A 55923-nucleotide genomic window follows, 5' to 3' on the forward strand; every position below is an offset into this window, starting at 1 on the left:
CGCGCCAGCACCGGGGTGACGTCCGCCAGGTGCGCCCCGTCGTCCTCGTGCACGAAGAGGAAGAGGCCGCGCGGCATGGTGCGGCAGGTGAAGGGCAGGAGCAGCGCCGAGCCGGGCGCCAGCGCGGGCAGCAGGGCGGCGTCCAGGCCGGCCTCGGCGCACTGGGCGCCGCGCAGCAGCAGCGCGCCGGAGCGCAGCGCCTCCACCACCCGCGGCGCGAGGCGCAGGACGCGGCCGTCCAGGCGGGCGTCGCTGCGGGCGTGGTAGGCGTGGCGCACCACCACGTCGGCCGGCCCCAGGTCGCCCACCGCGCAGAGCGGCACGTCCTTCAGGATGGAGACCTGCTCCAGCCCCACCTGCAGGATGCCGGCGGCGTCCTCCACCAGGTAGACGTGCTCGGAGACCAGCCCCAGCAGGGCGGTGTCGACCTGGCGCTCGGCCAGCTGCTGGTTCTCCTCCAGCAGCTGGGCGACCCGGGCCTCCAGGTCGCGCAGGCGCTGGACGGCCCCCTCACCCGCGGGCGGCATCGAGGTGGACCTGCAGGAGCGCGGCCAGCTGCCCGGGCTGGTCGAGGGGGGTGTAGTGGCCGGCCTCGGGGATCCGCTCCAGGCGCGCGCCCGGGATGTCCTTCACCAGCCGCTCCGCGATGGCGAAGGAGAGGTAGGCGTCGGCCATGCCCCAGGCCACCAGCACCGGCAGGCGCAGCCGCGGCAGGTCGGCCGCGACCTCCATGAGGTTGGCGTTGTCGAGGCAGCGGGCGAAGTGCACGAAGGCCTTGCGCCCCGCGGCGGTCCGGAGCGGCGAGGTGAAGTCGGCCATGAGGGCCGCGTCCACCCGGTCCTTGTGGTACAGGCCGCGCCGCACCAGCACCGCGAAGGCGCCCAGGTCGAGCGCCGCCAGCAGCAGCTGGCGGATGACGGGGGTGCGCAGGGCGATGATGGGCTGGACCGGCCAGAAGTCGTAGCCGACCGGGTTCACCAGGGTCAGGCTGCGCAGGAGGGTGGGCTGGTTCACCGCCAGGATCTGGGCGATGCCGCCGCCCAGGTCGTGCCCCACCAGGTGGACGCCGGAGAGGCCGAGCGCCTGGCAGAACGGCCCCAGCCGCTCGGCGTGCGCCTTGAGGGCGTAGGAGGCGTCGAGCGGCAGGTCGGAGGCGCCGCAGCCGAGCAGGTCCACCGCCACCACGTCGTAGCGCCCGGTGGCGGCCAGGCGCTGCAGCACCCCCTCCCAGAGGAAGGAGTGGGTGGTGATGCCGTGCACCAGCAGGACCGGCTGGCCGGCCCCGGCGCGCCGGTAGGCCAGCCGGTGCGGCCCGACCTGGACCGTCTGGACCGGAGTCCGGGGCGCCGCCGGTGGCGGCTCGAGGTGCGGTGCGGGCATGCGGATGGGAGCCTCCCCTCCAGGACAGCTCGTACCACGGTTCCGCCGGGCGCGGCCGCGTCGCCTTACCGGACCACCAGCCCGAGGCGCGCCGCGTCCTCGGGCGTGTTGACGTTCTCGAAGGCCCGCCCGTCCGGATCGATCAGGCGCCACTCGCTCTCCTCGATCACCCGCGCCCCCACCACCTCGGCCAGCTCCTGCAGCGAGGGGTCGCCGCGCCGCAGCGCCCCGTCGAGCAGGGGGAGGCAGGCCCTGGACCAGAGGGCGAAGAGCGGCTCCAGCCGCCCTCCCCACCGCGGCATCACCGCGGCCGCGCCGGCGCGCCGCTCCACCAGGTGGGCCACCGAGGTGCGCGACAGGAACGGCATGTCGCAGGCGGCCGTGAAGACCCACTCGGAGGTGGAGGCCGTCAGGGCCGCGTGGACGCCGCCTGGGGCGCCCTTGCCGGGCAGGACGTCGGCCACCAGCGACGCGCCCAGGACGGCGTAGGGGCGCGGGTCGTTGGTCACCACCAGCGAGGCGGCGAACAGCTCCTTGAAGAGCCGCAGCGAGCGCCCCGCGATGGGCGTGCCGTCCAGGCGGAGCAGCCCCTTCACCGCGCCGCCGAGCCGGGTGGCGCGGCCGCCGGCGATGAGGGCGCCCGTGACGTCGGGGTAGCGCGGAGGCACGGCGGCACTCTAGCAGCGCGCCCGGTGTCCGTGGACCCCCCCGGGCGATTCGTGTACAAGGACCGGTTCCATGACCCCGGACGAGCGGCTGGCGGCGTTCCAGAAGTTCGCGGCCGCCAGGCCAGACGACCCCTTCACGCGCTACTCGCTGGCCATGCAGCTCCGGTCCATGGGGCGGCTCGACGACGCGGTGGGCGAGTTCCAGGAGCTGGCGCGGCGCACCCCGGACTACCTGCCGACCTGGCTGATGCTGGGGCAGGCCCTGGAGACCCTGGCGCGGGGCGCCGAGGCGGCCCAGGCCTACCGGGACGGGATCGCCGTGGCGGTGCGGCGGGGCGACAACCACGCGCGGGGCGAGCTCGAGGATGCGCTCGGGCAGCTCGGCGACAGGGCCGGCTGACGGCCACGAGGACCAGATGAGCGAAGCCACCACCACCCCTCCGTCGCCGGGCCGGCTGCTCGAGGGCAAGCGGGCCCTGATCACCGGCGTGGCCAACGACCGGTCCATCGCCTGGGCCATCGCCGAGGCCTTCCACGCCCAGGGGGCCGAGCTGGCCTTCACCTACCCGGGGGCGGCCATGGGCGAGCGGGTCATCCCGCTGGTGAAGGGGCTGGGCCCCGCCGCGGTCCTCGACATGGACGTCTCGGAGGACGCCAGCATCGACCAGGCGTTCGCCGCCCTGCGCGAGGTCTGGCCGCGCTTCGACATCCTGGTCCACTCCATCGGCTACGCGCCGCGAGGGGCGCTGGCCGGGCGCTTCACCGAGGTGACCACCCGCGAGGCCTGGCGCATCACCCTGGACGTGTCGGCCTACTCGCTGATCGCCCTGGCCCGGGCGGCGCGGCCCTTCCTGCCGCCCGGCGGCAACCTGGTGACGCTCTCGTACTACGGCGCCGAGAAGGTGGTCTCCAACTACAACGTCATGGGGGTGGCCAAGGCGGCGCTGGAGGCCTCGATGCGCTACCTGGCCGAGGACCTCGGCCAGGACGGCATCCGCGTCAACGCCATCAGCGCCGGCCCGGTCAAGACCCTGGCCGCGGCCGGCATCAAGGGCATGCGGACCATGCTGCAGGAGAACGCCGAGAAGACCCCGCTGCGCCGGAACATCGACCAGGACGACGTGGCGCGGGCCTGCCTCTACCTGTGCTCGGACCTGGCCCGCAGCGTCACCGGCGAGGTGCTGCACGTGGACTGCGGCCAGAACATCCTGGGCGTGGTCTCGATGGCCTGATCAGACGAAGCGGCTGCGCCGCGGCGCCTCGCCCACGAAGGGGTTCTGGCGCCGCTCCTCGCCGAGGGTGCCGGCCGGGCCGTGGCCGGGGTGGAAGGTCACCTCGTCGCCCAGCGGGAAGAGCTTCTCCTTGATGGAGCCGGCCAGCTGGTCGAAGTCGCCGCCCGGCAGGTCGGTGCGCCCCACCGAGCCGAGGAAGAGCGTGTCGCCGGTGAAGAGCACCTGGTCGTCGGCGAACCACAGGCAGGTGGAGCCGGGCGAGTGGCCGGGGGTGTGCAGCACGGTGGCGGCGTGGCGCCCCACCGTCACCACCTCGCCGTCCCGGTGGGTCCGCTCCACCGTCGGCGGCAGGGCGTGCGGCAGGCCGAACACCTCCACCTGGCGCGGCAGCGAGGCCAGGAAGCGCTGGTCGCCCTCGTGGATGGTGACCGGCGCCCCGGTGGCGGCCTGCGCCTCGGCGGCCCCGGCCACGTGGTCGACGTGGCCGTGGGTCAGGAAGATCCGGCCGACGCGCCAGCCGGGCTCGGCCAGCGCCAGCACCCGCGGGATCTCGGCGCCGGGGTCGATCAGCAGCGCCTCCCCGGTCTCGCCGCACGCCACCAGGTAGGCGTTCATGGCGAACGGGCCGACCACCACCGAGCGGACCACCAGCATGTCTTCCTCCGGGAACGGCGCCAGGGAACGGGAAAGGGCCGAAGGGTCGCCCCTCCGGCCCCGCCGGGTCAACTGCCGGGTGCGCCAGGCTGCTAGGTCGAGAAGGACGAGCCGCAGCCGCAGGTGCTCTTGGCGTTCGGGTTGTTGAACTTGAACCCGGCGCCCTGCAGCCCCTGCACGTAGTCGATGGTGACGCCCTGCAGGTACATCGAGCTCATCGAGTCCACGAAGAGCTTGACGCCGCCCTGGTCGAGGGTGATGTCGCCGTCGCGCGGCTTCTCCTCGAAGTCCATGGAGTACTGGAAGCCGGAGCAGCCGCCGCCCTGCACCCCGACGCGGATGCCGTAGCCGGCCAGCCCCTCGCGGGTCATGGCGTCCTTCACCATCTCGATGGCCTTGTCGGTCAGGACGACGAAGTTGTCCATGCCGAGATCGGTCGCCGCGGGAGCAGTCTGGGTCATCGCGTCCATGTGTCGGTGTCTCCGTGTGGGGCCGCGCGGGCCCCGCAGTTGATTCAGGAGGGGAGTCTAACAGGGGGGTGTGGCCGCTTCAACGCGACCTGCCGAGGGGCCTCTCAGGGGGGTGCCGGCTACTCCCGGCCGCGCCCGGAGAGCCGCCGGCCGCCGTCCACCGGCAGGACCACCCCGGTGACGTAGGGCGCCTCGGCCAGGAAGCGGACGGCCGCCGCCACGTCGTCGGGCGTGCCGGCCCGGCCGAGCGGGATGCGCGCCGCCAGCCGCCGCCGCCGCGCCGCCGGGTAGGCCTCGGGCCAGAGCACCGTGCCCGGGGCCACCGCGTTGACCCGCACCCGCGGCGCCAGCTCGAGCGCCAGGCACTCGGTGAGCCGCACCAGCGCCGCCTTGGAGGCGCAGTAGGCGGCGAAGCCCCGCCAGGCCACCAGCCCGCCGCCCACGTCGGCCACGTTGACCACGCTGCCGCCGCAGCGCCGCAGCAGCGGGGCCAGGGCGCGGGTCAGCAGGAGCGGCGCCCGGGCGTTCAGGTCCAGCTGGGCGTCCCAGGCGGCCGCGTCGGTGGCGGCCAGCGACCGCTCGTCGAAGCCGGCGGCGCCGTTCACCAGGAGGTCGAGCCGGTCGAACGCGCCGCGGAAGGCGCGGGCCAGCGCGGCGGGGCCGTCGGGGGTGGAGAGGTCGGCCTGCAGCGCCGCCGCCAGGCCGCGCGGCCGGTGGGTCAGGTAGTGGCCCGCCACCCGGTAGCCGTGGCGGCCGAGGTGGCGCGCGATGGCGGCGCCCACCCGGACGCCGGCGCCGGTGACCAGCGCGACCCTGGGGGCGGGGCTCATGCCGGGCCCGAGCGGTCCGCCTTCGGGTCCCAGTGCACCTCGGCCTGGCCGGCCCGGTGGTTGGCCAGGCGCGCCGCCACGAAGAGGAGGTCGGAGAGCCGGTTCAGGTACACCAGGGCCAGCGGGTCCACCTCCACCCCGGCGGCCAGCGAGACCACCTGCCGCTCGGCCCGCCGGCAGACGGCGCGGGCCAGGTGCAGCGCCGCCGCGGCGCGGGTGCCGCCCGGCAGCACGAACTGGTGCAGCACGGGCAGCTCGGCGTCCCACCGGTCCATGGCCCGCTCCAGCCGCTCGGCCCAGCCGGGCTCCAGGGCCGGCACCACCGAGCGCGCCTTCACGCCGTGCGGCGTGGCGAGCTCCGCGCCCACGCAGAAGAGCTCGTCCTGGATGCGCTTGAGCTCGCCCGTGAGCTCGGGATCAGCCCGCCCGCCCTCGGCCAGGGCGGCGCGCGCCAGCCCGATGGCGGCGCAGGCCTCGTCCACGGCGCCGTAGGCCTCGACCCGTGCGTCGCACTTGCGCACCCGGCCGCCCCCGAAGAGGCCAGTCTCTCCGCCGTCGCCGCTCTTCGTGTAGATCTTCATTCGCGATGTGCCTATCACCGGGCCCCGGCCATCGCAACGCGGGCGACGGGGGCCTGAGGGAGCGGGATGCAGCCGATCTTCGAGGGGGAGCGAGCCACCGAGGTGGGGCGCGCGGCGGCCAGGCTGGCCTGGGCCGGCGGCATGACCGTGCTGCGGCCGGACGGCGTGGTGGTGCCCATCCCGCTGCTGGCCGAGCCGGAGGTGATGCCCCGCGCCGCGCTCGAGGCCGCGGCGCGCGAGGCCGAGCTGATCCTCTCCGGCTCGGTGAAGCTGGCCCGGGCGCTGCTCGCCTCCGGCGACGAGCGCGACCGGGCGGCGCTGGTGGAGCCGTTCGCCGGGCTCGAGGCCGAGGCCATGGCCAGGCTCTTCACCGAGGCGCCGCTGCCGGCGGTGGTGGCCCGGGTGGACTTCCTGGTCCCCGAGGGCGGCGGGCCGCCCCGGGCCCTGGAGCTGAACGCCACCATCCCGGCCATGCCAGCCTACGCCGACCTGGCGGCCCACGCCTGGCTGCGCGCCGCGGCCGCCGCCCGGGGCCGCACGCCGCGGGAGGCGGGCGAGCTGGTGGCCGCCTGCGGCAGCCACATGGAGAGCCTGCGCGAGGCGCTGGTGGCGGCCTACCGGGCCCGCGGCGGCGCCAGGGCCCGGCCCTCCATCGCCATCGTGGCGCGCCAGGGCGACGCCCAGATCGGCGAGCTCAGGTGCCTGGAGGCCCACTTCCGGGCGCAGGGCCACCGGGTGGAGAACCTGCTCCCCACCACCTGCCTGCCGGAGGACTGGGACCTGCTCTACCGCCACGTCTGGGCCCACCGGGTGGCGCCCGACGCCCCCTTCGCCCGCGCGCTGCTGGCGCCGGGGCGCTTCACGCTGCTCAACCCGGTGAACGGCCTGCTGGAGGCCAAGGGGCTCTTCGCCCGGCTCTCCGAGTGCGCCAGCGACGGCGCGCTGGCGGCGCGGGCCGGGCTCGACGAGGCCGAGCGCGGGGCGGCGGCGCGGCTGCCCTGGACGCGGCGGCTCGACGAGGCCACCGCCGGCCGCATCAAGGCCGCGCGGGAGGGGTACGTCATCAAGCGGAGCTGGGACTACGGCGGCAAGTCGGTGCACCTGGGCGCCGAGCTGGCGCAGCCGGCCTGGGAGCGGGTGGTCGACGAGGCGCTGGCCGACGGGCGCGGCGGCGGCTTCATCGCGCAGGAGCGGATCTTCGCCGTGCGAAAGCCGGCCACCCGCATCGCCGGCGACGAGGAGACCCAGGGCGTCCTCTACCGCGACCTCTCGACCTACTGCGGCCTCGGGCCGGTGCGGCCGGGCGGGTCGGTGGTGCGGGCCGCCGCCTCGCCCATCGTCAACATCCTGGGGGGCGGCGGGCTGGCGCCGGTCATCCCGGAGGACGTCTACGAGCGGCTGCGGTAGCCGCGGCGCGGCGGCGCCGCCCTCACCCGTCGGTGAAGTCGGCGATGGACGGCACCTCGGGACGCACCGCGATGGGGCGCGGGCTGTGGTCGGTGTCGAGGTGGACGCAGAGCGCCGCCGGGAAGGCCAGGGCGTAGCCGTTGACGTGGGCCGGCTCGTTGTCGAAGGCGGCCACCAGGGGCCCCAGCCTGGCCACGCGGGCCGACGCCAGCGCCTTCCACTGGTCGTCGTCGAGCGGCGCCTCCGGCTTGAGCAGCAGGTGGACGCGCCGGCCGTCGGGGCGCGGCAGGTCGAAGCGCCGGAAGGTCTCGAGCGTGCCCGCCAGCATGCGCTCCGGTCGGCCGGAGACGTAGGCCAGCTGCGCCCCGGCGGCGCCGAGCGCCCGCACGAAGGCCGGGGCCCCGGGCACCACGCCGTCGTCCCGGCAGTACTGGCTGGTGAAGAAGTGCTGGCCCCAGTAGCGGCGGGCCGGGAGCAGGTGGCGGGCCACCTCGCCGGGGGCCAGGCCGGCGTGGGCCAGGGCCTCGGCCAGGTCCCAGCTGGTCCAGTGCTCGGGGCGCGCGCCCGCCAGGGCCGGCACCCCGGCCAGCGCCCCGTACTCCCGCAGGATCCGGGCCTGGCGGGGCCGGTTGTCCAGCAGGGTGGAGTCGAGGTCGAAGACCACCACCCCGTGGGGCGCGGCCGCCCCCGCCCGGGCCAGGGCCTCCGCCAGGATCCGGGCCCGGTCCTCCGGGTGGGCGCGCCGAGCCATGGCCAGCAGGGTAGCACCGGCCCGCCCGCCCGCACCGTCAGTGGAGGCCCGCGGCGTCTTCAGGCGAAGGCGGCGTGGCGACCGGGCCGGATTCGGTTAAGGTCTCGCCGTGGCCGAGGAACGCCCGAAGATCCTGGTGGTGGACGACTCCCGCACCCAGCTCGACAAGCTGGTGGGGGTGCTGGCGCGCGAGGGCTACGACGTCCGCTCCGCCGCCACCGGCACCGAGGCCATCCTCAAGGTCCGCACCGACCCGCCCGACCTGGTGCTGCTCGACATGATCCTGCCGGACATGGACGGGCTCGAGGTGCTGCGGCACGTCAACCCGCGGCCCGACGAGCACTTCATCCCGGTCATCATCGTCTCGGCCCGCAGCGACCTCGACTCCAAGGTGCGGGGCCTGAAGCTGGGGGCCTCCGACTACCTGGCCAAGCCCTTCGAGCCGGAGGAGATGCTCTGGCGCTGCAAGGCGATGCTGCACATCAAGTCGCTGCAGGACCAGCTGCGGGCCACCCAGCGCAAGCTGGCCGAGCAGTCGGTCACCGACGGGCTGACCGGGCTGAAGAACCGGCGGCTCTTCGACGAGCGGCTGCAGGAGGAGTTCCGCCGGGCGCAGCGCTACAGCGATCCGGTCTCGCTCATCATGGTGGACCTGGACCACTTCAAGCGGGTCAACGACGGCTACGGCCACCAGATGGGCGACGTGGTGCTGCGCGAGGCGGCCGCGTGCATCCGGGCCTCCATCCGCGACCCGGACATCTGCGCGCGCTACGGCGGGGAGGAGTTCGCGGTGATCCTGCCGAAGACCCACCTCTCCGGCGCGCTGGCGGTGGCCGAGCGCATCTGGCGCGAGCTGGGGGCCAAGGTCTACCACCAGGAGGTCCCGGAGGTCGGGCGGGCCAAGCCGGTGGAGGTGAAGGTGACGGCCTCGGTCGGGCTGGCCTTCTTCCCGTCGAAGGACATCACCTCCGCCGAGCTGCTGGTGAAGTTCGCCGACGAGGCGCTCTACCAGGCCAAGCACTCCGGCCGGAACACCATCTGCCTCTACCAGGCGCAGAACTACCTGTACGAGGCGCGCAAGTCCTGAGCCGCCGGGCGCTGCTGGCCTCGCGTCCGCGCGCCGGGGAGTGCTCCCCCGTAGGGGCCAGATGGCCAGCGCCCGGGCCCCACGCGGCAGGGCGCCGCGACCCACCTTGACCCTGTCTGACCCTGGCGGTGAGTCAGGAGCCGGGTATACCCTGACCCGGGGGCGATGGACTACCCGGGACCCACCGCCACCAAGTCGTTGAAATCACGCCTACCTCGCGCCGACCCGGGTGGATCGTCGCGTGCAGCCTGGCTGTGACCCGTGGAGACAACTCTACAAAGCCCCGGCCCCAGCGGCATCCGGGCACCAGACCAGGTGCCGGAGTCCACCTTGCTCATCGTCGACGACGACGAGCACGTCCGCCGCGCGCTGCGCCGGGTGCTGCGCCGCGCCAAGGCCAAGATCCTGGACGCGCCGGACGCGGCCGTGGCGCTGACCCTGCTCGAGCAGGAGCCGGTGCAGGTGGTGGTCTCCGACTACCGCATGCCCGGCATGAGCGGCGTGGAGTTCCTGCGCGCCGTCAAGGAGCGCTGGCCGCGCATCCAGCGGGTGCTCCTGACCGGCCAGGCCGACTCCACCGCCATCGAGGAGGCCGTCAACCAGTCGGAGATCTTCCGCTTCATCTGGAAGCCCTGGGACGACGCCCACCTCATCATCACCATCCAGAGCGCCATCGATCAGTACTGGATGGTGGACGAGAACAGCCGCCTGCAGGGGCTGCTGACGCTGCGCAACGACGAGCTCGAGAAGCTCAACCGCGACCTCGACGGCAAGCTGGCGCAGCGCTCCGCCGCCCTGGTGCGCGCCGCCCAGGAGTGGCGCGCCAGCTTCGACGCCATCGGCGACCCCATGGCCATCGTCCGGGGTGGCGGCTGCGAGGTGGTGCGCGCCAACACCGCCTTCGCCCGCGCCGCCGGCGTCAGCGTGGCCAACCTGGCCGGGCTGCGCTGCGCCGACCACGCCTACGGGCAGCTGCCGTGCCCCACCCGCTGCGCCATGCCGGCCAGCGGCGGCGCCGAGCGCGAGACCGCCTTCGGCGACCGCACCTGGCTGGTGCGCGCCTTCCCCTTCGAGGACGGCGAGTCGCAGGTGCTGGTCTTCAAGGACGTCACCGACGAGCGCGAGGTGTCGCGCCGCCTCTTCCACGCCGAGAAGATGTCGGCGGTGGGCCAGCTGGCCGGCGGCGTGGCCCACGAGATCAACAACCCGCTGGGCGGCATCCTGGCCTTCGCGCAGCTCATGAGCCGGGACGCCAACCGCACCCCCGACGACCAGGAGAGCCTGCGCCTCATCACCGACGCGGCGGTGCGCGCCAAGCGCATCGTCGAGTCGCTGCTGCGCTTCTCGCGCCGCCCGCGCGAGGAGGAGAAGGGGCCGGTGGTCCTCTCGCAGGTGGCCGAAGACGCCCTCTTCCTGCTCCAGTCGCAGCTCAAGGACGGCCGGGTCGAGGTGGTGCGCGAGTTCGACGAGGCGGTGGCCCTGGCCAACGCCAACCAGATCCAGCAGATCGTGGTGAACCTGGTGGTCAACGCCGTGCAGGCGCTGGCCGGGGACGGGCGCATCACCGTCTCCACCGGCTCGGCCGGCGCCGGCCGGGTCCGCCTCTCGGTGGCCGACACCGGCCCGGGCATCAAGCCCGAGGTGGCGCGGCGCATCTTCGAGCCGTTCTTCACCACCAAGCCGGAGGGCCAGGGCACCGGCCTCGGCCTCTCCATCTGCTACCAGATCGCCGAAGAGCACGGCGGCACCATCCGCCTGGAGCCGGGGGACGAGCAGGGAGCCTGCTTCGTCCTCGAGCTTCCCGTCCCGTCCCGGGAACCCTGAAGGGGCACCGCATGAGCGACACCGCTGACCTGAAGCCCGTCCGTGTCCTCGTCGTCGACGACGAGCCGACCCTGCTGCGCGCCCTGGAGTCGCTGCTGCGCAAGAAGGGCTACGAGGTGACCGGCCTGGACTCGCCCATCGTGGCCACCCAGAAGCTGGCCACCGAGGACTTCGACGTCGCCCTGCTCGACATCAAGATGCCGCAGCTCTCCGGGCTCGAGCTCCTCAACGCGGTGAAGCACCGCCGGCCGGAGATCGAGGTCATCATGATGACCGGCCACGCCACGGTGGAGACCGCGCTGCAGGCGGTCCGCAGCGGGGCCTACGACTACCTCACCAAGCCCTTCGACGACGTCGAGCTGGTGGCCCGCTCGGTGGCCAAGGCGGCCGAGCGCAAGGCGCTGTGGGATCGCAACAAGCAGCTGGAGAACCAGCTGCGCGAGCGCGAGGGGCTGCCGCCGGACGGCCTGGTGGGCGCCGCCGCCCCCATCCGCGAGGTGCAGCGGATGATCGACGCGGTGGCCTACTCCGCCACCACCGTCCTGATCACCGGCGAGAGCGGCACCGGCAAGGAGCTGGTGGCCCGCGCGCTGCACACCCGCAGCCCGCGCAAGTCGCACCCCTTCGTGGCCCTCAACTGCGGCGCCCTCACCGAGACCCTGCTGGAGAGCGAGCTCTTCGGCCACGTCAAGGGCGCCTTCACCGGCGCGCAGCGCGACCAGAAGGGGCTCTTCGACGCGGCCGACGGCGGCACCATCTTCCTCGACGAGATCGGCGACATCCCGCTCTCCACCCAGGTCCGCCTGCTGCGGGTGCTGCAGGAGGGCGAGATCAAGCGGGTGGGCGCGGCCGACTCGGTGAAGGTGGACGTGCGGGTGCTGGCGGCGACCCACCGCGACCTGCCCAAGCTGGTGAAGTCCGGCCGGTTCCGCGAGGACCTCTTCTACCGGCTCAACGTCATCAACATCCCGCTGCCGCCGCTGCGCGAGCGCAGCGAGGACATCCCGCTGCTGGCCCACCACTTCCTGCGCCGCTACTCGGACCGCCTGGCCAAGCGGGTCAAGACGCTCTCGCCCGAGGCGCTCGAGCTGCTGTGCGGCTACCGCTGGCCCGGCAACGTGCGCGAGCTGGAGAACGCGGTGGAGCGCGCCGTGGTGCTGTGCCGCAACGACACCGTCTCGCCGGCCGACCTGCCGCCGGCGGTGACCGGCCGGACCGCGCCGCTGGTGCGCGAGGTCCCGGCGGGCGGCGACGAGCAGCAGTGGCTCACGCTGAGCTACGCGGCCGCCAAGGAGCAGGCGCTGCGCCGCTTCGAGAAGAGCTACGTCGAGGCGCTGATGCGGGCCTGCGACAACAACATCTCGGCGGCGGCCCGCAAGGCCGGCATGGACCGCTCCAACTTCAAGCGGGTGCTGCGCAAGTACCGCACCGACGTGGAGCCGGACGAGCCCGGCGACGAGAACAGCCTGATGGCCTAGCCGGCGGCGCCGGCCGCGCTGGCCGCCACCCGAGGCCCGACTTCCCCCGCGCCCCTCTCCCGCCCTACCAGGCTGGAGAGGGGCGCGGTCTTCGTCGGGGGGGGGGGCGGGTGAGGGTCGGCCGGGGGCGGGGCCGCCGGGATGAGGCAGCGTCGGCCCGTGCCCCAGCCGCGCTCACCGCCCGTGGAGCGGCGCCAGGAAGGCCCAGGCCTCCTGGAGGATCAGGTCGAGCGAGGCGCCCAGCTCGTGGCCGTCGTCCACGGTGATCAGCCGCGCCGAGGGCGTCCGCTCCACCCAGGCCGCCACGTCGGCCAGCGGCACGGTCTCGTCGCGCGCCCCGGCGATCACCAGGGTGGGCACCGCCACCACGGGAAAGGCGGGCAGGGTGGAGGCGGCCTCGAAGAAGGGCCAGCCGACGCGCCGCTCGGTCTGCGTCACGTGGTGGTGGGTGGCCAGTCCGCGCGCCCGCCAGTCCTCCAGCTCGGCCGCGGTGAGCCGGCCGCTCCAGCGCTCGAAGAGGCGGAAGGCCGGGGCCAGCAGGACCAGGCGCGAGACGCGGGGATCGCCGGAGGCCAGGAGCGCCGACAGGTACCCGCCCAGGGAGGAGCCGATCAGGGCGTGTGGTCCGGGTGCGTCGCCCATGGCGGCCCGCGCCTCGGCCAGCATGCTGAGCGGGGTGGAGCGCTCGAACCCGTCCGCGCCGGGCGTGAGGTCGGGCGTCGCCACCGCCACCCCGCGGGCGCCGAAGCCCTCCGAGAGGTAGCGGGCCTTGCGTGAGGAGGGGCCGGAGGCGAAGCCGTGCAGGTAGGTGATCACGCACAGGAGACTACCCTGGATGGTGGGGAGCGACCCCGACCGCGACCCCGACCTCGACCTCGACCTCGAAGTTGCGCACTCCCTCTCCCCTCCGGGGAGAGGGCCGGGGTGAGGGGCTCCGCGAGGACCCCAACCCCGACCGCGACCCCCGGCACTCCCCTGGCCCAGTGCGCGTCCACACCTGTCCACATGTCGGTCCGTCGGCATGTTTCGGCCCAACCGGGGTTCCCCTGCTCCAACGGCTCACATTCTCGGTCGGGACCGGTCAACATCACAGGCAGCCGGGGGGCGACGTGTCGAGGATCCTGCGAGGGGACGAGAAGGCTGGAGTGGAGCGGCTCTGCCTGCGCGGCGAGCTGCACCTCGCGGCCTGCGAGTACGGCGAGGCGCTGGCCTTCTTCCTCGAGGCCTGGGAGTTGCTGCCAGAGCCGCGCGAGGAGTACCAGGGCACGGCCCGGGTCATTCGCGGCCTCACGCGCGTCATGCGCGCTCGCGGCGACCTGGCAGAGGGGATCGGGCTGCTCCTCGCGAACCGCGCCTGCTTCACGCCCGCACCGGCGGGTGCGCGGCAGGGGAGCGTGCGGCGCGGAGGGTAGGTCCGGCGCGCCGGGACGGCCACTCGCAGGGGCGGCCACTTGCAGGGACGGCCACTTGCAGGGACGGCCACGCGCAGCGGCTGGAGGCCATGTGGCGGCGCCCGCCCCCGGCTCCGCTCAGCCCTCCTTCTTTCCCCTGAGCGCCCGCCAGCGCTGGCCCAGCTCCCGCTCCAGGCCGCTCTCCGAGAGCTTGACGATGGCCTCCTGCTCGAGCGCCTCTGGCAGGTAGCGCTCCGCCACGTAGTGGCCGTCGAAGTCGTGCGGGTAGCGGTAGCCGCCGCCGTAGCCCATCCCCTCCATCAGCTTGGTGGGGGCGTTGCGCAGCTTGAGCGGCACCGGCAGCGGCCCGTGCTCGCGCACCAGCCGGCGCGCCGCCGCGTAGGCGGTCAGCGCGGTGTTCGACTTGGGCGCCAGCGCCAGGTACACCACCGCCTGGGTCATGGGCAGGACACCCTCCGGCAGGCCGATCAGCTCCACCGCCTGCAGCGCCGCCACCGCCACCTGCAGCGCCTGCGGGTCGGCGTTGCCCACGTCCTCCGAGGCGAAGATGACCATGCGCCGGAGCACGAAGCGGGGCTCCTCGCCGGCCTCCAGCATGCGGGTCAGCCAGTAGACCGCCGCGTCCGGATCGCTGCCCCGCAGCGACTTGATGAAGGCCGAGACGACGTTGTAGTGCTCCTCGCCGGCCTGGTCGTAGAGCAGCGTCTTCTGCTGCAGCGCCTCCTCGGCGTCGGCGCGGTCGATGACCGCGCGCCCGGCCAGGCGCACCGCCGCGGCGGCCACCTCCAGCGCGTTCAGGGCGCGCCGCGCGTCGCCGTAGGCGTAGCGGGAGAGCGCCTCCCTGGCCTCGGCGGTGAGCGTGGGCGCGCCGCCCAGCCCCTCCGCCGCGGTCACCGCCCGGTCCAGCAGCTGCCCCACCTCCTCCTCGGTGAGCGCCCGCAGGGTGACCACCCGGCAGCGCGACAGCAGCGCGGCGTTCACCTCGAAGCTGGGGTTCTCGGTGGTGGCCCCGATGAGCACGATGGTGCCGTCCTCCACGTGCGGCAGGAAGGCGTCCTGCTGGGCGCGCGAGAAGCGGTGGATCTCGTCCACGAAGAGGATGGTCCGCTTCCGCTCCATGCGGCGCCGGTCGCGCGCCGCGGCCACGATCTCGCGGATCTCCTTCACGCCGCCCTGCAGCGCGGAGAAGGGGACGAAGAAGCTGCCGGTGTGCCCGGCCACCAGCCGCGCCAGGGTGGTCTTGCCGGTGCCGGGCGGCCCCCACAGCACCAGCGAGGGCACCTGGTCGGCCTCGATGGCCCGCCGAAGCGCCCGCCCGGGGCCCAGCACGTGCTCCTGGCCGACGAAGTCCTCGAGCCGCCGCGGGCGCAGCCGCTCCGCCAGGGGCTTCCCGGCGATATCGCGGTCGGCGGCGTGATCGAAGAGGTCCATGGAAACCGGGATAACATACGCCGGATGGAAGGCCACCCCTGCCCTGTCCCGCGGCGTGTCGGGATCGTCCCGAAGAACACCAGCGCCGAGGCGGCCGAGACCGCCACCTACGTCGGCCAGTTCCTCACCAACAAGGGGATCGAGGTCCTCACCGACGAGGCCGTCATCGCCCGCGACGCCGACCTGGTGGTGGTGCTGGGCGGTGACGGCACCCTGATCCACGCCGCCCACCTGCTCGACGGCCGCCCGGTGCCCATCCTGGGGGTCAACATGGGCTCGCTGGGCTTCATGACCGAGACCCCGCAGAGCGAGATGTACCCGGCGCTCGACCAGGTGCTGGAAGGGACGGCGCTGGTGACCCAGCGCATGAAGCTGCGCGTCCACCTGCACCGCGGCGGGCGGCCGGAGCGGGCCCTCGACACCGAGGTGCTCAACGACATCGTCATCTCCAAGAGCCCGTTCAGCCGCATGGCCGAGCTCGACACCCGCTGCAGCGGCAAGTACGTCTCGACCCTCAAGGCCGACGGCATGATCGTGGCCTCGCCCACCGGGTCCACCGCCTACGCGCTGGCCGCCAACGGGCCCATCCTCTACCCCACCATGCGCGGCGTGGTGCTGGCCCCCATCTGCCCGCACACCCTGACCCAGCGACCGCTGGTGGTGCCGGACGACGAGACCATCGACATCCTGCTGATGAACGACGCCGAGACCTTCCTGACCCTCGACGGCAAGAAGGGTCCGGCCCTGCAGCGCGGCGACCGGGTGCAGGTGAAGCAGTCGTACAACCGGGTGCTGCTGGTGAAGAACCAGAAGCTCGACTTCTTCGGCGTGCTGCGGGCCAAGCTCCGGTGGGGGGAGCGGTAGGCGGGGTGTCGGTCCCCGCGCTCGAGACCGCGCGGCTCCTGCTGCGGCCGCTCGCGCTGGGTGACGCGCCGGCCATCCAGGCCCACTTTCCGCGCTGGGAGATCGTGCGTCACCTGGCGAGCCGCGTGCCCTGGCCGTACCCGCCCGACGGGGCCCTGGTCTTCGTGCGCGACCAGGCCCTGCCGGCCATGGAGCGCGGGGACGCCTGGCACTGGTCGCTGCGGCTGCGGGAGGCGCCCGGAGAGCTGGTCGGCGTGGGGGGCCTGCTGCGCGGCGAACGCGAGAACCGAGGTCTCTGGATCGGGCTGCCCTGGCAAGGGCGCGGGCTCGGCACGGAAGCCTGCCAGGCGCTGGCGGCCTACTGGTTCGATGCCCTCGGCATGCCCGTGCTGCGAGTCCCCAAGGCCTCCGCCAACGCCGCGTCGCGGCGCCTCTCGGCGAGCGCCGGCATGCGGGTGGTGGACGTCCGCGAGGGTGACTTCGTGGCGGGGAGGATGACCGAGGAGCTGTGGGAGCTCACCGCGGACGAGTGGAGGGCGAGGGCGGGGTGAAGCGCTGCTTCCTCCGTCGGCGTCGCTGACGCCGACGGGGTCGAGGTCGGGGTCGCGGTCGCGGTCGCGGTCGAGGTCGGGGTCGGGGTCGGGGTCGCGGTCGAGGTCGAGGTCGGGGTCGGGGTCGGGGTCGGGGTCGGGGTCGGGGTCGAGGTCGAGGTCGAGGTCGGGGTCGCGGTCGCGGTCGCGGTCGGGGGCCCAGTCGCGGCCGCTGAGCGCTTCCGGACGCGCCTCGCGCACGGGGTCAGCCGGCCTTCCGGCCCTGCCGCATGCCGCCTTGCTCGAACCGACCCAGCGTGTGAGCATCCATCGCCACGCCGCCCGTCCACCAGCGAGATCCCCCGTGACCGAGACCACCCCACCCACCGCTCGCCCGACCGCCTTCCTCCCGCTCGCGGCCGCCTCCCTGCTGCTCGGCGGCTGCGCCACCATCTTCACCGGCACCGTCGACACGCTGAACTTCGACGCCAACGTCCCGGGCGTGCGCCTCACCATCGACGGGCAGTACCAGGGCGAGCTGCCACGGACCGTCGTGATGTCCCGCAACTTCATGGGCGGCCGGCAGTTCGTGGCGCGCTTCGAGAAGGAGGGACACCTGACGCAGGAGTTCAAGCTGGCCCGCGAGTTCAACACCGTGGCCATCCTGGACGTCAGCAGCACCCTCGTCTCCGGCGGGGTGGACGTCCTGACCGGCTCGCTGATGCGCTTCTCGCCGCTCGACTATCACGTGCAGATGCTGGCGGAGGGGCAGGAGGCCACCTCGAAGGAGGTCCAGCTCGGTCTGACGTTGCGCCGCTTCGCCCTGGTGAACTTCCAGGGCCTCCAGCTCGACCTGGCCCGCGGCGGCGGAGAGCACCTGGGCGCCCTGGCCGCCCTGGCGGGCGACGGCGACGAGGCGCTGGCCCGCCAGTTCGAGCAGGCTGCGCTCCAGGCAGCGATCCCGCTGCTGGAGGCGCCGAGCGCGCCGTTGTTCCTGGAGCGCCTCGACGCCGTGCTGGTGGCGGCCAGGCCGGAGCTCCGGGTCGGCTGGCTGTAGGGCGTTCGAGGTCGAGGTCGAGGTCGAGGCCGGGTCACCTGAACGCCAGGACCACTGAATACTTGCGCAGTGTCAGGGTCCGGTGGCAGCATCCGCCTCATGCTCACGACCCTGCGAATCTCGGGCTTCGCGATCGTCGACTCGGTCGAGGTGGAGTTCGGCCCCGGGCTGAACGTCCTCACCGGCGAGACGGGCGCTGGCAAGTCGATCCTGGTGAACGCCCTCCACCTGGTGCTGGGCGGCCGCATGAGCGCCGACGTCCTGCGCGACGGCGCCGAGGAGGCGGTGGTGGAGGCGCTCTTCGAGCTGCCCGCCGCGCACCCGGTCTTCGAGCGGCTGGCGGCTGCTGGGGTGCCTCGCCAGGAGGGGCCGCCGGCCGCCACCAGCGAGCTGCTGGTGCGGCGGGTCGCCTCGCGCGGCGGGCGCGGCCGCGCCTACGTGAACGGGGTGCTGGTCACCGCCTCGGTCCTCTCCGAGGCCTTGCGAGGGGTGGTCGACGTCTCCGGCCAGCACGAGCACGTGTCCCTGCTCGACGAGCGGACACACCTGGCGCTGCTCGACGCCTTCGCCGGCGTGGACGCGGCCGAGGGACGGGGCGAGGTCGCGCTGGTGGCCAGGTATCGGCTGGCCCACGGCGCGCTGGCCGCGCTGGCTCGCGAGCGGGACGGGCTGACCCGCGACGCCGCCGAGCGGGCTCGGCGCGCCGATTACCTGGCCTTCCAGCTGCGCGAGCTCTCCACGGTGGACCCCCGGCCCGGCGAGGACGCGGCCCTGGACGCGGAGCGGCGGGTCCTCTCCAGCGCCGAGCGGCTCCGCGCCGCGGCGCGCGAGGCGGAGGGGCTGGTCTACGGAGAAGACGGGGCGGCCGGCGAGCGAGTGGGGCAGGCGGTCCGGGCGCTGCTCGACGCCGCCGCGCTCGACCCCCGGCTCGAGCCCACCCTGGCCCTGCTCCGCTCGGCTGCCATCGAGCTCGACGAGGCCGGGCGCGAACTGGGGCGCTACGCCGACCTGGCTGGCGGCGACCCCGAGCGGCTGGTCGAGCTGACGGAGCGGCTGGAAGCCATCCGGGCCCTGGCCCGCAAGCACGGCGGCACGCTGGAGGCCGCGGTGGCCCGGCGCTCCGAGATGGAGGCCGAGCTGGCGGGGCTGGCCGGGGGCGGGGAGCGGCTGGCGGCCCTCGGGCCGCTGCTGGACGCGGCCGGGGTCGAGGCGGCGGCGCTGGCGGGCCAGCTCTCGCGGGCGCGGCGCAAGGCAGCCCGGGCCTTCGGAGAGGCGGTGCAGCAGGAGCTCGGCGGACTCGCCATGGCCCGTTGCCAGCTGGAGGTGGCCTTCGCCCCGCCCGAGGGCGGCCTGCCTGTCGGGGGGCTCACGCTCGGGCCGGACGGTGCGGAGCGGGCCGAACTCCTGCTGGCTCCCAACCCGGGAGAGGCGGCGCGGCCGCTGGCCCGCATCGCGTCCGGAGGGGAGCTTTCCCGGCTGCTGCTGGCGGTGAAGCGAACGCTGGCCCGGCGCGACCCGGTGCAGTGCTACGTCTTCGACGAGGTGGATGCCGGCATCGGCGGCGCCGTCGCGGAGGCCATGGGTCGGGTGCTCTCCGAGGTGAGCCAGGGGCGGCAGGTGGTCTGCATCACACACCTGCCGCAGATCGCCGCGTTCGCAGCGCGCCACCACCGGGTGCAGAAGCGGGTGGCGGGGGGGCGCACCACCTCGGAGGTCCTGCCGCTGGCCACGCCGGAGGCGCGGCGGCAGGAGGTGGCCCGGATGCTGGCTGGGGCGGTGGTGACGCCGGCCGCGCTCGAGCATGCCGGGGCGCTCATCGAGGCCGCGGGAGAGGCGCCGGCTCGGGGGAGGCGGGCGGTCGCTGGGCGGGCTGCGGCCCGGGTAGCGGTGCGGTCCAGGGTTGCGGGGCGTCCAGGGTAGCGGGGGCGTCCAGGGTAGCGGGGCGTCCAGGGTAGCGGGGCGTCCAGGGTGGCGCCTCCAGGTCCGAGGAGAGGTCGCCCGGGTACCCTCGGTCCGACTTGCGTTGACCCTCCCGTGACGCGGGGGGTAAGTTGCCGCGCGTGGCGGCACCGCCCCTTCGCATCGCCGCGCGCGGCCTGACCGACGTCGGGCAGCGGCGCGACCACAACGAAGACGCGCTCCTGGTAGACGTTGACCTGGGCCTGTTCGTGGTGGCCGATGGCATGGGGGGGCACGCCGGCGGCGGCACCGCCTCCCGGCTCGCCGTCGAGACCATCCGGGCCGAGCTGCTGGCGGTGCGGGCGGAGGAGCCCGGCCTGTTCGGGTCGGGGGCGGAGGGTGAGGAGAACCCGCTGCCGGATCTGCTGCGCGAGGCGGTGGAGCGCGCCTGCGCCGTCATCTTCGAGGCCGCCCAGTCCGACCTCGAGCTGGCCGGGATGGGCACCACGGTGACGGCGGCGCTCGTGGACGGACGGGCCGCCTTCGTGGCCCACGTCGGCGACAGCAGGGCCTACCTGCTCCGTGGCGGCCACATCTACCAGGTCACCCAGGATCACTCCCTGGTGGCCGAACAGCTCCGCCTGGGCGCCATCAGCGCCGAGGAGGCCAAGCACAGCCGCTTCAAGAACATCATCACCCGCTCGGTCGGCTTCGAGCGCGACGTGCTGGTCGACCTCATGGGACTGGAGCTGGAGGGCGGTGACACGCTGGTGGTCTGCTGCGACGGCCTCTCCAACCTCGTGGAGGACCAGGAGATCCAGCAGCTGGTGGCCGAGCACGGCGTGGACGCCGTCGAGCGGCTGGTCGATCTGGCCAACGACCGAGGCGGTGACGACAACATCACGGTCGCCGTGGTCCGGCTGGCCGAGCCCGAAGGCGCGCCAGCCGAGCGCGACGAACAGACCGGGCAGGGCGAGCCGGGCGAGCAGACCGAGGCGGGCGAGCAGACCAAGGATCCCTGACGGGTCGACCCGAACAGGTGCGCCGCCTCGACCTCGTTCCTTGACACCCTTCCGCGACGCCTGCTACCCAAAGGTCGACTGTCCGGCGCCGGATGCCCGGGCCGTCGCCTTTTGCACCTGGAGCCCGCCCGGATGGCCGAAGCCCCGAAGTCCCAGATCTTCACGGTCATCGTGGTCTCCGACCACAGCCAGGCCGTGCGCAAGTTCCGGGTTCCTCGGCGCTGGCTCCAGAACGTGGGCTGGAGCGGCGTCGGCCTGGCCCTCTTCGCCCTGCTCACCGTCGGCCATTACGTGAGCCTCCTCGGGGCGTCGGGCGAGAACTCGGTGCTCAAGGAGGAGAACGCCCAGCTCCGCAGCCAGGTGCTGCTGGTCCAGGAGAAGGTGGCCCACATCTCGGCCACCCTCGACAGGGTCGAGCGCTTCGACGCCAAGCTGCGCACCGCCGTGACCACCCTGCAGGATCCGGAGCGCAACCTGGCCATCGGGCCGGTGGGCTCCGCCGAGCCGGACCTGGCCCCGGCCGGGCCGGCCCCGGCCGCCGAGCAGAACGTCTCTGGCCTCCCTGGCCGCCTCGGTTCGCTGGAGACCGAGGCCTCCCGCCAGGAGCAGAGCCTGCGGGAGCTCCAGGAGTACTTCGACGACCAGCACTCGTTGCTGGCCTCCACCCCGTCCATCTGGCCCTCCCGCGGCTGGGTCACCTCCGACTTCGGCACCCGCATCGACCCCGTCTTCGCCGACCGCCAGATGCACGAGGGGCTGGACATCGCCACGCCCCACGGCCAGCCGGTGCTGGCCCCGTCCGACGGCGTGGTGGTCTTCAGCGGCGTGGAGGGCGGCTACGGCAAGGTGCTGGTCCTCGACCACGGCTACGGCGTCAAGACCCGCTACGGCCACCTCTCCGAGGTGCTGGTGAAGCTGGGCGACCGGGTGGCGCGGGGCGAGAAGGTGGCGGCGGTGGGCAACACCGGCAAGTCCACCGGGCCGCACCTGCACTACGAGGTCCGGGTCAACGGCATCCCCGAGAACCCGCGCAAGTTCATCCTCGAGTAGTCGCGAACCCAACCGGCGCAATCTCGACCGGCGCGAGCCCAGCGGGCGGAACCTTGCTCGCGCCCCCGGCCAGGATCGCGAGTCGACCGGCTCGCCCGCTCCACCTGGCCCACCGCCAGCTGGCTCGCCCCACCTGGCTCGCCCCCCCCCTCCTGACTCGCCGCCCCCTCCTGGCCCGCCGCCCTGGCCCGCCGGGCGGGTGGTCACCCCGCGCCACTCACCTCACCGGCGCCCGCCCCACGTCGATGCGCCCGTACCCGACGAACAGCTGCCCGGCCAGCACCCTCGAGCCGTCATCGCGCCGCAGGCGCGTCCGCAGCGGGGAGTTGAGCGGCCTCCCCGTGCCGTCGCGGGCCGCGTCCGGCCGGGCGAGGTTCAGCTGGGCGCGCGCCACCCCGTGCGTGCCGCGGTGCAGGAAGGTCACCGTGCCGTCCACGTCCACCCACTCCACCAGGCCGACGTGGGTGAGGGGGTCGTCGAAGTCCCCGTCGCGGTCCCGGTCCCAGGTGGCGTCGAAGAAGACCAGGTCGCCCGGCGAGGGCCAGCGCCCGCCGGCCCAGCGCTCGCCGAAGCGGCCGGCCGCCTGCCAGGCCGCCGCCACGGCCGAGGGCTCGCGCGGGGCGGCTGCCCGGAGGATGCGGCGCAGGGTGATCCCCTCGGCGGCGTAGACCGCCTCCACGAAGCCAGAGCAGTCGGGGTTGAAGGTCTCGCCGGCCACCTCGAACCGCTCCCGCCCCTGGCCCAGCAGGGCGGCGCCCCGGGCGGCCAGGCGGGCCCTCAGGTCGGCCTCGTCGAGGGCCTGGCGCAGCGAGCGGCCCGGCCCGGCGCAGCCCGCCAGGGCGAGCGCCAGCGCGGCGGCCAGCAGGGCCCGGAAGCGCGGAGGCCTGGTCACGGCGCCACTCTACGGGAGCGGGGCGGGGGGACGCCAAAAACCCAAGTGTTGACGCGGGCCGCGGGATGGTTATTGGGGTGGCACACGCGGCCGGAAACATCGTAGCTTGGCCGCCCCTCGAAGAGGCACCCAGAGCGTCCATGTTCGACTACGTCCTCAAGAAGATCGTCGGCACCAAGAACGAGCGCGAGCTCAAGAAGATCCGCCCGCTGGTGGGGCGCATCAACGAGCTCGAGCCCCGCATGAAGGCCCTGGCCGACGCCGACTTCCCGCGCCTGACGGCGAAGTGGAAGGAGGAGGCCCAGCGCGGGCGCACCCTCGACGACCTGCTGCCGGAGGCCTTCGCCCTGGTGCGCGAGGCCAGCGTGCGGTCCCTGGGCATGCGCCACTTCGACGTCCAGCTCATCGGCGGCGCGGTGCTGCACTCCGGCAAGATCGCCGAGATGAAGACCGGCGAGGGCAAGACGCTGGTGGCCACGCTCCCCTGCGTGCTCAACGCCCTGGCCGGCCGCGGCGTGCACGTGGTGACCGTCAACGACTACCTGGCGCGCCGCGACTCCGAGTGGATGGGCCGCCTCTACAAGTTCTGCGGGCTCTCCACCGGCGTCATCGTGCACGGCCTGACCGACCAGGAGCGCCAGGCCGCCTACGGCAGCGACATCACCTACGGCCAGAACAACGAGTTCGGCTTCGACTACCTGCGCGACAACATGAAGTTCCGGCTGCAGGACTACGTGCAGCGGGAGCTCAACTTCGCCATCGTGGACGAGGTGGACTCGATCCTCATCGACGAGGCGCGCACCCCGCTCATCATCTCGGGCCCCTCCGACGAGTCCTCCGAGCTCTACTACGAGGTCAACAAGGTCATCCCCTCCATGATCCGCGACGCCGACTTCACCGTCGACGAGAAGGCGCGGACCATCGTCATGACCGACGCCGGGGTGGAGAAGATCGAGCGGAAGCTGGCGGTCAAGAACCTCTACGACCCGGAGGCCATCGAGACCCTGCACCACGTGGAGCAGGCGCTGCGAGCCCACCACCTCTACCGCAACGAGGTGGACTACGTGGTCAAGGAGGGCGAGGTCCTGATCGTCGACGAGTTCACCGGCCGGCTCATGCCGGGCCGGCGCTGGTCGGACGGCCTGCACCAGGCAGTGGAGGCCAAGGAGGGGGTCAAGATCGAGAACGAGAACCAGACCCTGGCCACGGTCTCGTTCCAGAACTACTTCCGCATGTACTCCAAGCTGGCCGGCATGACCGGCACGGCCGACACCGAGGCGGAGGAGTTCGCCAAGACCTACAACCTGGACGTGATGGTCATCCCGACCAACCAGGTCAACGTCCGCAAGGACTCCGAGGACGTGGTCTACAAGACGGAGGGCGAGAAGTTCAACGCGCTCTGCGAGGAGATCGAGGCGCGCGCCAAGAAGGGCCAGCCGGTGCTGGTGGGCACCGTCTCGGTGGCCAAGAGCGAGGTGGTGTCGGCGCTGCTGAAGCGGCGCGGGCTGGCCCACAACGTCCTCAACGCCAAGCAGCACGCCCGCGAGGCCGACATCGTGGCCCAGGCCGGCCGCAAGGGCTCGGTCACCATCTCCACCAACATGGCCGGCCGCGGCACCGACATCCTGCTGGGCGGCAACCCGGAGATGATGGCCAAGCACGAGCTGGGGCCGGAGCCGGACGCCCCCATGGACGGCGAGGAGCAGGCCGCCTTCGAGGCGCGGCGGGCCGACTGGGCCAGCCGGCTGGCCGCGCGGGTGGCCGAGCTCCGGACCCAGTGCGCCACCGAGCACGACCAGGTGGTGGGCCTGGGCGGCCTGCACATCGTGGGCACCGAGCGCCACGAGTCGCGCCGCATCGACAACCAGCTGCGCGGGCGGGCCGGACGCCAGGGCGACCCGGGCTCGTCGATCTTCTACCTGTCCCTCGAGGACGAGCTGATGCGGATCTTCGGGTCCGACCGGATCAGCGGGCTGATGGAGCGCATGGGCATGAAGCCCGGGGAGCAGATCGAGCACCCCTGGCTCACCAAGTCGATCGAGGGCGCCCAGAAGAAGGTCGAGGGGCACAACTTCGACATCCGCAAGAACCTGCTCGAGTACGACGACGTGATGAACCAGCAGCGGCGCTCCATCTACGCGCTGCGCCGCATGGTGCTGGGCTTCGGCGCCGGCGTGCCGGTGGTGGAGTACGACGAGGATCCCAAGACCCGGGTGAAGACCCGCCGCGAGAAGGTCTGGTCGCTCGAGGACCAGCGCGAGCACCTGCTCGACCTGGTGGAGGACCTGGTCGTCAACATGGTGCAGGGGCAGTGCCCCCCCAACCTGGGCGACTGGGACCTGACCGGCCTGGCCTCGCTGGTGCGGGAGCAGTTCGGCGTGGACATGGCCTTCGCGGCGCCGCAGGGGCGCCCCGACGAGGCCCGCCGGGCCATCGAGGAGCAGGTCTTCGCGGTGGTGCAGAAGGCCTTCGCCGCCAAGGAGGCCGAGCTCGGCACCGGCGAGGACGGCGTGCCGGTGCTGCGCCGCTACGAGCAGTGGCTCTACCTGCAGGCCATCGACCAGCAGTGGAAGGACCACCTGCTGTCGATGGACCACCTGCGCCAGGGCATCGGCCTGCGCGGCTACGGCCAGAAGGACCCCAAGCAGGAGTACAAGAAGGAAGGCTACGAGATGTTCGTGGCCATGACCTGGCGGGTGAAGAGCGCCGTGGTCGGCAACTGCCTGCGCCTGCAGCTGGTGCGGCAGGAGAGCGCCGCCGAGCTGGAGGCCAAGCGGCTGGCGGCCCAGCGCAAGGCGCTGCAGCGGCTCACCGAGATCCACGCCGGGGCCGGCGCCGGCGAGGACGGCGAGGCGCCCAAGGCCAGGCAGGAGACGGTGGTCCGGCAGCAGCCCAAGGTCGGGCGCAACGACCCCTGCCCGTGCGGCTCGGGCAAGAAGTACAAGAAGTGCCACGGGGTGAACGACGCCGCCTGACCGGCGCGGCGGTGCGAGGCCCCGCCAGCGCACGCCGGCGGGGACCTCGCTGTCTCGGCGCCGACACGGCGCCCGCCGCGGACCTACGGGACCGTCACCCGGGTGCTGGCGGTGGTGACGTTGCCGGCCAGGTCGGTGACCCGGACGGCGATGGTGTAGACCCGGCCGTTGCCGTCCGAGGCCCGGCGCGAGGCCTGCAGCAGGATGGTCTGGCCGAAGCCGGTCAGCGCCGGCTGCACCAGGCCGTACTCATCGGTGACGGTGAAGGTGGCGGCGGCCACGCCGGAGCGGGCGTCGCTCGCCGATCCGGACACCAGCACCGCCACCATGCGGCCGTTGGCCGGCCTGAGCACGCTGGGGCTCGCCGTGATGGAGGCCACCGGGCGGACCCGGTCGATGTTGACCGGGATGGCCTGCGCCGCCTCGACGTTGCCGGCGAGGTCGACCGACCGGACCGTGAGCACGTGGGCCCCGTCGGTGGTGACGCTGACGGTCGCGGTGGAGCCCGGCGCCACCACGGTGGCGCCGCCGTCGAGCGACCAGCGGAGCTCCTTCACGCCGGACGGCACGTCGGCCGCGTCGGTGGCGGTGAGCTTCACCGAAACGGCCGAGCGGTACCAGCCGTTGCCGGCGGTGGTGCCGGTCAGCTGGGCGGTGGTGACCGGAGGGGTGAGGTCCACGTCGGCGTACTTGAGCACCGTCGGCTTCCACGGGTAGTGGCCCTGGGCCGTGGAGAAGTCGAGCGAGCTGCCGGCCACGTGGACGTCGTGGTTGGCGTCGATGGCCAGGGCATAGCCGTAGTTGACGCTGTTGCAGCCGCTGGCGGGGGGCTGGTAGCTCGCCTGCCACAGCAGGTCGCCGGCGGCCGAGTGCTTCATGGTCAGGATCTGGCCGACGCAGTAGCCGTACTCGCCGGTGACGACCGGGTCGCCCCGGTCGAGCTCCAGCGCGTAGATGGTGCTGTCGCCGTAGGTCCCGTAGGTGCGCTCCCAGAGGAGCTGCCCGGCGCCGGAGAACTTGAGGAGGCTGTACTTGAAGAAGGTGAGGTCGAGGTTCGCGACGCCGGCCACGTAGACGCTGCCGTCGGGGGCGGTGCGGACACCGTTGGCGAAGCGGTAGCCGGGGATGGTGGCCGTCCACAGCACCGCCCCGGCGGCGTCGGCGCGGACCACCTGCAGCCCGGTGATGGCGCCCTGGCCGTCGGGCACGCCGCCGGCCACGGTGACCTGGCCGGAGGCGGCCACCTCGAGCTCGTCCACGTACATGGCCGGACCGAGCAGGTCGAGGCCACGGCCCCCGTCGGCGTCGTATCCCCACAGCGAGAGGGCGCCGTCGCTCGTGCCGGCCACCACCACGCCGCCGCCGGGCAGCGCCCGCAGCTGGGACGGCTGGTCCAGGCCGAGGTTCCGGTCGAGGACCCTGGTCCAGGCCGGGTTCATGGTGATGCTCATCTTCTGGACCACGACGTCCTGCTGCGCGCTCGGGGTGGGGAGCGTGCCGACGACGTAGGCGGCGTCGGTGGCGTCGACCACCACGGCCAGGGGCGCGAAGGCGGTGGTCAGGGTGGGGGTGAGGTCGACGTCCCAGGGGGCGCCGCCCAGCCGATGGAAGACGAGGAGGCGGGCGTCGCCGGTGAGCACGAAGGTCCGGCCCTGGGAGTCGATGGCCGCCGCCTGCCCTGGCCCGAAGAGGCCGCCTGAGGCCAGCGACAGGCCCGGCATCTCCTCGGTCCAGAGGGTGTTCCCGCCGGCGTCCAGCCGGGTGACGACGATGGCCGCGTCGTACTGGCCGACCACCCGGACGCCACCCTCCGAGTCGAGCAGCACGTTGCTGTAGGCGCCCTTCAGGTCGGGCGTGAGGGGGTCGTAGCGGACGGCGTACCGCTCCACGATGGTGGCCCCGGCCGGAGCGGCGACGATCAGCGCGGCCGCGACGGCGGCCTTCAAGACGGACCTCATGAGTTCGGCTCTCCCTTCGTTCGAGTACCAGCGCCCCCGGAGACCTGCTGCTCGCCCTGCGCGGGCAGGCCGCCCCGATGGCCTGCCTGCCCGGCCGGACCTGTCCCGGGCGAGCAGCCGGTATTCCATATACCGCACTCATGGTCCTTGACGTACGACAAGTGCGAGTCAGCCCCTGGGTATGGGCCGTGCCCGCAGTGCGTCACGCACCCGAGGTGCGGTCCGGCCCGGCCGGGGAGGGGAGCCAGGCCGCCGCCGCACCGGGAGGACACCCCGCTCCCGAGATGCGGCGCGGCCGGCGATCCCCGGGGGACCGCCGGCCGCGGGGGCCACTCGTCATCCCGCCGGCTCCTAGTCGCCGTCCACCGTCGGGTGCTCGGCCAGCTCCGGCTCGGGCGGCAGGTTGAGGATCTCCTCCGGGCAGAGCTCGACGATGAAGTCGATGATGTCGCGGATGGAGATGACCCCGGCCGGCTTCCCGTCCTTGCCGACCAGCGGCACGTGGCGGTACCGCCCCACGCTCATCTTGTTGAGCGCGTAGGCCACCGGATCGGAGAGCTTCAGCGTCTCGGGGCTGGGCGTCATGAACTTCTTCACCGGGGCCCGCCCGTACGCCTTCGCCGCCATGGCCCGGGAGACCAGGTCGCGCTCGGTGAAGATGCCCACCAGCTTCGAGCCCTTCTTCACCAGCACCGCGCTCACCTTCTTCTTGCGCATCAGCTCGGCGGCCCGGGACACGGTGGCGTCGGGGGCCACCGTCACCGCCGGCTGCCGCTTCAGGTCGGAGAGCGTCGTCTCCAGCATCTCCCGTCCGACGTCGCGGTGACGCCCCACCACCGGCGTCTCCTCGTCGCCCTCCAGCACCTCGACCTCGGCCTCGTCTCGCTCGACCACCATGGGGTGTCCTCTCAGGCTGGGGTTCTCGAAAGCGTGGTACGTGACGGCTCGATCTCCTCACCGCGGCGGTGAGGGGGCAACCCCCCGACCGGGGCCTCCGATGCGTGTTCCCAGCCCATTCGACCTCGACCTGACCGTCCGGAGCCACGGCTGGTATGATCTCGCCCCCTGGCGGTACGACGCCGAGCGCCGGGTGCTGGCGCGCCCGCTGGTCCTCGGCACCGGCCGGGCGGTGCGCGCCGAGGTGACCGAGGGGCCAGGCGGGCTGCTCTTCCGGATGCTGGCGGTCGGTCGCCCAGCGGCCGGAGAAGCCGCCGAGGCCCAGGCCCAGCTGCGGCAGGCCCTCTCCCTGGACGACGATCTGGAGCCGTTCCGGGCACTTGCGGCGCGGCTCGAGGCCCGCAGGGCGGCGGCGGAGCGCGGGGGAGGGGGCGGGGGGTCGGGGTCAGGGTCGGGGTCAGGGTCGGGGTCAGGGTCGGGGTCGGGGTCGGGGTCGGGGTCAGGGTCAGGGTCGGGGTCGGGGTCAGGGTCAGGGTCAGGGTCAGGGTCGGGGTCAGGGTCGGGGTCGGGGTCAGGGTCGGGGTCGGGGTCGGGGTCAGGGTCAGGGTCAGGGTCGGGGTCAGGGTCAGGGTCGGGGTCGGGGTCGGGGTCGGGGTCAGGGTCTCGGCTCCGTGACGCGGAACTTCCGGACCTCCGCTGGGCGCTGGCCCGCGGCGCAGGCCGGCTGCTGCGCTCGCCCACGGTCTTCGAGGACGCGGTGAAGACCCTGTGCACCACCAACTGCTCCTGGGCGCTCACCCGGTCCATGGTGGAGCGGCTCTGCCAGGCGCTCGGCCAGGCTGGACCGGGCGGCGAGCGGGCCTTTCCTTCGCCTGCGGCGCTGGCGGCCGAGCCGGAGCGGTTCTTCCGCGACACGGTGAAGGCCGGCTACCGGGCCCCGTACCTGCGCGACCTGGCGCGGCAGGTGGCCGGCGGCGCGCTCGACCTGGAGGCGCTGCGCGACCCGGCCCTGCCCGCCGACGAGCTGCGCCGCCGCCTGCTGGCGCTCTCCGGCTTCGGCCCGTACGCCGCCGAGCACCTGGCCCGCCTGCTGGGCCGACAGGACTTCCTGGCGCTCGACTCCTGGACCCGCGAGCGGCTCCGATCCCTGCGCGGCCGGCGCCGCCAGCCCACCGACGCCCTGGTGCGGCGCTGGTATGCGCCCTACGGCGGCTACGCCGGCCTGGCCATGTGGCTCGAGGTCACCGCCGACTGGCACGGCTCGGCGCCGACGTGGCCGTGACCGGGTCGCGGTCGGGGTCGGGGTCGGGGTCGCGGTCGCGGTCGCTCCCATGCTCGAGCCCGCGCCCCAGCCGTCCCCGCCTCCCCGTGCTAAGACGGGCCAGTCGCTCCCCGGAGGGAACACCATGAAGGCAGCCTTCGTCCTCGTGAAGTGCGAGCTGGGCCGGGTGCAGGAGGTGGCCCGCGCCATCATCGAGCTCGACGGCGTCTCCGAGGTCCACTCCATCACCGGCGACCACGACCTGCTGGTGAAGCTCTACGCCGACGACTACGACGCCTTCGGCGACCTCATCACCCACCGGCTGCAGCGGGTGCCGGGCATGCGCGAGACCACCACCATGCTGGCCTACCGGGCCTTCGGCGGCGACGCGCCGGCCTGAGAGGCCGTGAAGGAAGCCCCTCCCGTCGCCGGATCGGCCGATGCGCGGCCAGCGGCAGGAGCCGCTCAGCCCCCGAAGGCGTCGTAGCCGGTGGCGGCCCGCCCCAGGGTGAGGGTGTGCACGTCGTGCGTGCCCTCGTAGGTGGAGACCGCCTCCAGGTTGGCCATGTGGCGCATGGGGACGTGGTCGTCGACCACGCCCGAGGCGCCCAGCAGCTCCCGGCAGGCGCGGGCCGCGTCGCGGGCCATCCGCACGTTGGCCCGCTTGGCCATGGAGATCTGCACCGGGGTGGCCTGGCCGGCGTCCTCCAGCTCGCCGAGGCGGAGCGCCAGGAGCTGGGCGTGCACGATCCCCTCCCAGACGTCCACCAGCCGCGCCTGCACCAGCTGGCGGGCCGCCAGCGGGCGGCCGAACTGCACCCGCTCGCGGACGTGGGCCCGGGCCGCCTCGAAGCAGGCCTGGGCCGCCCCGATGACGCCCCAGGCGATGCCGAAGCGCGCCTTGTTGAGGCAGGCCAGCGGCCCCTTGAGCCCCAGCCCCTCGGTGCCGGGCAGCACGGCGTCGGCCGGCACCCGCACCCCGTCGAGCGAGAGCTCCGAGGTCACCGAGGCGCGCAGGGCCAGCTTGCGCGGCACGTCGCGGGCGCTGAAGCCCGGGGCGTCGCGCTCCACCAGGAAGCCGCGGATGGAGCGCGGATCGTCACCCCCCACCTTGGCCCAGATCAGCGCCACGTCGGCCAGCGACCCGTTGGTGATCCAGGCCTTGGTCCCGTCGAGCACGAAGTCGCCGCCGTCGCGCCGGGCGCGGGTGCGCAGCGCGCCCGGGTCGCTGCCGGCGTCGGGCTCGGTGAGGCCGAAGCAGCCGATGGCCTCGCCGCGCGCCAGGGCCGGCAGCCAGCGGTCGCGCTGGGCCTCCGAGCCGAAGGCGTCGATGGGGTACATGACCAGCGCGCCCTGCACCGAGGCGAAGGAGCGGATGGCCGAGTCGCCCCGCTCCAGCTCGGTCATGCAGGCGCCGTAGGTGCTGGGCGCGGCCCCGGCGCAGTCGTGGCCGTGCAGCGTCATGCCGAGGAGGCCCAGCGCCGCCAGCTCGGGCACCAGCTCGCGGGGGAAGGTGCCCTCGCGGAAGTGGCGGGCGATGTCCGGCAGGACGCGCTGGTCCACGAAGCGGGCCACGCTGCGGCGGGCCAGCCGGGCCTCCTCCCCGAGCCGCTCCTCGACCCGGAAGAGGTCCAGCGGGGCGGGGTCGCGGGGCGTCACGGGGGCCCCTCCGGCCCCTCCGCCGGGAGCACGCCCTCGTGCTCGTCCTGGTCGCGGCGCCAGATGCGCAGCGCGGCGATGAGGAAGGTGACCACCAGCGGCCCGAGCACCATGCCGATGACGCCGAAGGCGGCCACGCCGCCCAGCAGGGCCAGGAAGACGATGCCGATGGGCAGGTCCATCCCGTCCTTGAGCAGGTAGGGGCGGGCCACCGTGTCCACCACCGAGACCACCCCCACGCCCCAGACCGCCAGGAAGATGGCGGCCCAGGTGTGGCCGGAGAGGTACTGCAGCACCGCCACCGCCAGCACCACCACCGTGCCGCCCACCGCCGGCACCAGCGCCACCATGAAGGTGACGCTGGTGAGGAAGGCCGGCCCGGGCGCGCTCGCCAGCAGGAAGCCCACCAGCGCCGCGCCGGCCTGGATGCCGGCGGTGGCCACGGTGGCGATCAGCACCGAGACGGCGGTGCGGCGGAACTCGCCGGTCAGCTCGCGGAACTGGCCGGGCGCCAGCGGCGCGGCCTGCTCCAGCCAGGAGACCAGCCGGTGGCCGTCGGTGAGGAAGAAGAAGTAGGCCGCCAGGGTGACGCCCAGCTTGAGCAGCGCGCCGCCGGTGGCGGCCAGCAGGCCGCCCAGCGCGGTGACCGCCTGCCCGCCGCCCGCGCCGGCCAGCTGCTGCACCTCGGCCTGCAGGTCGGGCACCGAGGCGACGAGCCGCTGCGCCAGCGGCTCCAGCCAGGAGGGCAGGCGGGCGATGAGGCCGGTGACGCCCTCGGAGGCCAGCGCCAGGCGCAGCCAGGCGAAGCCCTCCACCGCCTGGCCGGCGATGACCGTGACCACCGCGGCCACCGGCAGGGCCAGCGCCGCCAGCAGCACCAGCACCAGCAGGCCGGCGGCGGCCTCGCGCCGCCCCCGCAGCCTGCCGCTGAGCCAGGCCATGGGCCGGGCCGAGACGGCCGCCAGCACCGCCGCCACCAGCAGCGACGACCAGAACGGTGAGACCAGGACCACGGTGAGGGCCACCGAGGTGATCACCAGGGCCAGGAGGAAGTGGCGCTGCAGGTCGGAGCGGGTCATCAGAAGTTGAGCAGCACGCGGTCCGGCGGGACGCCGGCGCGCGAGAGGGTCTCCTTCACGTCGGCGACCATCGCCGACATGCCGGAGACGAAGGAGACGGCCTCGGGGAGCCGGGCGCCGCCGAAGTCGAGGGTGCGGGCCACCTCGAGGACCCGGCCGCGGACCCCCTCCCAGGCGTCGTCGGCGGCCGATGGGCAGAGCACCACCCGCACGCCGCGCCGCTCCCAGGCCAGGTGCTCGCGGCGGTAGGCGAACTCGCCGCCGTGGCGCTGGCCGTAGAAGAGGACGATGCGGTCCACCTCGTCGCGCCGGCGCAGCAGGGTCTGCAGCAGCGCCCGGATGGGCGCGATGCCGGCGCCGGCGGCGAAGAGCAGGACGTCGTGCCCCAGGGCCGGCGCCAGCGGGAAGCCGCGGCCGAAGGGGGCGGTGACCTGGAGGTCGGCGCCGGGCAGGGCGGCGGCCAGCGCCGCGTCGGCCACCTTGCCGCCGCGCTTGAGCAGGAGCTCCACGCTGCCGTCCTGGGCCGGGGCCGAGGACAGGGCGAAGAAGCCCTCGCCCGGTGCGGTCCTCACCTTCAGCACCTGCCCGGCCACGGTGTGCTGCACCGCCAGCCCCGGCGGCAGCGCCAGGCGGATGGCGCGCAGGGCGGCGGTCTCGTCCCAGGTGTCGGCCACGGGCACGGGGTGGTAGTCGGTGGGTCCGAGCATGAGGGGCCACGGTAACACCGCGGGGGCGTGGGCGCTCGGCGCCCCACCTCACCCCGGCTTCGGCCCCGCCGCCTCGGCCGCCTCGATGCCCAGCTGCAGCGCCTGCTCGTTGAGCGGGATGAGCCCGGGCTTGGCGTGCAGCGCCAGCCGGAGGGCCGCCAGCAGGGTCTCCCGGGGGAAGAGGTGGGTGGCGCCGATCAGCGCGCCGAGCGCCACCACGTTCTTCACCACCACCCGGCCCAGCCCGTGGGCGAGCTCGGCGCAGGGCACGCCGACCACCCGCACCGAGGGGTCGAGCAGCGGCGGCGCCGGCACCACCGACGAGTCGTAGATCACCACCCCGCCCGGCACCACCTCGGGGCCGAACTTGGCCAGGCTGGGCGCGTTGAAGGCCACCAGCACGTGGGGGTGGGGCGCGGCCGGCGAGAGCACCTCCCCCTCGGCGATGCGCACGTCGGCGTAGGAGGTGCCGCCGCGCGACTCCGGGCCGTAGGACGGGATGTGGGTGGCGTCGAAGCCCTCGTTGACCGCGGCCTTGGTGAGGAGCAGCGCGGCGGTCTGGGCGCCGTCGCCGCCGGCGCCGGCCAGCTTGAGCGCCACGTCGTCGCCGAAGAGGGCCGCCGGGAAGCCCTGGCAGAAGCGGGGCACGGCCGGGTCCAGCCCGCCGATGGCGGTGAGCACCGAGGCCGGGTCGAAGTCCGGCACCGGCCAGGGCTCGGCCGGCGGCGGGGTCAGGTCCTTCTTCACGCCCAGCGGGAAGACCGGGACCATGGCCGCCTTGACCCAGGCCTCGGTCTCCACCGGCGACATGCCGAGGTGGGTGGGGCACTCCGCCAGCACCTCCACGAAGGCGAAGCCCACGTCCTCGGCCTGCAGCCGCAGCGCCTTCTCGATGGCCCTGCCGGCCCGCCGGCGCTGCTTGGCGTCGAAGAGGGCCACCCGCTCCACGTAGACCGGCCCGTCGATCTGGGCGATGAGCTCGGCCATGCGCAGCGGCTGCCCCATGCCGCGGGTGCGGCCGGACGGGCTGGTGGAGGTCTTCTGGCCCATCAGCGTGGTGGGGGCCAGCTGCCCGCCGGTCATGCCGTACACGGCGTTGTTGACGAAGATGACCGTCAGGGGCACGCCCAGCTGCGCCGCCGACACGATCTCGGCCAGGCCGATCGAGGCCAGGTCGCCGTCGCCCTGGTAGCTCACCACCACCGCCTTCGGGTTGGCGAGCTTGTGGCCCAGGGCCACCGCCGGGGCGCGCCCGTGGGCCGCCTGGCTGTTGCCGACGTCCAGGTAGTAGTGGAGGAAGACGCTGCAGCCCACCGGGGAGATGGCCACCACCCGGTCCTGCAGCCCGAGCGCGTCGATGGCCTCGGCCAGCAGCTTGTGGACCAGGCCGTGGCCGCAGCCCGGGCAGTAGTGGGTGGAGTGGGCCTTCAGGCCGGTGGCGTGGTCGTGCCGCTCGAACCGCTGGTAGAACGTGCTCACGCGTGCGCCCTCCGCGGCAGCGCCGCCCGGACCCCGTCCACGATCTCGCGCTGCGAGGGCAGCACCCCGCCCATGCGCCGCACGTGGCGCAGGTCGAGCCCGTGCCCCACCCCGGCGTGGGAGAGGGCCAGCCGCAGCTCGTCCTCCAGCTGCCCCTCGCTGGCCTCCACCACCACCACCCGCCGGACGTGGTCGAGCAGCGGCAGCAGGGCCTTGATGGGGAAGGGCCAGAGCGTCTGCGGCCGGAAGAGGCCGGCGGCGATCCCCTCGTCGCGCAGCGCCCGCACCGCCCCCTTGGCCATGCGGGCCGGGGTGTTGCAGGCCACCAGCAGCACCTCGGCGTCGGCGCAGCGGTACAGGTCGGCCCGCTGCTCGGCCTTGGAGATGCGCAGGTACTTGGCCTGCAGGTGGCGGTTGTGCGCCTCCAGGTCGGCCTCCGAGAGGTGGATGGAGTTGATCAGGTTGCCGCGGTGGGCCCGGTCGCCGTGCACCGCCCAGCCCGGCAGGCCCGGCCGGACGCCCGCCAGCGGGAGCGTCACCTTGCCGGTCATCTGGCCCAGGTAGCCGTCGGCCGCCACGATGACCGGGTTGCGGTACTTGAAGGCCAGCTCGAAGGCCAGGGCGGTGAAGTCCAGCATCTCCTGCGGCGTGGCCGGGGCCAGCACCACCGCGTGGGTGGCGCCGTGGCCCAGGCCGCGGCAGACCAGCTTGATGTCCGACTGCTCGGGGGCGATGTTGCCGAGCCCGGGGCCGCCCCGCATCACGTTGACGATGACGCAGGGCACCTCGGCGCCGATGAGGTAGCTCACCCCCTCCAGCATCAGGCTGAAGCCCGGCGAGGAGGTGAAGGTCATGGTGGGCAGGCCGGCGCCGCCGCAGCCGTACAGCATGTTGACGGCCGCCACCTCGCTGACCGCCTGCACGAAGTGGCCGCCCAGCTGGGGCAGCAGGCGCGCCATGAGCTCGGCCCCCTCGGTGGAGGGGGTGATGGGGTAGCCGAAGAAGTGGCGGCAGCCGGCCAGCAGGGCGCCGATGGCCGAGGCGTGGGCGCCCTTCAGGATCAAGGGCCGCCCCTCCGGCAGGGGGAGGCGGGTGGGGGGGATGTCCTCGGCGGGGGCCTGGGCCGGACGCGCCGCCTCCGGCACCGGCATCTCCGGCGCCGGCTCGGCCTCCGCCAGCAGCCCGAAGGGCTCCGGGCAGGCGTCGAGGCACAGGCCGCAGTGGTTGCAGTCCCCCAGGTCGAGCACCACCGGGACCAGGCCGGTGAGCGGGTCGATGGCGGTGCCCGGCGTGATGCAGTGCTGGACGCAGGCCTCGACGCACCGCCCGCACCCCTTGCAGAACTCGGGGTGGAGGGACGGCCTGGGACGGGGTGGGGCGACGGCCATGGGACCTCCTCGGCGGCGGCGGGATTGTCGCAGAGGCCCCCCGTGAAATCGAGCACGCATCTCCCTCGACCGCGGCGCCCTGCCAGGGTGTGGCGATCCGCCCGTGGCCGATCCGTCCCGGCCGGGGTCCACGTGGTACAGCCATGGGCGAACGACACTTGAGAGAGGTCGAGGGCGAGCCGGACGTCGAGCTGCAGGACCTCGGTGAGGTCCTGGAGTTCATGCAGACGCTCTGGGCCGTGGACCACGAGCTGCAGTCCTCGTCCAAGCGGCTGGAGGCCAACACCGGGGTGACCGGCCCGCAGCGGCTGGTCATCCGCATCGTCGGCCGCTTCCCCGGCATCGCCGCCGGCAAGGTCTCCGAGATCCTGCACCTCCACCCCAGCACCCTCACCGGCGTGCTGAAGCGGCTGGAGGCGCACGGGATGCTGGAGCGCCGTGCCGACCCGGCCGACGCGCGGCGGGCGCGGCTGGTGCTGACCGCCAAGGGGCGGGCGGTGGACGCCACCCGCGGCGGCTCGGTGGAGGCGGCGGTGCGCCGGGCCCTCGGCAAGGTCTCGCCGCGCGCGGTGGCGGCGGCGCGCGAGGTGCTGGAGCAGCTGGCGACCGAGCTCGCGCGCACCAAGTAGCGGCCTGGCCGGAGCCGCTGCTACATTCCCGCCCGGTGCGGGTCCTCCTCTCCAACGACGACGGCGTCCACGCCGCGGGGCTGCGCGCCCTGGCGGCCGCCTTCGAGGGCGACGAGGTCTGGGTCTCGGCGCCCGACCGCGAGCAGTCGGCCTCCTCCCACGCCATCTCGCTGCACCGCCCGCTCCGGCTCATCGAGGTGGCGCCCCGCTGGTTCGCGGTGGACGGCACGCCCACCGACGCCGTCTACCTGGGGCTCAACCTGGTGCTGAAGGGCCGGCGGCCCGACGTGGTGGTCTCCGGGGTGAACCACGGCCCCAACCTCGGAAACGACGTGCACTACTCCGGCACGGTGGCGGCCGCCATGGAGGGGGCCCTGCTCGGCGTGCCGGCCCTGGCCGTCAGCCTGGCCCACCCGCCGCCGCACGACTTCGGCGAGGCCGCCCGCTTCGCCGCCGCCCTGGCCCGGGCCCTGGTGGCCTCCCGCCCGGCGGGGCCGGTGCTGCTCAACGTGAACGTGCCGGCGGGGCCGGTGCGGGGCTTCCGCCTGTGCCGGCTGGGCAAGCGGACCTACGGCAACGAGGTGGTGGAGAAGGTCGACCCGAGGGGCCGCCGCTACTACTGGATCGGCGGCGAGGGCGGCCCCACCAACGAGGACATCCCGGGGTCCGACTGCAACTGCGTCACCTTCGACCGGCTGGCGTCGGTGACCCCGCTGGACCTCGACGCGACCTTCGACTCGGCGCTGGCGGGGCTCGGCGCGCTGGCCGTGGACGGGTACCCGCAGGGGCCGGGGCCGTGACCTCGCGGGCGGCGTGGCTCGCCGCCGCCGTGGGGCTCACGCTCACGGCCTGCCCGGCGCCGCGCCGGGTGGTGCGCCCGGCGGCCCCACCCACCGCGGGGGGCGCCGGCGCCCGCCCGCCCGCCGCCGGCTCGCCCTGGCCGGCCGGGGTGATCGGCGCCGCGCCGCCGGGCACGGGCGCCACGGCGGCCAGGCCTGCCCGCCCCCTCCCGGTGCCGCTGGCGGCGTCCGAGTACCACGAGGAGCCGGAGGTGGTGGGCGTCACCCACCTGGTGCGGCGCGGCGAGACCGTCTACCGCATCGCCCGCGCCTACGGCCTCGACGCGGCCGACCTGCTCGAGGTGAACGGCATCGTCGATCCGCGCCAGGTGTCGGTGGGGACCGAGCTGTTCGTGCCCGGGGCGAGCCGGGTGGTGGACGTGGAGGAGACGACGGGGAAGGTGGCGGGCTCGAACTCGACTCCGACCTCGACCTCGACCCCGACGCCGACCTCGACCTCGACCTCGACCCAGGCCTCGCGCCTGGCCTGGCCGCTCAAGGGGGTCCTCTACGGCCGCTACGGCGTGCGGGCCGGGCGGCGCCACGACGGCATCGATCTCGCCGCGCCGGAGGGGACGCCCATCGGCGCGGCCGCCGCCGGCACCGTCATCTACGCCGGGGAGCAGGCCGGCTACGGCTCCATCGTCATCCTGCGGCACCCGGGCGGCCTGGTGACGCTCTACGCCCACTGCAGCGAGGTGCTGGTGGAGGAGGGGCGGGAGGTCCGGCGCGGCGAGCCGGTGGCCCGCGTCGGCCAGACCGGGCGGACCAGCGGCCCGCACCTGCACTTCGAGGTGCGCGACGGCACCCGGCCGCGCAACCCCTTGCTGTTCCTCCCATGATACAGGACACCCCCATGCTCGACGCCGTCCGCGCCGTCATCCGCGACGTCCCCGACTTCCCCAAGCCGGGCATCGTCTTCAAGGACATCACCCCGGTCCTCTCCAGCGGCCCGCTCTTCCGGCAGGTCATCGACGCCCTGGTGGCCCGCTGGAAGGACGAGCGCATCGACAAGGTGGTGGGCATCGAGTCGCGCGGCTTCTGCTTCGCCGCGCCGCTGGCCTACGCGCTGGGCGCCGGGCTCACCATCGTGCGCAAGCCGGGCAAGCTGCCGTGGCGCACCATCCGCGAGGCCTACGCCCTGGAGTACGGCGAGGCCATCCTCGAGCTGCACGAGGACGCCTTCCACCCGGGCGAGCGGGTGCTGGTGGTGGACGACGTCCTGGCCACCGGCGGCACCGCCGAGGCGGTCGGCCGGCTGGTGGATCGGCAGGGGGCCCGCCTGGTCTCCTACTCGTTCCTGGTGGAGCTGGGCTTCCTGGGCGGCGCCCAGAAGCTCGGCGACGGCCTGGTGCACGCGCTCCTGAAGTACTGAGCCGCGCCCGCGGTCCGGACCGGGGCGGCCTGGGGCCCCCCGGCGCCGCAGGGGCCCGGGCCGCCGCCCCGGCCCGTCTCACATGACCAGGCCGCCGTCCACGTCGACGCAGCGCCCGTCGAAGTAGTCGCACTCCAGCACGAACTTCACGGCCCGCCAGATGTCCTCCGGCAGGCCGATGCGCCCCACCGGGATGGCGGCCACCAGGCCGTCGCGCGCCTTCTGGTTCATGCCCTGGGTCATGGGGGTCTCCACCATGCCCGGGGCCACCGCGCCCACCCGCACGCCGAACTGGGCGAACTCGCGGGCCCAGGTCACGGTGTTGGCGGCCAGCGCCGCCTTGGCGGCCACGTAGTTCGACTGGCCGCGGTTGCCGTGGCGGGACACCGAGGAGATGTTGACGATCACGCCCGGCCGGGTCCCGGCGCGGGCCATGGTGGCCACCACCTCGCGGGCCATCAGGGTGGCCCCGGTCAGGTTGACGCCGATGACGGCGTCCCAGTCCTTCCTGGGGAGGGTGGTGATCTCGCCGGTCTGCCGGTCGCGCTTCACCAGCAGGCCGTCGCGGATGATGCCGGCGTTGTTGACCAGGGCGTTCAGGCCGCCCAGCCGCCCGGCCGCCCAGGCCACGAAGTCGGCCACCCCGGCCTCGTCGGTCACGTCGAGGCGCCGCCGCTCCACCCCGGCCGGCAGCGCCGCCAGGCCCTCCTCGTTGACGTCGCCGGCGGCCACCCGGGCCCCGGCCTCGTGCAGGCGCCTGACGAAGTGGGCGCCCATGCCCTGCGCGCCGCCGGTCACGATCACCTTCAGGTCCCCGAGCTCCATGCCGTGCTCCCTCTTGGGCCGCGCCTTTGACTTCTCCGGCGGGCCGATCTACCCCTTAGCTGAAACATGAATCGGAATTCAACTCTCGCCGCTCCGCCCCCCCGCCCGCCCACCCGGCGCGGCCAGGCCACCCGCCTGCGGCTGGTGGAGGCGGCCGAGGTGGTCTTCGGCGAGAAGGGGTTCGAGCGGGCCTCCATCGCCGACATCACCCGCCAGGCCGGCGTGGCGCTCGGCACCTTCTACGTCTACTTCGCCGACAAGCAGGCGCTGCTGGTGGAGGTGGTGGACGGCCTGGGGGCGCGGCTCAAGGCCGAGCTGGCCGCCGCCATCGGCGGCCTGGACGACCGCCTCGAGGTGGAGCGGGAGGGGCTGCGGGCCTTCTTCGCCTTCACGGCGCGCCACCGCCAGCTCTACCGGGTGGTGCGCCAGTCGGAGTTCGTCGACGAGGCCTGCTTCCAGCGCTACTACCGCGGCTTCGCGGCGCCCTACACCCAGGCGCTGCGCGCCGCCCAGCGGAAGGGCCAGGTGCGCCCGCTCGACCCGGAGGCGCTGGCCTACGCGCTGATGGGCATGGCCGACTTCCTGGGCATGCGCTTCGTGCTGTGGGGGAAGGGCAAGGACATGGAGCAGGTGCTCGACACCGCGGCGGCGCTGGTGCGCCACGGCATGGCCGCGCCCGGCCACGGGGGCGACCCGGCCGCGGCCGGCCCGGCCCGCCGCCACGCCACCCCGGCCAGGGCCAGGGCCACGGCCCGGGCGCCCCGGCGCGCCGCCCCCGGGCGGGCGCCATGAGGCGGGCCCGCATCCTCTCCACCGGGCGCTACGTCCCGGAGCGCGTCGTCACCAACGCCGAGCTGGAGGTCCGGCTGGGCCAGCCGGTGGACCAGTGGCTGCGCGAGAACGTCGGCATCGAGCGGCGCCACGTCATGGCCGACGACCAGGTGACCAGCGACCTGTGCCTGGAGGCGGCCCGCGACGCCCTGGCCCGGGCCGGCCTGGGCCCCGAGGACCTCGACCTGATCGTGGTGGCCACCGACACCCCGGACCAGCCCAGCCCGGCCACCGCCACCGTGCTGCAGCACAAGCTGGGCGCCCGCCACGCCGGCACCTACGACCTCAACTGCGCCTGCGCCGGCTTCGTCACGGCGCTCGACGTGGCCGCCAAGACCATCATGGCGGACGAGGCCTACCGCCACGTGCTGGTGGTGGGCGCCTACGGCATGACCCGCTTCGTCGACTGGACCGACAAGAAGACCTGCACCCTCTTCGCCGACGGCGCCGGGGCGGTGGTGCTGGGGGCGGGCGACTCGCCCGGCTTCCTGGGCGCCAGGCTGGAGGCCCACGGCGAGTACCACGACGCGCTCGGCATCTACACCGGCGGCACCCTGCACCCGGCCACGCCGGAGCGGGTGGCCGCCGAGGGGCGCCCGGCGGTGCGCTTCGTCCGCAAGTTCCCGTCCACCTTCAACACCGAGCGCTGGCCGGCCCTGCTGCGCACCGTGCTGGCGCGGTGCGACCTCGAGGTGGACGACGTCTCGCTCTTCGTCTTCACGCAGCTCAACCTGCGCACCATCGAGGCCACCATGGCGGCCATGGGGCAGCCCATGTCGAAGACCCACTGGACCATGGACAAGTGGGGCTACACCGGCAGCGCCTGCATCCCCATGACCCTCGACGACGCCGTGCGCCTCGGCCGGGTCCGGGCGGGCGACCTGGTGGCGCTGTGCGCCAGCGGCGGCGGCCTGGCCATGGCCACGGCGCTCGTCCGCTGGACCGCCTGAGGAGGGGAGGGGACCGTGTACTTCGGCGACTGGGCGGCGCGCGGGGCGCTCTACTGGCCGGACCAGGTGGCGGTGGTGGACGTGGCGCGCGGCGCCGCCGGCCGCTTCACCTACGCGGCGCTCGACGAGCGCGCCAACCGCCTGGCGGCCTGGCTGCGCGACGTGGCCCGGGTGGCGCGCGGGGCGCGGGTCGGCCTGCTGGCCCTCAACGGCGTCGAGGTGATCGACGCGCTCTTCGCCTGCGCCAAGCTGGGCGCGGTGCTGGTCCCCTACAACTGGCGGCTGCACGCCGCCGAGCTGGCCGACCTGGTGGCGCGCACCGCCCCGGCGGCGCTGCTCTACTCGGGCGAGCTCGGGCCGCTGCTCGACGGCGGGGCGCGCCAGGCCGCCCCGGCCGCCCGGCTGGTCCACCTCGACGGCCCGGGCCTGCCGGGCTCGGTGGACTACCAGGGCGCGCTGGCGGCCTCGCCGGCGGCGCCGGTCGAGAACCCGGCCTTCCGCGAGGAGGACGTGCTCTGCCTGCTCTTCACCGGCGGCACCACCGGGCTGCCCAAGGCGGCCCGCATCACCTACCGGCAGGTGGCCTGGAACACCTTCACCACCCTGGTCCACGAGCTGCGCCCGGGCGACGTCACCATCACCCACACGCCCATGTTCCACACCGGCGGCCTCTTCGTGTACACCGTGCCGCTCTTCGCCGTGGGCGGCCGGGTGGTGCTGATGCGCCGCTGGGACGCCGCCCAGGCGCTGCGCCTGCTGGCCGACGAGCAGGTGACGATCTTCTTCGCCGTCCCCACCCAGTTCCAGCAGCTGCTGGAGGCGCCCGGCTTCGCCGCGGCCGACCTGTCGCGGCTGCGCTTCCTCACCTCGGGCGGCGCGCCGCTCCCGGTGCCGCTGCTGGAGGCCTGGCGGCGGAGCCACGCCGTCCCCTTCAAGCAGGGCTTCGGCCTGACCGAGTTCGGGCCGGGCGTCTTCTCGATGGACCCGGCCGACGCCGCCCGCAAGGCCGGCACGGTGGGCCGGCCCAACCAGTTCGTCGAGGTGCGGCTGGTGGATCCGGCCGGGGCCGAGGTGGGCGTGGACCAGGTGGGCGAGCTCCTGCTGCGCGGCCCGGCCTGCTGCGCCGGCTACGAGGCCGACCCGGCCGGCGCCGGCGCGCCCATCGACGCCGACGGCTGGCTGCACACCGGGGACCTGGGCCGGCTGGACGCCGAGGGGTTCTTCACGGTGGCCGGCCGCCGCAAGGACATGTTCATCTCCGGGGGCGAGAACGTCTACCCGCTGGAGGTGGAGGGCGCGCTCGCGCTCCACCCGGACGTGGCGCTGGCCGCCGTGGTGGGCGTGCCCGACGCCCGCTGGGGCGAGGTGGGCCACGCCTTCGTGGTGGCCCGGCAGGGCGCGGCGCTGCAGGCGGAGCCGCTGCTGGAGCACCTGCGCGCCCGCCTGGCCCGCTACAAGGTGCCGAAGCGGGTCACCATCCTGGCCGCCATGCCGCTCTCGGCGGCCGGCAAGATCCTCAAGACCGAGCTGCGCCGCCTCGCCGCGGCCGGGGGGGCCGCGTGAACCAGCCGTCGCAGCCGTGGTGGCGGGAGCCGACCCGCCCGCAGTGGATCTCCTTCCTGGCGGCCTGGTCCGGCTGGGTGCTGGACGGCTTCGACTTCACCATCTTCCTCCTGGCCATGCCGGCCATCGCCGCCGAGTTCGGGGTCACCTGGGTGGCCACCGCCGGCAGCATCACGCTGACGCTCCTCTTCCGGCTGGCGGGCGGCGTGGCGGCCGGCTGGGCGGCCGACCGCTGGGGGCGGAAGCTGCCGCTCATGATCTCCATCGTCTGGTTCGCGCTCTGCGACGGGGCGGTGGCCTTCGCCCCGACCTTCGCCTGGGTGCTGGTCTTCCGCACCCTCTTCGGCTTCGGCATGGGGGCCGAGTGGACCAGCGGCGCCACCCTGGCCATGGAGAACTGGCCCAAGCGGAGCCGCGGCATCGCCTCGGGCGTGCTGCAGGGGAGCTGGGCCATCGGCTACATCCTGGCGGCGGTGGCCTCGGCGGCCATCGTGCCCACCTACGGGTGGCGCGCCCTCTTCCTGGTGGCGGCGCTGCCGGCGCTGCTGGTGCTGCCCATCCGCATCTGGGTGCCGGAGAGCCCCGACTGGCAGAAGGAGCGGGCCAGCCGGCCGGTCACCAGCGTGGCCGACCTGACCGCCCCGGGCGTGCTCGGCAAGATCGTCTGGGCCAGCGTGCTGTGGGGCGCCAGCTTCGGCATCTACTACGGCCTGACCGGCCTGTGGCCCACGCTGCTCACCACCCAGCTCGGCCGCGCCGCCGCCGACGTCTCCTTCCTGGTCATCCTCTTCAACCTGGGGATGATGGCCGGGGCCATCACCTGGGGCACGCTGGCGGCCCGCCGCGGGGTGGTGCTGGCGCTGGCGCTGCCGGTGGTGGCGCTCCTGCCGGTGCTGCCGCTCTACGTGGGGGCCGCGCCCGGCTGGCTGTGGGCCGGGGCGCTGCTGGCCGGGGCCACCGGCGCCGGCATCTCGGGCGTGACCCCGCTCCTGCTCACCTCGCTCTTCGCCGCCAACGTGCGGGCCCGGGCGGTGGGCATCGTCTACCACGTGGGGGCGCTGCTGGCCGCCGGCACGCCGCCCCTGGTGGCCTGGCTGGCCGCCGGCCAGGCCCGCCCCCTGGGCCACGCCATCGCCATGGTGGTGGCCGGCTCGGCGGTGCTCACGCTGGCCATCCTCTTCCTGCGGCCCAGGGGGACGCTCGACGGAACCCCGGGAATGGCCGCCGATCCGGCGCCCCACTGACCTCGATCCCGACCCCGACCTCGATCCCGACCCCGACCTCGACCCCGACCACGACCCCGACCACGACCCCGACCCCGACCCCGACCCCGACCCACGACCCCGACCACGACCCCGACCACGACCCCGACCCCGACCCACCTGCCTCACCGCCGCACCGTTCCCAAGGAGCCCACCATGAAGACCCTCGCAGCCACCGCCGCCGCCGTCCTCCTCCTCGCCGCCTGTGGCGGCTCCAGCGACGAGGTCGCCCCCAACGTCGACACCCCCGCCGCCATCGCCACCTACCTGGACGGCAAGACGATGACCATGACCGGGGCCGACATCCCCAGCCACCCGAACGGCTTCAACGAGAACCAGAACTTCGGCGCCTCGACCCAGTGCTACGTGTCGGTCGGCATGTCGGTGGCGGCCGGCACCTGGAGCGTCGTCTCGCAGCTCGGCACGCTCAGCGGCGCCCCCACCGCCGGCTCCATCGGCACCTGCGACAACGCCGCCGCCCTCGGCAACCCGCTCACCTTCTCGTCGGCCGCCGTCCTCATCGAGAACGTGGCCGCCAACGGCACCTGCTTCGACTTCACCATCACCTACACCGGCTTCTCGCAGGAGGGGCGCGGCGCCTTCTCGGCCGATCGCAAGACCCTGCAGCTGGAGCTCTTCTTCGGCGGCCAGGCCACCGGCCACCGCTGCGCCGGCGGCGCCGTGGGCCAGGCCGGCACCGTCACCCTGAACGGCCTGGCCTTCACGGGCAACGCCGTCCAGACCTACCGCATCCCGTAAGCCCGACCCGCCGGTCCGGCGCGCCGCCCCGTGCGGCCGCCGGCCCGGCCCCCGCCTCGCGGAAGGAGCCCCGCCATGCCCGCCACGCCCCGCGTCCCCCTGGCCCTGGCCGCCGCCCTGGCGCTCGGCCCGCTGGCCGCCGCCGCGCAGACCCCGGTGGTCCCGGGCGTCGCCTACGACGCCTGGTACGACGCCCAGGCGCGCGAGCAGGACGGGCCGCCGCAGCAGTTCCGGCTCATCAACTACTTCTTCACCCGGGCCACCGCCACCAACGCCATCGGCGACCCCACCGGCCTGAAGGGCGTGTCGCTCGGCCCCATCGGCAACCAGGCGGGCAGCCGGGTCTACGCCGGCAAGACCGGCCTGGGCACCTGGGTGGAGCAGCGCTGGATCCCGGTCTTCGAGTACACCCCCAACTTCCTCGACGGGCGCGCCGCCTTCCGGGCGCAGTTCGAGATCGACTACGTCTGGGGGCGGGCCGCCAACAGCGTGCAGCCCAACGAGGGCGGCGGCCTCAACGCCGACGAGGTCAACCTCCAGACCAAGAACGTCAACGTCGCCATCTACCCGTGGAAGGACCCGGACCTCCTCACCATCCTCATCGGCACCCAGTCGCTCTACGACAACCCGCTCGACCCGACCCGCAGCTCGCTCTTCGACGTCACCCGCACCGGCTACAAGCTGGCCTTCGCCGGCACCGACGCCACCGGCGTGCAGCTCTTCTCCCAGCGCCACGGCCGCAGCCGCCTGGGCTGGTTCCCGCTGCAGGGCGCCCAGCCGGACAAGGCCACCCAGGACGACCCGCGCCTCAAGTTCGCCTGGCTGGCCCTGGCCGACCAGGCCGTCGAGGTGGCCCCGGGCACCTGGGTGGGCGGCTCGCTCTGGTACCTGCAGGACGACACCAAGGGCGACGCCTACGCCTACGAGGGGCTGGTCCGCTCCGGCCCCGGCTCGGGCGGCCTCTCCACCTTCACCGGCACCGGCCCCTTCTCCATCGATCGCCCCTCGGGGTGGGTCGGGTGGGCCGGCCTGAACGCCCACCACAACGTCGACTTCAGGGCCGGCAAGCTGGCGGCCACCGGCTTCGTCATGTTCAACGGCGGCCGCTACCGGTCGAACCTGGCCAGCAGCACGCTGAACCGGGAGGTGGACGTCCGCGGGCTGACGGCCGACGCCGAGCTGCTCTGGAACCACGGCCGGACGGCCAACGACGTGGCCACCCTGGAGGCGCTCTACACCAGCGGCGACGGCGACCTCACCGACGGCACCTACAAGGGCGCCTTCACCCTCAACTACTACGGCCTGCCGGGCGCGGTCTGGTTCAACCACCGCATGCTCCTCCTGTTCCCCTTCACCAGCACCGTCAACAACTACACCGGGGCGGTCACCGACATCTCCAACCAGGGGGCCGGCCTCCAGACCGTGCTGGCCACCGCCGCCTGGGACCTCCTGCCCAACGTGCTCAACCTCCGGGTGGGGGCCGGGCACGCCCGCAGCGTGGCCCGCACCGCGCCGTTCGCCGGCAGCGCCACGCCGCGCGGCAAGGTCATCGGCACCGAGGTGAACGCCGAGCTCAAGTACACGGTCCGCTACCTGATGACCGTGGGGCTGCACGCCGGCTACCTGGTGCGCGGCGACTGGTTCGACGGCGAGACCTCCACCGTGAAGGAGGACCCCTTCGCGCTCTTCACCACCTTCACCTGGTACGCCTTCTAGGGGGAGCCCGCGATGTCCTTCACCGGCATGACGATCCGCAACGGCACGACCCTCACCCGCGCCGCCCTCCCGCTCCTCGCGCTGGCCGCCCTGGCGTCCTGCACCCCCCGCTACTCGACGCGCCCGCCGCTCGACTTCGCCGACCTGCCGTACGCCGGCCCGGACGGGAAGGCCTGGCCGGTGGCCACCCGCCAGCTGCCGGAGACCGCCCGCGCCTTCGGGATGGCCCGCCCGCCCACGGTGGCCTACGTGGAGCTGAACCGCGGCGGCCCGAAGGGCACGGTGGTCTTCCTGCACGGCCTGGGCAGCTACCTCAAGTTCTGGTGGTTCCAGCTCGAGGCCTTCGCCGCCGACGGCTGGCACGTGGTGGCGCTCGACCTGCCGGGCTTCGGCAAGTCGGACAAGCCGGCCTCCTTCCCGTACACCATGGAGGCCATGGGGGAGGCGGCTCGCGAGCTCACCACCGCCCTGGGCGCCACCCGGGTGGTGCTGGTGGGCCACTCCATGGGCGGCCAGACGGCGCTCTCCTGGGCCATCCGCCACCCCGCCGAGGTGCGCGCCCTGGTGCTGACCGCGCCGGCCGGCTTCGAGGCCTTCACCCCGCGCGAGCAGGCCTGGTTCACCTCGGTCATGTCCACCACCCTGGTGAAGAAGACCCCCGAGTACGGGGTGTGGGGCACGGTGGCCCAGGCCAACTTCCAGCGCTGGCGGCCGGAGCTCGCCTGGCTGGTCGAGGAGCGGGTCCGGCTCACCACCTCGCCGGGCTTCGACGCCTACGCCTACGCCCAGGTGCGCAGCGTGCAGGCGCTGGCCAGGAACGACTTCGTGCGCCAGAGCCTGGGCCAGGTGCAGGCGCCCACGCTGGTGGTCTTCGGCGAGGAGGATCGGCTCATCCCCAACCCGTTCCTGCACGGCGGCCGCACCCGCGACCTGATGGCGGCCGGCGCGGCGGCCATCCCGGGGGCGGCGCTGGCCGGCCTGCCGGGCTGCGGCCACTCGGTGCAGCTCGACTGCCCGGCGGAGTACGCGGCGGCGGTGGGGCCGTTCCTGGCCGCGCTGCCGGCGCCGTAGGGGTGGCCGCCGGGACGCGCGCCCCGGATGGTGGGACAATGCCCCGGTGCGCCTCTCCATCCGGCTCAAGCTGATCCTCCCGCTGGTCCTCGGCCTGGGCCTCATCGCGGTGGCCACCGCCGTGCTGATGCGCTTCGTGCACGAGCGGGCGGTGGACCTGGCGGCGCTGGCCGAGCTGGAGCACGCCGCCGAGGCGCTGGAGGCGCAGGAGGAGAGCGAGGTGGACCGGCTCTCGGCGCTCGGCGAGGCCATCGTGGGCGACGAGTCGCTGGCCGCCCTGCTGGAGCGGCGCGACCGGGCCGGGCTGCTGGCCGAGGCCGGTCCCATGTTCCGGCAGCTGCGCGACGCCCACGGCGTCACCCACTGGTACTTCCACCCGGCCGGGGAGGGGGGCGTGCTGCTCAGGGTCCACCGCCCCGAGCTCTTCGGCGACGCGGTGCGGCGCCCCACCTTCCTGCGCGCCGTCGAGACCGGGCTGCCCACCAGCGGCCGGGAGTTCGGGCGCACCGCCTTCGCGGTGCGGGTGGTGCGGCCGTGGCGGTCGGGCGGACGGCTCATCGGCTACCTCGAGCTCGGCAGCGACATCCACACCTTCCTGTCCCGGCTCAAGCGGGTCACCGGCGACGACTACGGACTCCTCCTCGACAAGCGGAAGCTGGAGCCGGCCGCCTGGGCCGCCGTGACCGGCCGGCCGGAGCGCTGGGACGAGCGCGCCGAGCTGGTGGCCATCACCTCCACCACCGGCGATGACGCCCTCTTCGGCAGCCTGGGGCGGGTGGCCGAGCTGCCGGCCGCGCCGACCCTGCTGTCGCGCGCCCACGACGGCGACCGGGTGGTGGCGCGGGGCGCCTTCCCCCTCCGCGACGGGTCGGGCGAGGTGGTGGGCGGCGTGGTGGTGCTGCACGAGATCACGCCGCTGCTCGGCGGCGTGGCCGAGCTCAGGCTGCGGGTGGTGATCCTGGTGGTGCTGCTCGCAGCCGGCCTGGCCGCGCTGGTGGTCTTCCTGCTCGACACGCTGGTCTTCGACCGGGTGGACCGCATGAGCCGGACCCTGGCAGGGCTGCCGGAGCGGCTGGCCCGCGGCGACCTGGAGCCCGCCGAGCTGTCCCCGCGCCAGGACGACGAGCTCGGCCGGGTGGAGGCCTTCCTGGACCAGGCCCTGGCGGCCGTGGGCGCCTTCGTGGCGGAGGCGCGCCGGTCCCGGCCCTCGGACGGCGGCCAGCAGCGCCGCTCGGATCGCGACGAGCCCTGACCGGCCGGCGGGGAGGACGGGCCCGACGGAGCGGCCCGACCGGCCGCTCCCCCCCTCGCGGTCCCGGGCTGAGGCGCCTCGCCGCAGCCCCCGGGTGCGCCCGCCCCCGCAGGCACGGCGCGCCGCGCCCCGCCGGGGCGACGCCGGGGGTATGATCCCCTCGTCAGTTCGTCCCGGACGGATCCGGGCTGGAGGCATCATGGCTCGCGCCGACTGGAAGAAGCTCCTCTGCCCCATCGACTTCTCCGACGCCTCGCGGGAGGCGCTGGAGACGGCCGCCGCCCTGGCCAAGCAGCACGGCGCGGCGCTCACCCTGTTCCACGCCTACCCGGTGCCCGGGTACACCTTCCCGGACGGGTCCTTCGTGGCCTCCAGCAAGATGCTGGAGGAGCTGGCCGAGCAGGCCAACCGCCACCTGGCCGAGTGGAAGGCCATCGCCGTGGCGGCCGGCGTCCCCTCGGTGGAGTCGGCCACCGCGGTGGGCGAGCCGGCCCACGAGATCGTCACCTTCGCCACCGAGAAGGGGATGGACCTGGTGGTGGTGGGCACCCACGGGCGCACCGGGCTGACGCACGCCCTGATGGGCTCGGTGGCCGAGCGGGTGGTCCGCAAGGCCCCCTGCCCGGTGCTCACCGTCAGGCCGCCGCCGACGTAGCGCCCCCGAACAGCGCCTCGACGGCGCGGCGGCGGTGGTCGAAGATGGCCTCCACCTGGCGCCGCACGAAGAGCAGCCGCGCCACCTCCCCGAGCGGCCCGAGCGGCACCTCGTAGGCCACCCGGTCGGTCATGCGCGTGCCGCCGGGGGCGTCCTCGAAGGTGTGGGTGTGGTGCCAGCTCCGGTAGGGGCCGCGCAGCTGGCGGTCCACGAAGCGCGCGCCGGGCTCCCATTCCGCGATCTCGGTGCGCCAGGAGAAGGGCACCCCCAGCAGCGAGAGCCGGTAGTCGATGAGCGCGCCGGCCCTGAGCTCGATGGGGGCCGGGGTGAGGATGCGGAAGTGGAGCGACGGAGGGGTGATCCGCTCCAGGTTGTGGGCGTCGGCGAAGAAGGCGAAGACCTCCGGGCGGGGCCGGGGGACGAGCTGGGTGCAGGTCAGGACGTGGACGGCCATGGCATTCCTCGCGGTGGGCGGGGGGACATGGTAGGCGGCAGGGGGACGCACCGCCCATCCAAGGCAGCGCCTCCCCCGTCACGCTGTACCCGTCGAGGGCGGCACACCTCCGGTTGGCATCCGGTAGGGTCGTCGCTATCTGTGAGATCCCACACCCTGGAGACACCATGGCCGACCTGACGACCGACTACCTGGGCCTCACCCTGCCGAGCCCGCTGGTGGTCGCCTCCTCCGCGCTGTCCAACCGCGTCGAGAACCTCGAGGCGGCGGAGGGGCACGGCGCGGGCGCGGTGGTCCTGCGCTCCCTCTTCGAGGAGCAGCTCGAGGCCACCAACACCGTGCTCGAGGAGGCGGCGGCGCGCCACGCCGACTCCAACCCGGAGGCCCGCACCTACTTCCCGCCCCAGCGCGTCGGCCCGCACGAGTACCTCTCGCTGGTGGAGCGGTCCAAGAAGGCGCTCGACATCCCGGTCATCGCCAGCCTGAACTGCTGCGCCACCGGCAGCTGGACCGGCTACGCCAAGGACATCGCCTCGGCCGGCGCCGACGCCCTGGAGGTGAACCTCTACGCCGTCGAGGCCGACCCGCTGGTGAGCAGCGCCGAGGTGGAGCGCCGCTACCTCGACATCGTGGCCGGCATCCGGGCCGCGGTGAAGCTGCCCATCGCCGTGAAGCTCTCGCCCTACTTCACGTCGCTCGGCCACATGGCGGTGCAGCTGGAGAAGACCGGGGTGCAGGGGCTGGTGCTCTTCAACCGCTTCCTGCAGCCGGACATCTCGCTGGAGCGGCTGGCCCCCCACAGCGTCATGACCCTCTCCTCGCCCTCCGAGGCGCTGCTGCCGCTCCGCTGGATGGGGCTGCTGCACGGGCGGGTCAAGCTCCAGCTGGCCGCCTCCACCGGGGTCTACGACGCCCCCGGGGCGCTCAAGCAGGTGCTGGCGGGCGCCCAGGTGGTGCAGCTGGCCTCGGCGCTGGTGAAGAACGGCGTGCCCCACCTGGGCAAGGTGCTGGCCGGCATGGAGGAGTGGCTGGAGCGGCGCGGCCACGCCAACCTGGGCGAGGTGCGGGGCACCCTCAGCCAGAAGGAGATCGCCGACCCGGGCGCCTTCGAGCGGGCCCAGTACGTCCACCTGATCCTGTCCCAGAACATCTGAGCCAGGCCAGGCTGGACCCGATCGTCGCACCGCCCCCAACGGGGACGGTGCGCCGGCCCTTCGCCGCGCTAACTTCTCGGTCCACCGAGACCACCAACCCGATCCGAGGGCGAGGAACGACACCATGGCAAACCTGAAGGGCAGCAAGACGCACCAGAACCTCAAGGACGCCTTCGCGGGCGAGTCGCAGGCCAACCGCCGCTACCTGTACTTCGCCAAGGTGGCCGACGTGGAGGGCTACCCGGAGGTGGCGATGAACTTCCGCGAGACCGCCGAGGGCGAGACCGGCCACGCGCACGGCCACCTCGACTTCCTCAAGGCGGTGGGTGACCCGGCCACCGGGCTGCCCATCGGCGACAGCACGCTCAACCTCAAGGCCGCCATCCACGGCGAGACCCACGAGTACACCGACATGTACCCGGGCATGGCCAAGACGGCCCGCGAGGAGGGCTTCGGCGAGGTGGCCGACTGGTTCGAGACGCTGGCCAAGGCCGAGAAGTCCCACGCCGGCCGCTTCGACAAGATGCTGAAGACCATCAGCTAGCCGGTCCCGCACAGCCGAAGCGCGGTCCGCGGAGCCCGGTGCCCTCACGAGGTGCCGGGCTCCTCGTGCTTCTCACTCCCACGTCCGAGGAGGGCCCATGAGCTCCACCGGAAGAACCATCACCTACGACCCCACGCCCGGCCTGAGCTACGACCCGGCCGAGCCGAAGTACTGGCAGCCGGACGCCCTGCAGGGCGAGGTCCACCGCGCCTTCGAGATCTGTCACGGCTGCCGCATGTGCTTCAAGTACTGCGACAGCTTCCCGCTGCTCTTCAAGGCCATCGACCAGCAGCACGACGGCGACGTCGCCAAGGTCACGGCGGCGGAGACCAGGCAGGTCATGGACGCCTGCTTCCAGTGCAAGCTCTGCGAGGTGCAGTGCCCCTACACGCCGCGCGACGGGCACGCCTGGCAGCTCGACTTCCCCAAGCTGGTGCACCGCTGGCGCGGCGTGCAGCGGCGCGGCAAGGGGAAGACGCTGCGGATGCGCGTCCTCAACGATCCCGACGGCGCGGCCAGGCTGGCGCGCGCCAGCTTCGGCATGGCCAACGTGATGAACGGGGTGCGCCCGTTCCGGGTGCTGCTGGAGAAGGCGGTGGGGGTGCACCGCGACAAGCTGCTGCCGGACTTCGCCGCCGAGCCCTTCGACGCCTGGGCCGAGCGCGCCGGGCACGTCCGCGCCGAGCCGGGCGGCGAGGTGGTGCTCTTCCAGACCTGCTTCGTGCAGCACAACGAGCCGCAGGTGGGCAAGGACGCGCTCTTCGTGCTCAAGCAGAACGGCGTGGACGCCCGGGTGGTCAAGGGGCTGCGCTGCTGCGGCATGCCGGCCTGGGAGCAGGGGGACCTCGAGTCGCTCCGGGCCCAGGCCCACGTCGACCTCGACCTGCTCCTGCCGTACGTGGAGCGCGGGGCCAAGGTGCTGGTCATCAACCCCACCTGCTCGATGATGATGCGGCGCGAGTGGCCGCACCTGCTCGACGGGCCGGACCGGGCCCGGGCCGAGCGGCTCGCCCCGGCGGTGATGGACGTCTCCGAGTACCTCTGGTCCATCCGCGAGGAGCCGCGCTTCAGCACGGCCTTCAAGAGCACGCCGCCGGGCGGCAAGGTGGCCTACCACGCCCCCTGCCACCTGCGGGCCCAGGGGTGGGCTTCAAGGGGCGCGACCTGCTGCGCAAGATCCCCGGGGTGCAGGTGTCCGGCACCGTGATGGAGTGCTGCGGCCACGACGGCACCTACGCCATGACGGTGGAGGGGTTCGGCCCGTCGCAGCGCATCGGGCAGAAGGCCTTCGACGGCATGAAGGCCGCCGGGGCCGAGACCTGGGCCACCGACTGCCCGCTGGCGGCCCTGCAGTTCGAGCAGCACGCCGGCCAGAAGCCGCTGCACCCCATGTCGCTCCTGGCCCGGGCCTACCGCGGCCAGGGCTTCGGCCCCGGCGAGGGAGGGGAGACCCCGTGAGGCACGTCACGCGCGAGGAGATCCTGCCGCTCGAGGCCTACGAGCGGGCCCGCCCGGAGATCCGGCCGGCCATCATCGAGGCCAAGAAGCCGCGCCGCATCCACGTCGGCCCGAACCTGACCCTGCTGTTCGAGAACACCGCCACCATCCGCTACCAGGTCCAGGAGATGGTGAAGGCCGAGCGGATGACCCGGGAGGCCGACATCCGCCACGAGCTCGAGACCTACAACGAGCTGCTGGGCGGGCCGGGCGAGCTGGGCGCCACCCTGCTCATCGAGATCACCGACCCGGCCGAGCGCGACGACAAGCTGGGCCGCTGGCGCGGGCTGGAGGCCCACCTCTATCTCGCCCTGGAGAACGGCACGCGGGTGCGGGCCACCTACGACGCGCGGCAGGTGAGCGAGGAGCGGCTCTCCTCGGTGCAGTACCTCAAGTTCGACGTGAAGGGGCAGGTGCCGGTGGCGGCCGGCGCCGACCTGCCGGCCCTCACGCTGGAGGTGGCGCTGACCCCCGAGCAGCGGGCGGCGCTGCGCCAGGACCTGGCCGCCGGGACCTGAGCGCCACGCCGCGGCGCCGCACCCGGCGGGGCCGCAGGTGCGGCGACCGGGCGCGGCGGGTGGGGTGGTGAAATAGGCGGGGGAGGCCTCCGTAGTGCCGTGCATGGAGGCCGTCATGAAGTCGATCATCCCCGCCGCGCTGGTGCTGGTCCTCGAAGTCGGGTTCATCCTCAGCATCGCCGTCCTGCCGGACGCCGCCCCGACGGCGTCGCAGGCCGAGCTGGCCGCCGGCGCGGCCTCCGCCGGGGCGCAGGCCGCCCAGGTGGTCACCCAGGCCCCGGCCCCCAAGCGGCCGTCGCGGTCCTGAGCCCGCGTCGGGCGCCGGGCCACGAGCCCGCGCGCAGGCCCCCGGGCCCGACCACCCCCTGGCAGCCGAGAGCTCCACCCACCGGCCGCCGCTCCCGCCACCGCGGGGCGGCGGCCGGATCGTCGGTGGCCCGGCGGCGCCGGCGTAGACTGCCCCGGTGCCGCTCTTCCGCCTCCCCGACGAGCCCGTCTTCCCCGACCCCAGCCTGGCCGAGCCCGACGGCCTGCTGGCGGTGGGCGGCGACCTCACGCCGGCCCGGCTGGTGGCGGCCTACGCCAGCGGCATCTTCCCCTGGTTCAGCCGGGGGTCGCCCATCCTCTGGTGGTCACCCGACCCCAGGCTGGTGCTGGTGCCCTCGGCCCTGCACGTGCCGCGCTCGCTGGCCCGCACCCTCAGGCGTGGCGCCTTCCGCTTCACCGCCGACCAGGCCTTCGAGCGGGTGGTGAAGGCCTGCGCCACCTCGGCGCGCCCCGGCCAGCGCGGCACCTGGATCACCCCCGCCATGGCGAAGGCCTACCTCGGGCTCCACCGGCTCGGCCTGGCCCACTCCTTCGAGGCCTGGGAGGGCGAGGCGCTGGTGGGCGGCCTGTACGGCGTGGCGCTGGGGGCCGCCTTCTTCGGCGAGTCGATGTTCGCCACCCGGCCGGACGCGTCCAAGGCGGCCTTCGTGGAGGCGGTGGCGTTCCTGGCGGGCCGCGGGGTCCAGCTGGTGGACTGCCAGGTGCGCACCGAACACCTGGCCCGCTTCGGCGCGGAGGACTGGCCGAGGTCGCGGTTCCTGGAGGCGCTGGCGGAGGCGCTGCGGGTGGAGGCGGCGCCCGGCCCGTGGACGCTGGCGGCGACGACGGGAGGGGCGGAGAGCGCCGGGGACGGCTAGGTGTGCAGCTCGATGAACCGCTTCAGCGCCACCCGCACCTCGTTCTGCACCGGGGTGGGCACGGCCGGCAGCGGCGTGGCCTTGCACAGGGCCAGGGTGCGCTGCAGCGACTCGCAGCGGGAGGCGCAGGAGGGGCAGCCGCCCAGGTGGCGCTCCATGTCGGCGCACAGGGTGGAGGAGATCTCCCCCTCCAGGTGCTGCGAGAAGAGCTGCACGATGTCGGGGCAGGACTCCGAGGCGCGCGGCGCCAGCGCGCCGGGCACGCCGATGACCGGCGCCACCGCCTCGCGCACCGCCACCCGGGCCCGGTGCAGCCGGCTCTTCACCGCCTCCACCGACAGCCCCATGACCTCGGCCACCTCGGGCGCCGAGAGCCCCTCCACGTCCCGCAGCACCAGCACCTCGCGGTACATCGGGTCGAGGGCGCCGATGGCCTGCTCCAGCGCCACCTCGATCTGCCGGCCGGCCAGGGACTCGTCGGCCCCCCGGGCCGGGTCGGCCAGCTGCCTGGCCTCCTCGCCGGGCGCGTGGGCGTCGAGCGACTCCTCCACCTCGGGCGCGAACTTGGAGCGGCGGCGCTTCTTGATGCAGAAGCTCCGGGCGATGGTGTAGAGCCAGGTCGACACCTGCGAGGCGCCGCGGAAGTCCTTCACCCCGCGCGCCACGGCCAGCAGGGTGTCCTGCAGCACGTCCTTGGCGTCCTCCGGATCCCGGCACATCTTCAGCCCGAACCGGTAGACGCGGGGCTGGTGGCGCGCCAGCAGCGCCTCCAGCGCGGGGCGGTCCCCGGCGCGGGCGGCCTCCAGCAGCTCCTGGTCGGTGCGCTCCATCAGCGCCCTTCCTTAGTCCGAACCACCCTGCCCCACAAGGGCCAGTCCACGGACGGGGGGTTCACCTGGGGCGAACAGAGAGAGGCCGTGCAC

General features: G+C 74.0%; 55 protein-coding genes and 1 pseudogene (1 of these 56 only partly in view). 35 read left to right on the forward strand and 21 right to left on the reverse strand.

All coding sequences use genetic code 11. The features are described from left to right. From IPO09_17705 to IPO09_17715, 3 genes are all read right to left on the reverse strand, one after another. A protein-coding gene (locus IPO09_17705) for a response regulator (GenBank protein ID MBK9519145.1) crosses the window boundary here: on the reverse strand, positions 1–527 show its 5' portion. 1699 nt of this gene lie to the left of the window's left edge; the window shows 527 of its 2226 coding nt (coding positions 1–527); it begins with the start codon at positions 525–527; its stop codon lies beyond the left edge, outside the window. Then, positions 511–1380: an alpha/beta hydrolase gene (locus IPO09_17710; GenBank protein ID MBK9519146.1), complete on the reverse strand. Its 870-nt coding sequence runs from the start codon at positions 1378–1380 to the stop codon at positions 511–513. The genes IPO09_17705 and IPO09_17710 overlap by 17 nt, the downstream gene beginning before the upstream one ends. 65 nt (positions 1381–1445) lie before the next feature. Then, positions 1446–2048, reverse strand: a complete 603-nt coding sequence (locus IPO09_17715; protein ID MBK9519147.1) for a molybdenum cofactor guanylyltransferase — start codon at positions 2046–2048, stop codon at positions 1446–1448. Between the two features lie 70 nt (positions 2049–2118). On the opposite strand from IPO09_17715, the gene IPO09_17720 reads away from it, so the two are divergent. Continuing rightward, positions 2119–2448, forward strand: coding sequence for a tetratricopeptide repeat protein (locus tag IPO09_17720; protein ID MBK9519148.1), 330 nt, complete (start codon positions 2119–2121; stop codon positions 2446–2448). Between the two features lie 16 nt (positions 2449–2464). Next, on the forward strand, positions 2465–3280 hold the full coding sequence (locus IPO09_17725) for an enoyl-ACP reductase (protein MBK9519149.1): 816 nt from the start codon (positions 2465–2467) through the stop codon (positions 3278–3280). Here the strand turns inward: IPO09_17725 and IPO09_17730 are convergent, their stop codons facing one another. The 4 genes from IPO09_17730 to IPO09_17745 all read right to left on the reverse strand — a co-directional run bounded on the left by IPO09_17730 (position 3281) and on the right by IPO09_17745 (position 5815). After that, positions 3281–3934, reverse strand: a complete 654-nt coding sequence (locus IPO09_17730) for an MBL fold metallo-hydrolase (protein ID MBK9519150.1) — start codon at positions 3932–3934, stop codon at positions 3281–3283. A 92-nt stretch (positions 3935–4026) separates the two neighbouring features. Further along, positions 4027–4404 carry an iron-sulfur cluster insertion protein ErpA gene (gene erpA, locus IPO09_17735; protein MBK9519151.1) on the reverse strand — a complete coding sequence of 126 codons (378 nt, stop codon included), beginning with the start codon at positions 4402–4404 and terminating at the stop codon, positions 4027–4029. Between the two features lie 119 nt (positions 4405–4523). Then, the gene (locus tag IPO09_17740) at positions 4524–5234 is read right to left on the reverse strand and encodes an SDR family oxidoreductase (GenBank protein MBK9519152.1); all 711 of its coding nucleotides are present in this window, start codon (positions 5232–5234) and stop codon (positions 4524–4526) included. Continuing rightward, a complete protein-coding gene (locus IPO09_17745) occupies positions 5231–5815 on the reverse strand; it encodes a cob(I)yrinic acid a,c-diamide adenosyltransferase (protein ID MBK9519153.1) in 585 nt (194 codons plus the stop codon). The genes IPO09_17740 and IPO09_17745 overlap by 4 nt, the downstream gene beginning before the upstream one ends. A 66-nt stretch (positions 5816–5881) precedes the next feature. On the opposite strand from IPO09_17745, the gene IPO09_17750 reads away from it, so the two are divergent. Then, positions 5882–7222, forward strand: a complete 1341-nt coding sequence (locus tag IPO09_17750) for a hypothetical protein (protein ID MBK9519154.1) — start codon at positions 5882–5884, stop codon at positions 7220–7222. Positions 7223–7244: 22 nt separating this feature from the next. Here IPO09_17750 and IPO09_17755 read toward each other — a convergent pair whose 3' ends face one another. Next, positions 7245–7973, reverse strand: a complete 729-nt coding sequence (locus IPO09_17755) for a hypothetical protein (GenBank protein ID MBK9519155.1) — start codon at positions 7971–7973, stop codon at positions 7245–7247. Between the two features lie 109 nt (positions 7974–8082). Here IPO09_17755 and IPO09_17760 point away from each other — a divergent pair, with 109 nt between their 5' ends. From IPO09_17760 to IPO09_17770, 3 genes are all read left to right on the forward strand, one after another. Then, complete coding sequence (locus IPO09_17760; GenBank protein MBK9519156.1) at positions 8083–9060, forward strand: diguanylate cyclase; 978 nt, start codon at positions 8083–8085, stop codon at positions 9058–9060. A gap of 297 nt (positions 9061–9357) precedes the next feature. Further along, positions 9358–10884, forward strand: a complete 1527-nt coding sequence (locus IPO09_17765; GenBank protein MBK9519157.1) for a response regulator — start codon at positions 9358–9360, stop codon at positions 10882–10884. An 11-nt stretch (positions 10885–10895) separates the two neighbouring features. Next, the gene (locus IPO09_17770; protein ID MBK9519158.1) at positions 10896–12362 is read left to right on the forward strand and encodes a sigma-54-dependent Fis family transcriptional regulator; all 1467 of its coding nucleotides are present in this window, start codon (positions 10896–10898) and stop codon (positions 12360–12362) included. A gap of 174 nt (positions 12363–12536) precedes the next feature. Here the strand turns inward: IPO09_17770 and IPO09_17775 are convergent, their stop codons facing one another. Further along, positions 12537–13178 carry an alpha/beta fold hydrolase gene (locus IPO09_17775; GenBank protein MBK9519159.1) on the reverse strand — a complete coding sequence of 214 codons (642 nt, stop codon included), beginning with the start codon at positions 13176–13178 and terminating at the stop codon, positions 12537–12539. 329 nt (positions 13179–13507) lie between these two features. On the opposite strand from IPO09_17775, the gene IPO09_17780 reads away from it, so the two are divergent. Further along, on the forward strand, positions 13508–13774 hold the full coding sequence (locus tag IPO09_17780) for a hypothetical protein (protein ID MBK9519160.1): 267 nt from the start codon (positions 13508–13510) through the stop codon (positions 13772–13774). A gap of 117 nt (positions 13775–13891) precedes the next feature. Here IPO09_17780 and IPO09_17785 read toward each other — a convergent pair whose 3' ends face one another. Beyond that, positions 13892–15205 (reverse strand): replication-associated recombination protein A, encoded by a 1314-nt coding sequence (locus IPO09_17785; protein MBK9519161.1) that lies wholly within the window; start codon positions 15203–15205, stop codon positions 13892–13894. 15 nt (positions 15206–15220) lie between these two features. Between IPO09_17785 and IPO09_17790 the strand changes: the two genes are divergently transcribed. The 6 genes from IPO09_17790 to IPO09_17815 all read left to right on the forward strand — a co-directional run bounded on the left by IPO09_17790 (position 15221) and on the right by IPO09_17815 (position 21627). Continuing rightward, the gene (locus IPO09_17790) at positions 15221–16069 is read left to right on the forward strand and encodes an NAD(+)/NADH kinase (protein MBK9519162.1); all 849 of its coding nucleotides are present in this window, start codon (positions 15221–15223) and stop codon (positions 16067–16069) included. 5 nt (positions 16070–16074) lie between these two features. Then, positions 16075–16620: a GNAT family N-acetyltransferase gene (locus IPO09_17795; GenBank protein ID MBK9519163.1), complete on the forward strand. Its 546-nt coding sequence runs from the start codon at positions 16075–16077 to the stop codon at positions 16618–16620. A gap of 343 nt (positions 16621–16963) precedes the next feature. After that, complete coding sequence (locus tag IPO09_17800; protein MBK9519164.1) at positions 16964–17656, forward strand: hypothetical protein; 693 nt, start codon at positions 16964–16966, stop codon at positions 17654–17656. Positions 17657–17755: 99 nt separating this feature from the next. After that, positions 17756–19576 carry a DNA repair protein RecN gene (recN, locus tag IPO09_17805; GenBank protein ID MBK9519165.1) on the forward strand — a complete coding sequence of 607 codons (1821 nt, stop codon included), beginning with the start codon at positions 17756–17758 and terminating at the stop codon, positions 19574–19576. A gap of 131 nt (positions 19577–19707) precedes the next feature. Further along, positions 19708–20577: a Stp1/IreP family PP2C-type Ser/Thr phosphatase gene (locus tag IPO09_17810; GenBank protein ID MBK9519166.1), complete on the forward strand. Its 870-nt coding sequence runs from the start codon at positions 19708–19710 to the stop codon at positions 20575–20577. A gap of 132 nt (positions 20578–20709) precedes the next feature. Next, entirely contained in the window at positions 20710–21627 is a 918-nt protein-coding gene (locus tag IPO09_17815; protein ID MBK9519167.1) for a peptidoglycan DD-metalloendopeptidase family protein, read from the forward strand. A gap of 217 nt (positions 21628–21844) precedes the next feature. Here IPO09_17815 and IPO09_17820 read toward each other — a convergent pair whose 3' ends face one another. Next, positions 21845–22492, reverse strand: a complete 648-nt coding sequence (locus IPO09_17820; protein MBK9519168.1) for a C40 family peptidase — start codon at positions 22490–22492, stop codon at positions 21845–21847. A gap of 167 nt (positions 22493–22659) precedes the next feature. Between IPO09_17820 and secA the strand changes: the two genes are divergently transcribed. Beyond that, on the forward strand, positions 22660–25494 hold the full coding sequence (gene secA / locus IPO09_17825; GenBank protein MBK9519169.1) for a preprotein translocase subunit SecA: 2835 nt from the start codon (positions 22660–22662) through the stop codon (positions 25492–25494). A gap of 83 nt (positions 25495–25577) precedes the next feature. Here the strand turns inward: secA and IPO09_17830 are convergent, their stop codons facing one another. Next, positions 25578–27452: a hypothetical protein gene (locus IPO09_17830; protein MBK9519170.1), complete on the reverse strand. Its 1875-nt coding sequence runs from the start codon at positions 27450–27452 to the stop codon at positions 25578–25580. 351 nt (positions 27453–27803) lie between these two features. After that, positions 27804–28349 carry a CBS domain-containing protein gene (locus IPO09_17835; protein ID MBK9519171.1) on the reverse strand — a complete coding sequence of 182 codons (546 nt, stop codon included), beginning with the start codon at positions 28347–28349 and terminating at the stop codon, positions 27804–27806. A gap of 703 nt (positions 28350–29052) precedes the next feature. Between IPO09_17835 and IPO09_17840 the strand changes: the two genes are divergently transcribed. Then, positions 29053–29631, forward strand: coding sequence for a hypothetical protein (locus IPO09_17840; protein MBK9519172.1), 579 nt, complete (start codon positions 29053–29055; stop codon positions 29629–29631). Between the two features lie 124 nt (positions 29632–29755). After that, entirely contained in the window at positions 29756–30010 is a 255-nt protein-coding gene (locus IPO09_17845; protein MBK9519173.1) for an Lrp/AsnC ligand binding domain-containing protein, read from the forward strand. 65 nt (positions 30011–30075) lie between these two features. Here the strand turns inward: IPO09_17845 and IPO09_17850 are convergent, their stop codons facing one another. The 5 genes from IPO09_17850 to vorB are packed head-to-tail and all read right to left on the reverse strand — an operon-like array spanning position 30076 to position 35922. Continuing rightward, positions 30076–31245, reverse strand: a complete 1170-nt coding sequence (locus IPO09_17850; protein MBK9519174.1) for an acyl-CoA dehydrogenase family protein — start codon at positions 31243–31245, stop codon at positions 30076–30078. A 20-nt stretch (positions 31246–31265) separates the two neighbouring features. Beyond that, positions 31266–32348, reverse strand: a complete 1083-nt coding sequence (locus IPO09_17855) for an AI-2E family transporter (GenBank protein ID MBK9519175.1) — start codon at positions 32346–32348, stop codon at positions 31266–31268. Continuing rightward, the gene (locus IPO09_17860; protein MBK9519176.1) at positions 32348–33055 is read right to left on the reverse strand and encodes an oxidoreductase; all 708 of its coding nucleotides are present in this window, start codon (positions 33053–33055) and stop codon (positions 32348–32350) included. Before IPO09_17860 ends, IPO09_17855 begins: the two co-directional genes overlap by 1 nt. 48 nt (positions 33056–33103) lie before the next feature. Continuing rightward, on the reverse strand, positions 33104–34534 hold the full coding sequence (locus IPO09_17865; GenBank protein MBK9519177.1) for a 2-oxoacid:acceptor oxidoreductase family protein: 1431 nt from the start codon (positions 34532–34534) through the stop codon (positions 33104–33106). Continuing rightward, positions 34531–35922 (reverse strand): 3-methyl-2-oxobutanoate dehydrogenase subunit VorB, encoded by a 1392-nt coding sequence (gene vorB / locus IPO09_17870; protein ID MBK9519178.1) that lies wholly within the window; start codon positions 35920–35922, stop codon positions 34531–34533. The genes IPO09_17865 and vorB overlap by 4 nt, the downstream gene beginning before the upstream one ends. A gap of 143 nt (positions 35923–36065) precedes the next feature. On the opposite strand from vorB, the gene IPO09_17875 reads away from it, so the two are divergent. From IPO09_17875 to IPO09_17890, 4 genes are read left to right on the forward strand one after another with little or no spacing between them, the layout of a single operon-like run. Then, positions 36066–36551: a MarR family transcriptional regulator gene (locus tag IPO09_17875; GenBank protein ID MBK9519179.1), complete on the forward strand. Its 486-nt coding sequence runs from the start codon at positions 36066–36068 to the stop codon at positions 36549–36551. A 35-nt stretch (positions 36552–36586) separates the two neighbouring features. Beyond that, complete coding sequence (surE, locus tag IPO09_17880; protein MBK9519180.1) at positions 36587–37351, forward strand: 5'/3'-nucleotidase SurE; 765 nt, start codon at positions 36587–36589, stop codon at positions 37349–37351. Further along, positions 37348–38232, forward strand: coding sequence for a peptidoglycan DD-metalloendopeptidase family protein (locus IPO09_17885; protein MBK9519181.1), 885 nt, complete (start codon positions 37348–37350; stop codon positions 38230–38232). Before surE ends, IPO09_17885 begins: the two co-directional genes overlap by 4 nt. Positions 38233–38246: 14 nt before the next feature. Continuing rightward, entirely contained in the window at positions 38247–38765 is a 519-nt protein-coding gene (locus tag IPO09_17890) for an adenine phosphoribosyltransferase (GenBank protein ID MBK9519182.1), read from the forward strand. Positions 38766–38843: 78 nt separating this feature from the next. Here the strand turns inward: IPO09_17890 and IPO09_17895 are convergent, their stop codons facing one another. After that, positions 38844–39590 carry an SDR family oxidoreductase gene (locus IPO09_17895; GenBank protein MBK9519183.1) on the reverse strand — a complete coding sequence of 249 codons (747 nt, stop codon included), beginning with the start codon at positions 39588–39590 and terminating at the stop codon, positions 38844–38846. 66 nt (positions 39591–39656) lie between these two features. Between IPO09_17895 and IPO09_17900 the strand changes: the two genes are divergently transcribed. The 9 genes from IPO09_17900 to IPO09_17940 all read left to right on the forward strand — a co-directional run bounded on the left by IPO09_17900 (position 39657) and on the right by IPO09_17940 (position 49649). Further along, positions 39657–40382 carry a TetR/AcrR family transcriptional regulator gene (locus IPO09_17900; GenBank protein ID MBK9519184.1) on the forward strand — a complete coding sequence of 242 codons (726 nt, stop codon included), beginning with the start codon at positions 39657–39659 and terminating at the stop codon, positions 40380–40382. Beyond that, complete coding sequence (locus IPO09_17905; GenBank protein MBK9519185.1) at positions 40379–41371, forward strand: ketoacyl-ACP synthase III; 993 nt, start codon at positions 40379–40381, stop codon at positions 41369–41371. Before IPO09_17900 ends, IPO09_17905 begins: the two co-directional genes overlap by 4 nt. 15 nt (positions 41372–41386) lie before the next feature. Beyond that, on the forward strand, positions 41387–42934 hold the full coding sequence (locus tag IPO09_17910; GenBank protein MBK9519186.1) for an AMP-binding protein: 1548 nt from the start codon (positions 41387–41389) through the stop codon (positions 42932–42934). Then, the gene (locus IPO09_17915; GenBank protein MBK9519187.1) at positions 42931–44178 is read left to right on the forward strand and encodes an MFS transporter; all 1248 of its coding nucleotides are present in this window, start codon (positions 42931–42933) and stop codon (positions 44176–44178) included. Before IPO09_17910 ends, IPO09_17915 begins: the two co-directional genes overlap by 4 nt. A gap of 174 nt (positions 44179–44352) precedes the next feature. Further along, positions 44353–44955 (forward strand): hypothetical protein, encoded by a 603-nt coding sequence (locus tag IPO09_17920; protein MBK9519188.1) that lies wholly within the window; start codon positions 44353–44355, stop codon positions 44953–44955. Between the two features lie 75 nt (positions 44956–45030). Further along, positions 45031–46671, forward strand: coding sequence for a hypothetical protein (locus IPO09_17925; GenBank protein ID MBK9519189.1), 1641 nt, complete (start codon positions 45031–45033; stop codon positions 46669–46671). A gap of 27 nt (positions 46672–46698) precedes the next feature. Further along, on the forward strand, positions 46699–47742 hold the full coding sequence (locus IPO09_17930) for an alpha/beta hydrolase (GenBank protein ID MBK9519190.1): 1044 nt from the start codon (positions 46699–46701) through the stop codon (positions 47740–47742). Positions 47743–47788: 46 nt separating this feature from the next. Then, on the forward strand, positions 47789–48994 hold the full coding sequence (locus IPO09_17935) for a HAMP domain-containing protein (protein MBK9519191.1): 1206 nt from the start codon (positions 47789–47791) through the stop codon (positions 48992–48994). Between the two features lie 199 nt (positions 48995–49193). After that, positions 49194–49649, forward strand: coding sequence for a universal stress protein (locus IPO09_17940; protein ID MBK9519192.1), 456 nt, complete (start codon positions 49194–49196; stop codon positions 49647–49649). On the opposite strand, the gene IPO09_17945 is transcribed toward IPO09_17940, so the two are convergent. Continuing rightward, entirely contained in the window at positions 49630–50103 is a 474-nt protein-coding gene (locus IPO09_17945) for an SRPBCC family protein (GenBank protein ID MBK9519193.1), read from the reverse strand. The two genes, IPO09_17940 and IPO09_17945, sit on opposite strands and share 20 nt — an antisense overlap. A 167-nt stretch (positions 50104–50270) precedes the next feature. On the opposite strand from IPO09_17945, the gene IPO09_17950 reads away from it, so the two are divergent. The 6 genes and pseudogenes from IPO09_17950 to IPO09_17975 all read left to right on the forward strand — a co-directional run bounded on the left by IPO09_17950 (position 50271) and on the right by IPO09_17975 (position 55000). Continuing rightward, complete coding sequence (locus tag IPO09_17950; GenBank protein ID MBK9519194.1) at positions 50271–51257, forward strand: dihydroorotate dehydrogenase-like protein; 987 nt, start codon at positions 50271–50273, stop codon at positions 51255–51257. Between the two features lie 124 nt (positions 51258–51381). Then, entirely contained in the window at positions 51382–51801 is a 420-nt protein-coding gene (locus tag IPO09_17955) for a rubrerythrin (protein MBK9519195.1), read from the forward strand. 97 nt (positions 51802–51898) lie between these two features. Further along, a pseudogene (locus tag IPO09_17960) lies at positions 51899–53259 on the forward strand (4Fe-4S dicluster domain-containing protein). Beyond that, positions 53256–53816, forward strand: a complete 561-nt coding sequence (locus tag IPO09_17965; GenBank protein MBK9519196.1) for a DUF3501 family protein — start codon at positions 53256–53258, stop codon at positions 53814–53816. Before IPO09_17960 ends, IPO09_17965 begins: the two are co-directional and overlap by 4 nt. A 115-nt stretch (positions 53817–53931) precedes the next feature. After that, a complete protein-coding gene (locus IPO09_17970; protein MBK9519197.1) occupies positions 53932–54123 on the forward strand; it encodes a hypothetical protein in 192 nt (63 codons plus the stop codon). A 157-nt stretch (positions 54124–54280) separates the two neighbouring features. Further along, positions 54281–55000, forward strand: coding sequence for a leucyl/phenylalanyl-tRNA--protein transferase (locus IPO09_17975; protein MBK9519198.1), 720 nt, complete (start codon positions 54281–54283; stop codon positions 54998–55000). On the opposite strand, the gene IPO09_17980 is transcribed toward IPO09_17975, so the two are convergent. Next, positions 54997–55830 carry a sigma-70 family RNA polymerase sigma factor gene (locus IPO09_17980; GenBank protein ID MBK9519199.1) on the reverse strand — a complete coding sequence of 278 codons (834 nt, stop codon included), beginning with the start codon at positions 55828–55830 and terminating at the stop codon, positions 54997–54999. The two genes, IPO09_17975 and IPO09_17980, sit on opposite strands and share 4 nt — an antisense overlap. Between the last annotated feature and the right edge of the window lie 93 nt (positions 55831–55923).

Source organism: Anaeromyxobacter sp., from assembly GCA_016718565.1.
Lineage (GTDB): Bacteria > Myxococcota > Myxococcia > Myxococcales > Anaeromyxobacteraceae > JADKCZ01.

Bases quoted from the DNA above. Each gene is read 5' to 3' on its own strand.
- IPO09_17830 (MBK9519170.1), bottom strand. From the start codon at position 27,452: ATGAGGTCCGTCTTGAAGGCCGCCGTCGCGGCCGCGCTGATCGTCGCC.
- IPO09_17725 (MBK9519149.1), top strand. From the start codon at position 2,465: ATGAGCGAAGCCACCACCACCCCTCCGTCGCCGGGCCGGCTGCTCGAG.
- IPO09_17900 (MBK9519184.1), top strand. From the start codon at position 39,657: ATGAATCGGAATTCAACTCTCGCCGCTCCGCCCCCCCGCCCGCCCACC.
- IPO09_17845 (MBK9519173.1), top strand. From the start codon at position 29,756: ATGAAGGCAGCCTTCGTCCTCGTGAAGTGCGAGCTGGGCCGGGTGCAG.
- IPO09_17855 (MBK9519175.1), bottom strand. From the start codon at position 32,348: ATGACCCGCTCCGACCTGCAGCGCCACTTCCTCCTGGCCCTGGTGATC.
- IPO09_17930 (MBK9519190.1), top strand. From the start codon at position 46,699: ATGACGATCCGCAACGGCACGACCCTCACCCGCGCCGCCCTCCCGCTC.
- IPO09_17815 (MBK9519167.1), top strand. From the start codon at position 20,710: ATGGCCGAAGCCCCGAAGTCCCAGATCTTCACGGTCATCGTGGTCTCC.
- IPO09_17890 (MBK9519182.1), top strand. From the start codon at position 38,247: ATGCTCGACGCCGTCCGCGCCGTCATCCGCGACGTCCCCGACTTCCCC.
- IPO09_17875 (MBK9519179.1), top strand. From the start codon at position 36,066: ATGGGCGAACGACACTTGAGAGAGGTCGAGGGCGAGCCGGACGTCGAG.
- IPO09_17970 (MBK9519197.1), top strand. From the start codon at position 53,932: ATGAAGTCGATCATCCCCGCCGCGCTGGTGCTGGTCCTCGAAGTCGGG.
- IPO09_17860 (MBK9519176.1), bottom strand. From the start codon at position 33,055: ATGCTCGGACCCACCGACTACCACCCCGTGCCCGTGGCCGACACCTGG.
- IPO09_17785 (MBK9519161.1), bottom strand. From the start codon at position 15,205: ATGGACCTCTTCGATCACGCCGCCGACCGCGATATCGCCGGGAAGCCC.
- IPO09_17720 (MBK9519148.1), top strand. From the start codon at position 2,119: ATGACCCCGGACGAGCGGCTGGCGGCGTTCCAGAAGTTCGCGGCCGCC.
- IPO09_17945 (MBK9519193.1), bottom strand. From the start codon at position 50,103: ATGGCCGTCCACGTCCTGACCTGCACCCAGCTCGTCCCCCGGCCCCGC.
- IPO09_17745 (MBK9519153.1), bottom strand. From the start codon at position 5,815: ATGAAGATCTACACGAAGAGCGGCGACGGCGGAGAGACTGGCCTCTTC.
- IPO09_17955 (MBK9519195.1), top strand. From the start codon at position 51,382: ATGGCAAACCTGAAGGGCAGCAAGACGCACCAGAACCTCAAGGACGCC.
- IPO09_17770 (MBK9519158.1), top strand. From the start codon at position 10,896: ATGAGCGACACCGCTGACCTGAAGCCCGTCCGTGTCCTCGTCGTCGAC.
- IPO09_17710 (MBK9519146.1), bottom strand. From the start codon at position 1,380: ATGCCCGCACCGCACCTCGAGCCGCCACCGGCGGCGCCCCGGACTCCG.
- IPO09_17740 (MBK9519152.1), bottom strand. From the start codon at position 5,234: ATGAGCCCCGCCCCCAGGGTCGCGCTGGTCACCGGCGCCGGCGTCCGG.
- secA (MBK9519169.1), top strand. From the start codon at position 22,660: ATGTTCGACTACGTCCTCAAGAAGATCGTCGGCACCAAGAACGAGCGC.
- IPO09_17920 (MBK9519188.1), top strand. From the start codon at position 44,353: ATGAAGACCCTCGCAGCCACCGCCGCCGCCGTCCTCCTCCTCGCCGCC.
- IPO09_17925 (MBK9519189.1), top strand. From the start codon at position 45,031: ATGCCCGCCACGCCCCGCGTCCCCCTGGCCCTGGCCGCCGCCCTGGCG.
- recN (MBK9519165.1), top strand. From the start codon at position 17,756: ATGCTCACGACCCTGCGAATCTCGGGCTTCGCGATCGTCGACTCGGTC.
- IPO09_17905 (MBK9519185.1), top strand. From the start codon at position 40,379: ATGAGGCGGGCCCGCATCCTCTCCACCGGGCGCTACGTCCCGGAGCGC.
- IPO09_17980 (MBK9519199.1), bottom strand. From the start codon at position 55,830: ATGGAGCGCACCGACCAGGAGCTGCTGGAGGCCGCCCGCGCCGGGGAC.
- erpA (MBK9519151.1), bottom strand. From the start codon at position 4,404: ATGGACGCGATGACCCAGACTGCTCCCGCGGCGACCGATCTCGGCATG.
- IPO09_17750 (MBK9519154.1), top strand. From the start codon at position 5,882: ATGCAGCCGATCTTCGAGGGGGAGCGAGCCACCGAGGTGGGGCGCGCG.
- IPO09_17940 (MBK9519192.1), top strand. From the start codon at position 49,194: ATGGCTCGCGCCGACTGGAAGAAGCTCCTCTGCCCCATCGACTTCTCC.
- IPO09_17950 (MBK9519194.1), top strand. From the start codon at position 50,271: ATGGCCGACCTGACGACCGACTACCTGGGCCTCACCCTGCCGAGCCCG.
- vorB (MBK9519178.1), bottom strand. From the start codon at position 35,922: ATGGCCGTCGCCCCACCCCGTCCCAGGCCGTCCCTCCACCCCGAGTTC.
- IPO09_17895 (MBK9519183.1), bottom strand. From the start codon at position 39,590: ATGGAGCTCGGGGACCTGAAGGTGATCGTGACCGGCGGCGCGCAGGGC.
- IPO09_17730 (MBK9519150.1), bottom strand. From the start codon at position 3,934: ATGCTGGTGGTCCGCTCGGTGGTGGTCGGCCCGTTCGCCATGAACGCC.
- IPO09_17755 (MBK9519155.1), bottom strand. From the start codon at position 7,973: ATGGCTCGGCGCGCCCACCCGGAGGACCGGGCCCGGATCCTGGCGGAG.
- IPO09_17835 (MBK9519171.1), bottom strand. From the start codon at position 28,349: ATGGTGGTCGAGCGAGACGAGGCCGAGGTCGAGGTGCTGGAGGGCGAC.